Source organism: Pseudomonas fluvialis, from assembly GCF_014207935.1.
GTDB lineage: Bacteria > Pseudomonadota > Gammaproteobacteria > Pseudomonadales > Pseudomonadaceae > Aquipseudomonas > Aquipseudomonas fluvialis_A.
Window position 1 is genome coordinate 1 of the sequence record NZ_JACHLL010000008.1, and the last position, 55452, is coordinate 55452.

53 protein-coding genes and 1 pseudogene (1 of these 54 only partly in view) are annotated in these 55452 nt (G+C 65.0%); 37 read left to right on the plus strand and 17 right to left on the minus strand.

The window, feature by feature from the left end; all coding sequences use genetic code 11:
• The 5 genes from HNP49_RS17500 to HNP49_RS17520 all read left to right on the plus strand — a co-directional run.
• A partial coding sequence (locus HNP49_RS17500) for an HlyD family type I secretion periplasmic adaptor subunit (RefSeq protein WP_184685432.1) occupies positions 1-1107 on the plus strand: 1107 nt, incomplete at its 5' end.
• Between the two features lie 22 nt (positions 1108-1129).
• Positions 1130-4153, plus strand: coding sequence for a calcium-binding protein (locus tag HNP49_RS17505; protein WP_184685434.1), 3024 nt, complete (start codon positions 1130-1132; stop codon positions 4151-4153).
• Positions 4154-4342: 189 nt separating this feature from the next.
• Entirely contained in the window at positions 4343-5491 is a 1149-nt protein-coding gene (gene earP / locus HNP49_RS17510; RefSeq protein WP_184685436.1) for an elongation factor P maturation arginine rhamnosyltransferase EarP, read from the plus strand.
• Between the two features lie 36 nt (positions 5492-5527).
• Positions 5528-6103, plus strand: a complete 576-nt coding sequence (efp, locus tag HNP49_RS17515; protein ID WP_184685438.1) for an elongation factor P — start codon at positions 5528-5530, stop codon at positions 6101-6103.
• A 61-nt stretch (positions 6104-6164) separates the two neighbouring features.
• The gene (locus HNP49_RS17520; protein ID WP_184685440.1) at positions 6165-6920 is read left to right on the plus strand and encodes a sulfite exporter TauE/SafE family protein; all 756 of its coding nucleotides are present in this window, start codon (positions 6165-6167) and stop codon (positions 6918-6920) included.
• Here the strand turns inward: HNP49_RS17520 and HNP49_RS17525 are convergent.
• On the minus strand, positions 6910-7761 hold the full coding sequence (locus HNP49_RS17525; protein WP_184685442.1) for a LysR substrate-binding domain-containing protein: 852 nt from the start codon (positions 7759-7761) through the stop codon (positions 6910-6912). The genes HNP49_RS17520 and HNP49_RS17525 overlap by 11 nt on opposite strands.
• A gap of 96 nt (positions 7762-7857) precedes the next feature.
• On the opposite strand from HNP49_RS17525, the gene HNP49_RS17530 reads away from it, so the two are divergent.
• The 4 genes from HNP49_RS17530 to HNP49_RS17545 all read left to right on the plus strand — a co-directional run bounded on the left by HNP49_RS17530 (position 7858) and on the right by HNP49_RS17545 (position 11554).
• Positions 7858-8088, plus strand: a complete 231-nt coding sequence (locus HNP49_RS17530; RefSeq protein ID WP_184685444.1) for a DUF1127 domain-containing protein — start codon at positions 7858-7860, stop codon at positions 8086-8088.
• Between the two features lie 85 nt (positions 8089-8173).
• A complete protein-coding gene (locus HNP49_RS17535) occupies positions 8174-8800 on the plus strand; it encodes a c-type cytochrome (RefSeq protein ID WP_184685445.1) in 627 nt (208 codons plus the stop codon).
• Positions 8800-10008 (plus strand): cytochrome-c peroxidase, encoded by a 1209-nt coding sequence (locus HNP49_RS17540; protein WP_184685447.1) that lies wholly within the window; start codon positions 8800-8802, stop codon positions 10006-10008. Before HNP49_RS17535 ends, HNP49_RS17540 begins: the two co-directional genes overlap by 1 nt.
• A 1-nt stretch (position 10009) precedes the next feature.
• On the plus strand, positions 10010-11554 hold the full coding sequence (locus HNP49_RS17545; protein ID WP_184685448.1) for a parallel beta-helix domain-containing protein: 1545 nt from the start codon (positions 10010-10012) through the stop codon (positions 11552-11554).
• Between the two features lie 61 nt (positions 11555-11615).
• Here HNP49_RS17545 and HNP49_RS17550 read toward each other — a convergent pair whose 3' ends face one another.
• Both HNP49_RS17550 and HNP49_RS17555 read right to left on the minus strand, forming a co-directional pair.
• Positions 11616-12215, minus strand: coding sequence for a 2-hydroxychromene-2-carboxylate isomerase (locus HNP49_RS17550; protein WP_184685450.1), 600 nt, complete (start codon positions 12213-12215; stop codon positions 11616-11618).
• Positions 12216-12249: 34 nt separating this feature from the next.
• On the minus strand, positions 12250-12981 hold the full coding sequence (locus HNP49_RS17555; protein ID WP_184685451.1) for an SDR family oxidoreductase: 732 nt from the start codon (positions 12979-12981) through the stop codon (positions 12250-12252).
• Between the two features lie 98 nt (positions 12982-13079).
• On the opposite strand from HNP49_RS17555, the gene HNP49_RS17560 reads away from it, so the two are divergent.
• Positions 13080-13655, plus strand: coding sequence for a TetR/AcrR family transcriptional regulator (locus HNP49_RS17560; RefSeq protein ID WP_184685452.1), 576 nt, complete (start codon positions 13080-13082; stop codon positions 13653-13655).
• A gap of 49 nt (positions 13656-13704) precedes the next feature.
• On the opposite strand, the gene HNP49_RS17565 is transcribed toward HNP49_RS17560, so the two are convergent.
• The 4 genes from HNP49_RS17565 to HNP49_RS17580 form a co-directional block, all read right to left on the minus strand.
• The gene (locus HNP49_RS17565; RefSeq protein ID WP_184685453.1) at positions 13705-14235 is read right to left on the minus strand and encodes a DUF3087 family protein; all 531 of its coding nucleotides are present in this window, start codon (positions 14233-14235) and stop codon (positions 13705-13707) included.
• Between the two features lie 73 nt (positions 14236-14308).
• Positions 14309-15655: a class II 3-deoxy-7-phosphoheptulonate synthase gene (locus tag HNP49_RS17570; RefSeq protein ID WP_184685454.1), complete on the minus strand. Its 1347-nt coding sequence runs from the start codon at positions 15653-15655 to the stop codon at positions 14309-14311.
• A gap of 98 nt (positions 15656-15753) precedes the next feature.
• Positions 15754-16548 carry an ABC transporter substrate-binding protein gene (locus tag HNP49_RS17575; protein WP_184685455.1) on the minus strand — a complete coding sequence of 265 codons (795 nt, stop codon included), beginning with the start codon at positions 16546-16548 and terminating at the stop codon, positions 15754-15756.
• A gap of 88 nt (positions 16549-16636) precedes the next feature.
• Positions 16637-17422 carry an SDR family oxidoreductase gene (locus HNP49_RS17580; RefSeq protein ID WP_184685456.1) on the minus strand — a complete coding sequence of 262 codons (786 nt, stop codon included), beginning with the start codon at positions 17420-17422 and terminating at the stop codon, positions 16637-16639.
• Between the two features lie 168 nt (positions 17423-17590).
• On the opposite strand from HNP49_RS17580, the gene HNP49_RS17585 reads away from it, so the two are divergent.
• Positions 17591-18355 carry a spermidine synthase gene (locus HNP49_RS17585; RefSeq protein WP_184685457.1) on the plus strand — a complete coding sequence of 255 codons (765 nt, stop codon included), beginning with the start codon at positions 17591-17593 and terminating at the stop codon, positions 18353-18355.
• A 48-nt stretch (positions 18356-18403) separates the two neighbouring features.
• On the opposite strand, the gene HNP49_RS17590 is transcribed toward HNP49_RS17585, so the two are convergent.
• A complete protein-coding gene (locus HNP49_RS17590; RefSeq protein WP_184685459.1) occupies positions 18404-19195 on the minus strand; it encodes a crotonase/enoyl-CoA hydratase family protein in 792 nt (263 codons plus the stop codon).
• A 337-nt stretch (positions 19196-19532) separates the two neighbouring features.
• Here HNP49_RS17590 and HNP49_RS17595 point away from each other — a divergent pair.
• A pseudogene (locus tag HNP49_RS17595) lies at positions 19533-21267 on the plus strand (DEAD/DEAH box helicase).
• A 70-nt stretch (positions 21268-21337) separates the two neighbouring features.
• On the opposite strand, the gene HNP49_RS17600 reads toward HNP49_RS17595, so the two are convergent.
• A complete protein-coding gene (locus HNP49_RS17600) occupies positions 21338-22267 on the minus strand; it encodes an alpha/beta fold hydrolase (RefSeq protein ID WP_184685462.1) in 930 nt (309 codons plus the stop codon).
• 369 nt (positions 22268-22636) lie between these two features.
• Here HNP49_RS17600 and HNP49_RS17605 point away from each other — a divergent pair, with 369 nt between their 5' ends.
• Genes HNP49_RS17605 through HNP49_RS17615 form a run of 3 tightly spaced genes read left to right on the plus strand, consistent with a single transcriptional unit; the run spans position 22637 to position 24620 of the window.
• Positions 22637-23473: a transporter substrate-binding domain-containing protein gene (locus HNP49_RS17605; protein WP_184685464.1), complete on the plus strand. Its 837-nt coding sequence runs from the start codon at positions 22637-22639 to the stop codon at positions 23471-23473.
• On the plus strand, positions 23473-23823 hold the full coding sequence (locus HNP49_RS17610; RefSeq protein WP_184685466.1) for a DUF4398 domain-containing protein: 351 nt from the start codon (positions 23473-23475) through the stop codon (positions 23821-23823). Before HNP49_RS17605 ends, HNP49_RS17610 begins: the two co-directional genes overlap by 1 nt.
• On the plus strand, positions 23823-24620 hold the full coding sequence (locus HNP49_RS17615; RefSeq protein WP_184685582.1) for an OmpA family protein: 798 nt from the start codon (positions 23823-23825) through the stop codon (positions 24618-24620). Before HNP49_RS17610 ends, HNP49_RS17615 begins: the two co-directional genes overlap by 1 nt.
• A gap of 56 nt (positions 24621-24676) precedes the next feature.
• Here the strand turns inward: HNP49_RS17615 and HNP49_RS17620 are convergent, their stop codons facing one another.
• The gene (locus tag HNP49_RS17620) at positions 24677-25078 is read right to left on the minus strand and encodes a hypothetical protein (RefSeq protein ID WP_184685468.1); all 402 of its coding nucleotides are present in this window, start codon (positions 25076-25078) and stop codon (positions 24677-24679) included.
• Positions 25079-25223: 145 nt separating this feature from the next.
• Here HNP49_RS17620 and HNP49_RS17625 point away from each other — a divergent pair, with 145 nt between their 5' ends.
• The 10 genes from HNP49_RS17625 to HNP49_RS17670 all read left to right on the plus strand — a co-directional run bounded on the left by HNP49_RS17625 (position 25224) and on the right by HNP49_RS17670 (position 36412).
• A complete protein-coding gene (locus HNP49_RS17625; RefSeq protein WP_095939067.1) occupies positions 25224-26663 on the plus strand; it encodes a PLP-dependent aminotransferase family protein in 1440 nt (479 codons plus the stop codon).
• A gap of 394 nt (positions 26664-27057) precedes the next feature.
• Entirely contained in the window at positions 27058-27846 is a 789-nt protein-coding gene (locus HNP49_RS17630) for an ABC transporter substrate-binding protein (protein WP_184685470.1), read from the plus strand.
• Between the two features lie 66 nt (positions 27847-27912).
• The gene (locus HNP49_RS17635; RefSeq protein WP_184685472.1) at positions 27913-28638 is read left to right on the plus strand and encodes an ABC transporter permease; all 726 of its coding nucleotides are present in this window, start codon (positions 27913-27915) and stop codon (positions 28636-28638) included.
• Entirely contained in the window at positions 28635-29378 is a 744-nt protein-coding gene (locus HNP49_RS17640; protein WP_184685474.1) for an ABC transporter permease, read from the plus strand. Before HNP49_RS17635 ends, HNP49_RS17640 begins: the two co-directional genes overlap by 4 nt.
• 5 nt (positions 29379-29383) lie before the next feature.
• Positions 29384-30157: an ATP-binding cassette domain-containing protein gene (locus HNP49_RS17645; protein WP_184685583.1), complete on the plus strand. Its 774-nt coding sequence runs from the start codon at positions 29384-29386 to the stop codon at positions 30155-30157.
• A 46-nt stretch (positions 30158-30203) separates the two neighbouring features.
• The gene (lysA, locus tag HNP49_RS17650) at positions 30204-31652 is read left to right on the plus strand and encodes a diaminopimelate decarboxylase (RefSeq protein ID WP_184685477.1); all 1449 of its coding nucleotides are present in this window, start codon (positions 30204-30206) and stop codon (positions 31650-31652) included.
• Positions 31653-31736: 84 nt separating this feature from the next.
• A complete protein-coding gene (locus tag HNP49_RS17655; protein ID WP_221445293.1) occupies positions 31737-32720 on the plus strand; it encodes a LysR family transcriptional regulator in 984 nt (327 codons plus the stop codon).
• Positions 32721-32822: 102 nt separating this feature from the next.
• Entirely contained in the window at positions 32823-33290 is a 468-nt protein-coding gene (locus tag HNP49_RS17660) for a DUF2271 domain-containing protein (protein ID WP_184685479.1), read from the plus strand.
• A gap of 10 nt (positions 33291-33300) precedes the next feature.
• Positions 33301-35508, plus strand: a complete 2208-nt coding sequence (locus HNP49_RS17665) for a PepSY domain-containing protein (protein WP_184685481.1) — start codon at positions 33301-33303, stop codon at positions 35506-35508.
• The gene (locus tag HNP49_RS17670; protein WP_184685483.1) at positions 35498-36412 is read left to right on the plus strand and encodes an FAD:protein FMN transferase; all 915 of its coding nucleotides are present in this window, start codon (positions 35498-35500) and stop codon (positions 36410-36412) included. The genes HNP49_RS17665 and HNP49_RS17670 overlap by 11 nt, the downstream gene beginning before the upstream one ends.
• 84 nt (positions 36413-36496) lie before the next feature.
• Here the strand turns inward: HNP49_RS17670 and HNP49_RS17675 are convergent, their stop codons facing one another.
• Positions 36497-36937, minus strand: a complete 441-nt coding sequence (locus HNP49_RS17675; RefSeq protein ID WP_184685485.1) for a hotdog fold domain-containing protein — start codon at positions 36935-36937, stop codon at positions 36497-36499.
• A 149-nt stretch (positions 36938-37086) separates the two neighbouring features.
• On the opposite strand from HNP49_RS17675, the gene HNP49_RS17680 reads away from it, so the two are divergent.
• Positions 37087-37704, plus strand: coding sequence for a TetR/AcrR family transcriptional regulator (locus HNP49_RS17680; protein WP_184685487.1), 618 nt, complete (start codon positions 37087-37089; stop codon positions 37702-37704).
• A gap of 71 nt (positions 37705-37775) precedes the next feature.
• Complete coding sequence (locus HNP49_RS17685) at positions 37776-38246, plus strand: MerR family transcriptional regulator (RefSeq protein ID WP_184685489.1); 471 nt, start codon at positions 37776-37778, stop codon at positions 38244-38246.
• A 3-nt stretch (positions 38247-38249) separates the two neighbouring features.
• On the opposite strand, the gene HNP49_RS17690 is transcribed toward HNP49_RS17685, so the two are convergent.
• Complete coding sequence (locus tag HNP49_RS17690) at positions 38250-39251, minus strand: acetoacetate decarboxylase (ADC) (RefSeq protein WP_184685491.1); 1002 nt, start codon at positions 39249-39251, stop codon at positions 38250-38252.
• A 236-nt stretch (positions 39252-39487) separates the two neighbouring features.
• On the opposite strand from HNP49_RS17690, the gene HNP49_RS17695 reads away from it, so the two are divergent.
• The 5 genes from HNP49_RS17695 (at position 39488) to HNP49_RS17715 (ending at position 45775) form a co-directional block, all read left to right on the plus strand.
• Positions 39488-41182 (plus strand): von Willebrand factor type A domain-containing protein, encoded by a 1695-nt coding sequence (locus tag HNP49_RS17695; RefSeq protein WP_184685493.1) that lies wholly within the window; start codon positions 39488-39490, stop codon positions 41180-41182.
• Entirely contained in the window at positions 41179-41769 is a 591-nt protein-coding gene (locus HNP49_RS17700) for an RNA polymerase sigma factor (RefSeq protein WP_184685495.1), read from the plus strand. The genes HNP49_RS17695 and HNP49_RS17700 overlap by 4 nt, the downstream gene beginning before the upstream one ends.
• Entirely contained in the window at positions 41766-42545 is a 780-nt protein-coding gene (locus HNP49_RS17705) for a hypothetical protein (RefSeq protein ID WP_184685497.1), read from the plus strand. The genes HNP49_RS17700 and HNP49_RS17705 overlap by 4 nt, the downstream gene beginning before the upstream one ends.
• Positions 42546-42619: 74 nt before the next feature.
• Positions 42620-45112 (plus strand): hypothetical protein, encoded by a 2493-nt coding sequence (locus tag HNP49_RS17710; protein ID WP_184685499.1) that lies wholly within the window; start codon positions 42620-42622, stop codon positions 45110-45112.
• 393 nt (positions 45113-45505) lie between these two features.
• Positions 45506-45775, plus strand: coding sequence for a hypothetical protein (locus HNP49_RS17715; RefSeq protein WP_184685501.1), 270 nt, complete (start codon positions 45506-45508; stop codon positions 45773-45775).
• 114 nt (positions 45776-45889) lie between these two features.
• Here the strand turns inward: HNP49_RS17715 and HNP49_RS17720 are convergent, their stop codons facing one another.
• Positions 45890-47716, minus strand: coding sequence for a long-chain-acyl-CoA synthetase (locus HNP49_RS17720; protein WP_184685503.1), 1827 nt, complete (start codon positions 47714-47716; stop codon positions 45890-45892).
• Positions 47717-47890: 174 nt separating this feature from the next.
• On the opposite strand from HNP49_RS17720, the gene HNP49_RS17725 reads away from it, so the two are divergent.
• The 5 genes from HNP49_RS17725 to HNP49_RS17745 are packed head-to-tail and all read left to right on the plus strand — an operon-like array spanning position 47891 to position 50627.
• Positions 47891-48649: an ABC transporter substrate-binding protein gene (locus HNP49_RS17725; protein ID WP_184685506.1), complete on the plus strand. Its 759-nt coding sequence runs from the start codon at positions 47891-47893 to the stop codon at positions 48647-48649.
• Between the two features lie 23 nt (positions 48650-48672).
• Positions 48673-49389, plus strand: coding sequence for a cation transporter (locus tag HNP49_RS17730; RefSeq protein ID WP_184685509.1), 717 nt, complete (start codon positions 48673-48675; stop codon positions 49387-49389).
• A gap of 52 nt (positions 49390-49441) precedes the next feature.
• Positions 49442-49849: a GNAT family N-acetyltransferase gene (locus HNP49_RS17735; RefSeq protein WP_184685511.1), complete on the plus strand. Its 408-nt coding sequence runs from the start codon at positions 49442-49444 to the stop codon at positions 49847-49849.
• Positions 49849-50193: a hypothetical protein gene (locus tag HNP49_RS17740; RefSeq protein WP_184685513.1), complete on the plus strand. Its 345-nt coding sequence runs from the start codon at positions 49849-49851 to the stop codon at positions 50191-50193. Before HNP49_RS17735 ends, HNP49_RS17740 begins: the two co-directional genes overlap by 1 nt.
• Before the next feature lie 56 nt (positions 50194-50249).
• Positions 50250-50627 (plus strand): VOC family protein, encoded by a 378-nt coding sequence (locus tag HNP49_RS17745; RefSeq protein WP_184685515.1) that lies wholly within the window; start codon positions 50250-50252, stop codon positions 50625-50627.
• A 43-nt stretch (positions 50628-50670) separates the two neighbouring features.
• On the opposite strand, the gene HNP49_RS17750 is transcribed toward HNP49_RS17745, so the two are convergent.
• The 4 genes from HNP49_RS17750 to atuD all read right to left on the minus strand — a co-directional run.
• On the minus strand, positions 50671-51489 hold the full coding sequence (locus tag HNP49_RS17750) for an NAD(P)-dependent oxidoreductase (RefSeq protein ID WP_184685517.1): 819 nt from the start codon (positions 51487-51489) through the stop codon (positions 50671-50673).
• Between the two features lie 160 nt (positions 51490-51649).
• Complete coding sequence (locus tag HNP49_RS17755; RefSeq protein WP_184685519.1) at positions 51650-53638, minus strand: acetyl/propionyl/methylcrotonyl-CoA carboxylase subunit alpha; 1989 nt, start codon at positions 53636-53638, stop codon at positions 51650-51652.
• Positions 53639-53660: 22 nt separating this feature from the next.
• Positions 53661-54458 (minus strand): enoyl-CoA hydratase/isomerase family protein, encoded by a 798-nt coding sequence (locus HNP49_RS17760; protein WP_184685521.1) that lies wholly within the window; start codon positions 54456-54458, stop codon positions 53661-53663.
• 10 nt (positions 54459-54468) lie between these two features.
• Positions 54469-55452, minus strand: the 3' portion of a protein-coding gene (atuD, locus tag HNP49_RS17765; protein WP_184685523.1) for a citronellyl-CoA dehydrogenase. The gene runs 174 nt beyond the window's last position; 984 of the gene's 1158 nt are visible here — the last part of the coding sequence; its start codon lies beyond the right edge, outside the window — the gene reads right to left on this strand; its stop codon occupies positions 54469-54471.

The window sequence follows — 55452 nt, forward strand, 5'->3', positions numbered from 1 at the left end:
AAGGCCATCCAGGTGGAGGACGGTCAGGCCGTGAAGGCCGGCGACCTGCTGGTGGAACTGGATGCGCAGATCACCGGCGCCGACGTGCAGCGCCTGGACAGTGACCTGCTCGCCGCCCAGGTCGACGTCGCCCGCGCCGGCGCCCTGCTCGAAGCCATAGACACCAGTCGGCCGCCGGCGCCGCTGGCCAGCCGCATGCCCCAGGCCAGCGCCGAGCAGCAGGCTTCGGCGCAGACCTGGCTGCAGGGGCAGTACCTGGAACTGAGCAGCGCTCTGCAGCAGGGCGAGGCCGAGATCGCCCAGCGCCAGGCCGAGATCCAGGCCGCCCAGGCCTGGGTGGCCAAGCTGCAGGAGTCCCTGCCCATCACCCGCCAGCTGTCCGAGGACTACAAGCGCCTGCTGGACAAGGCCATCGTCAGCAAGCACGCCTACCTGGAGCGCGAACAGCGGCGCCTGGATCAGGAGCGCGAACTGGCCATCCAGCAGGCTCGGGTGCTCGAACTCAAGGCCGCCAGGCTGGAAGCCGAACGCCGCCGCCAGGGCGTGATCGCCCAGACCCGCCGCGCCATGCTCGACCTGCAGCACGAGGCCCAACAGCGCGCCACCGCCCTGGCCCAGGAACTGGCCAAGGCCCGCCAGCGCGACCGCCTGACCCGTCTGACCGCTCCGGTGGACGGCACTGTACAGCAGCTGGCCATCCATACCCCCGGCGGCGTGGTCACCGAGGCCCAGCCGCTGATGGTCATTGTGCCCAGGGACCAGCCGGTGGAAGTGGAAGCCATGCTGGAAAACAAGGACATCGGCTTCGTGCGCCCAGGACAGGAGGTGGAGATCAAGGTCGAGACCTTCACCTTCACCAAGTACGGCGTGCTGCACGGCACCGTGATGAGCATCTCCAACGACGCCATCGAGGACGAGAAGCTCGGCCTGGTGTACAGCGCGCGCATCCAGCTGAAAGACAGCCGCATCCAGGTGGGCGGGCAGTGGATCGCACTGTCGCCGGGCATGGCGGTGCGCGCGGAAGTGAAGACGGACAAGCGCAAGGTGATCGACTACTTCCTGAGCCCGCTCAGGGAGTATCAGGAAGAGAGCCTGTCGGAAAGATAGTTAGCTACCAAGGAGAAGACCGATGTCTGACGTAAGGATGGTTCAGGGCAGTGCGGACGGCGATACCTACCAGTTCAACCTGGGTGACGGTGAGCTGGTCATCAACGAAGTGACCAACAATCCGGGCGCCGAGGATGTGCTGCGTTTCGGCGAGGGGGTTTCTCCTTGGGAGCTTCAACTCGTTAGGGTTGGGCGCGATCTTCACTTTGCTCACTTTAATGGCACTGATCGAGTGATTGTGCGCAACTGGTTCAGTAGCACTACGACTTCAGCAACGTTTTCCAGTAGCAGCACCCTGGAACGTGTCGAGTTCTTCGAGGGGGGGGGCTGGACTCAGGCGGATATCGCTGAACGCGGTATTTTCAGCCTGGGCAGCGATGCTAATGACACCCTTGTTGGATGGTCAGGTAAAGACCTCATGCAGGGTGGAAATGGATTCGACGTGCTTGACGCTGGTGCGGGCACCAATTGGATGGAGGGTGGCGATGGTGGTGACTGGTTGAGGGTCAGCGCTTCTGCCACCGATAACATCTTCGATGGTGGGGGCGGCGATGACATTTTGCAGGGCAGTTACAACAGCGATACCTACATTTTTGGCTGGGGTGACGGAGTGGACGTCATCAACGAGCTAGGCAGCAATAGCGGCGCTGTGGATGAGCTGCAGCTGTCTTTTAGTGCCAGTGACGTCGAGCTGCGCAAGGTTGGGCGCAATCTGGAGGTTGTGAATCACAACGGCGAAGAGAAGGTAGTGGTGAGCAACTGGTTCAGCAGTACTACTGCCTCGGCGAGCATTTCGACCGCCAGTGCTCTGGAACGGATCGTCTTCTGGGGGCAAGGGGAACCCAATGTGGTGGAGCAACCCCTGTTGGCGGAGTGGGGCTTTGCCAGTCGTGGCACCGAGGGAGTCGATAGCCTGGTGGGCTGGTCCGGTAACGACCAGATGTATGGCGAAGGCGGCAATGATGTGCTGGATGCCGGCGCGGGGATGAACTCCCTGAGCGGTGGTGCCGGCAACGACCTGCTCAAGGTCACCTCAAGCGCAGTCGACAACCGCTTCGAGGGTGGCGCCGGCAACGACACCCTCAATGGCAGCTACAACAGCGATACCTACGTCTTTGGCTGGGGCGATGGCGTCGATGTCATCAACGAGCTGGGCAGCAACAGCGGCTCGATGGATGAGTTGCAGCTGTCCTTTAGTCTCGGTGAAGTCGAGTGGCGCAAGGTTGGGCGCAATTTGGAAGTCGTTCATCACTACGGTGATGAGAAGTTGGTGGTGAACAACTGGTTCAGCAGTACTACTGCCTCGGCGAGCATTTCGACCGCCAGTGCTCTGGAACGGATCGTCTTCTGGGGGCAAGGGGAACCCAATGTGGTGGAGCAACCCCTGTTGGCAGAGTGGGGCTTTGCCAGTCGTGGCACCGAGGGAGTCGATAGCCTGGTGGGCTGGTCCGGTAACGACCAGATGTATGGCGAAGGCGGCAATGATGTGCTGGATGCCGGCGCGGGGATGAATTCCCTGAGCGGTGGTGCCGGCAACGACCTGCTCAAGGTCACCTCAAGCGCAGTCGACAACCGCTTCGAGGGTGGCGCCGGCAACGACACCCTCAATGGCAGCTACAACAGCGATACCTACGTCTTTGGCTGGGGCGATGGCGTCGATGTCATCAACGAGCTGGGCAGCAACAGCGGCTCGATGGATGAGTTGCAGCTGTCCTTTAGTCTCGGTGAAGTCGAGTGGCGCAAGGTTGGGCGCAATTTGGAAGTCGTTCACCACTACGGTGATGAGAAGTTGGTGGTGAACAACTGGTTCAGCAGTACTACTGCCTCGGCGAGCATTTCGACCGCCAGTGCTCTGGAACGGATCGTCTTCTGGGGGCAAGGGGAATCAAATGTGGTGGAGCAACCCCTGTTGGCAGAGTGGGGCTTTGCCAGTCGTGGCACCGAGGGAGTCGATAGCCTAGTGGGCTGGTCCGGTAACGACCACATGTATGGCGAAGGCGGCAATGATGTGCTGGATGCCGGCGCGGGGATGAACTCCCTGAGCGGTGGTGCCGGCAACGACCTGCTCAAGGTCACCTCAAGCGCAGTCGACAACCGCTTCGAGGGCGGTGCTGGCAACGACACCCTCAATGGCAGCTACAACGGCGACACCTATTTCTTCGGCGCTGGCGATGGCGTGGATGTCATCAATGAGCTGCGCAACAACAGCGGCGCGGTGGATGTGCTGGAGCTGAATGTCGATTACGCGGGGCTGGACATGGTCAAGGCCGGTCGCAACCTGGAAATCGTCTATCGCAATGGCGCGGACAAGGTGGTGGTCAGCAACTTCTTCAGCAGCACTACCTCGGCTGCGACCTTCTCCGCTGGAAGTTCGCTGGAGCAGATCGCCTTCCATGAGAGTGGTGAACGGACCGTTCTGGATCAGCGCCATTTCGACGCCTGGGCCATGAACAGTCACGGCACCGAGGGTGCTGATAGCCTGGTGGGCTGGGCCGGCAGTGAGCAGATGTATGGCTGGGGCGGCGATGATGTGCTGGATGCGGGTGCCGGTAACTGGAATCACCTGGTCGGCGGCGATGGTAATGACCTGCTGAAGGTCGGCTCGGCCGCCCTCAGCAATTACCTCGAAGGCGGTGCCGGCAACGACACCCTGCAGGGCAGCCACAACAGCGACACCTATCGCTTCAACCTGGGTGATGGCCTCGATCTGGTTCGGGAGAGCGGCAGCATCGCTGGCGCGGTCGATCGCCTGGAGATAGGCGACAGCATCGACGCCGACGATCTCTGGCTGGAGCGTTCGGCCAACGATCTGGTCATCCGTTCGCTGGATGCTCAGGATCAGGTGCGCATTGCCGACTGGTACAGCCGCTCCTCGGCCAGGCTGGAGGTGATTCAGTTGGCCGACGGCAAGCAGCTGGTGGAGAGCCAGGTGCAGTCGCTGGTCAACGCCATGGCCGGTTTCGGTGTGCCACCGGGAGGCAGTGTTGCTCTGACAACCGAGCAGCGCCAGCAGTTGGATGTTGTACTGGCTGCTAGCTGGCAGTAAGCCTGAAACTGCTCTTTCTATGTCAATAAGAACACCGGCCTCAGTGCCGGTGTTTTTCTGTTATCGGTCGAGGTAATTAATCATCGTACGAGCGCACAGCCGCTAATAATTAAACCTGCGCTGTTCCTATCGGTATTTGCTCCACGGCTGATGCACAATCGGCCCCTCAACGATTGACGAGAGCAGGTTATGGCGGGGCAGTGGGACATCTTCTGTGCGGTGGTGGACAACTACGGCGATATCGGCGTGACCTTGCGTCTGGCCCGCCAACTGGTGGCCGAGCAGGGCGTGGCGGTGCGCTTGTGGGTGGATGATCTGCGCTCATTACAGCCGTTGTGTCCTGCCACCTCGCTGACAGAGCCGCAGCAGTGGCTGGAGGGGGTCGAGGTGCGTGCCTGGACGGTTGAGGCGACCGCCGACGTTGTGCCGGGCGAGGTGGTGATCGAGGCCTTTGCCTGTGAGCTGCCGGCTACTTTTATCGCGGCCATGGCTGCCCAGCCGCGCCCGCCGCTGTGGCTGAATCTGGAGTATCTCAGCGCCGAGGATTGGGTGGCGGGCTGTCACGCGCTGCCGTCGCCGCAGCCTTCCGGCCTGCGCAAGTTCTTTTTCTTTCCCGGCTTTACCGAAGGGACCGGCGGCCTGTTGCGTGAGGGCGATCTGCTGGCGTGTCGTGATGCGTTGCAGGCTGACGTGGCCGCGCGTACAGCCTTTCTCGAACGCCTAGGCGTCACGCTGCAGGCCGGGGCGCGACTGATCTCGCTGTTTGCCTATGAAAATACCGGGCTCGGCGAATGGCTGGAGGCCATGGCCGGTGGCGAGGAGGCAGTGCAGTTGCTGGTGCCGCAGGGGCGCATCCAGGCGCAGCTGCAGGATTGGCTGGGTGTGGCGGCGATGCAGCCTGGGCAGGTCTGGCAGCGCGGTTGCCTGCAGGTACAGTTGCTGTCCTTCATGGAGCAGGGCGATTACGACCGGCTGCTGTGGTGCTGCGATTTCAATGCGGTGCGCGGCGAGGATTCCTTCGTGCGTGCGCAGTGGGCGGCGCGGCCACTGCTTTGGCACATCTACCAGCAGGCGGAGGATGCGCACTGGGACAAGCTGGAGGCATTCCTGGGGCTGTATGTCGAGGGGCTCAGCGAGCCGGCGGCACTGGCGTTGCTCGGATTGTGGCGGGCCTGGAATGCGGGGCAGGGCATGGGCCCGGCCTGGCAGGTGCTGCAGCCGCATTGGCTGGAGCTGGCCGAGCACGCCCGCCAATGGAGCGCCCGGAAGGCCGCTTATCCTGATCTTGCGACGGCTCTGGCGCAGTTTTACCGAAATTCGCTATCATGCGCGGCCTAGAAATTCGTACCTCCATCTATATCCCGGATATTTCGTATGAAAACCGCACAAGAAATGAAGGCCAACAGCGTCGCTCTGATCGACGGTCATCCTTGGCTCATCCAGAAAGCTGAATTCACCAAGTCCGGTCGTAACAGCGCCATCGTCAAGATGAAGCTGAAGAACCTGATCAACGGCTCCAAGACCGAGACCGTGTACAAGGCCGACGACAAGATGGAGCCGGTCATCCTTGAGCGCAAGGAAGTGACCCTGTCCTACATCAGCGGTGACGACTACGTCTTCATGGACCCGGAGTACAACTCCTACGAGCTGCGCGCCGAAGACCTGGAAAGCGTTCTGCCGTTCATCGAAGAAGGCATGACTGACGTCTGCGAAGCCGTGTTCTTCGAAGGCAAAGTGATCTCCGTTGACCTGCCGACCACCATCGTGCGTCAGATCACCTACACCGAGAACTCCGCCCGTGGCGATACTTCCGGCAAGGTAATGAAGCCGGCCAAGCTGGCCAACGGTACCGAAGTCAAGGTTGCAGACTTCTGCAACATCGACGACTGGATCGAAATCGACACCCGCGACGGTTCCTACAAGGGCCGTACTCAGGCTCCGCAGGCCTAAGTCATCGCGTGTCTCCAGAGCCCGGCCTAGTGCCGGGCTTTGTGTTTGTAGCGAGAGAACAATGGATCTGATCACGGCTGGTGTGCATGTGTTGCTGGGTGCCTTGCTCGGCACCATTGGCGGACTGTTCGGCATAGGCGGCGGACTGATTGCCATTCCGGCACTGGGCATTCTGTTCGGCCTGGACCAGCAGTTGGCCCAGGGCACGGCCCTGGTGATGGTGGTGCCCAATGTGCTGCTGGCCTTGTGGCGCTATCACCAGCACAACCCGATCGACCATCGCCATGCGCTGGCGTTGGGACTCTCCGGCCTGTTAAGCGCCTGGCTGGCATCGCTGCTGGCGCTGCAGCTGGATGCCCGCAGCATGCGCTATGCCTTCGTCGGCTTCCTCCTGGCGCTGGCCCTGTTCAATTTGTGGCGTCTGTACCGGCCCTTGCCGGCCGCGGGTCAGGGGCTGCGCTATCCGTGGCCTTGGCTGAGTGTTCTGGGGGGGCTGTCCGGCCTGCTGGGCGGGCTGTTTGCCGTGGGCAGCGCGGTACTGGCGACGCCGAGCCTGACCGCGATCTTTGGCGTTTCCCAGGTCGTTGCCCAGGGTTTGTCGCTGTCCCTGGCGCTGCCGGCCACGGCGGTGACGCTGGTCACCTATGCCGCCCATGACGAGGTCAACTGGAGCATGGGCATTCCGCTGGCCATTGGTGGGCTGCTGAGCATCAGCTGGGGGGTGAAGCTGGCCCATGCCTTGCCCGATCGTCTGCTGCGCAAGCTGTTCTGCGGCTTCCTGCTGGTCTGTGCGGTGGGGCTGGCTGTCATAGCCTGAAGCCTTCGACAATCTGTTCGGCCAGGGTCTCGGTGACCGGCGACTGGCTGGCCGGGTTGCGCACCAGCACGATGCTGGTGGCCGGTAACTCCGGCAGGCCGTGGCGGTTGCCGAGGATCTCCAGGTCCGGGGTGATGATACTCTCCAGCTGCGCGGTGATGGCCAGGCCCGCGCTGACCACGGCCATCAGCGCCGACAGGCTGGGGCTGGAGTAGGCGATGCGGTAGGGCCGCTCGCTGGCGTCCAGCGCGTTGCAGGCCCAGGCGCGGCAGAAGCAGCCGGCGCTGAACATCGCCAGCGGCAGCGGGTTGCGCTCGTAGAGGTCCTGGCCGCGTGCCTGGGCCCAGACGAAGCGTTCCTGGCGCAGCAACTGGCCGATCTCGTCGCCCGGCTGGCGGGTGACGATGGACAGGTCCAGGTCCTGGCGTTGCAGCAGCTGGTAGGACGGCTCGCAGTGCACCTCCACCTGCACCAGCGGATAGGCCTGGGAGAAGCGCGCCAGGATGCCCGGCAGAAAACGCATCACGTAGTCGTCCGGGGTGCCGATGCGCACCGCGCCGACCATGTGCGGCTGGCGCAGGCTGGTGAAGACTTCGCCCTGGAGCTTGAGGATGCGCCGCGCGTAGCCCAGCAGCAGCTGGCCCTCGGCGGTCAGCTGCACGCCGCGCCCCTCGCGCTCGAACAGCGGGCGCTTGAGCACGTCTTCCTCAAGGCGCTTCATCTGCATGCTGACCGCCGACTGGGTGCGGTTCACTATGTTGGCGGCGCGGGTGAAGCTGCCGTGGTCGGCGATGGCGACGAAGCTGCGCAGCAGCTCGCTGTCGATGCTGGGATGGCTCATGCATCAATTCCTGAGATGAGTGGCATAACGAACATTCGTTGGATTGATGCTATCGCCCTGGCGACACTGACGCCATACCCGATGGAGGGCATGGCGATGAACAGCAGACAGCAGGGTTTCGTGCAGGTTGGTGGGCTGGAGAAGGCGCAGTCGGCGCCATTGTGGCGCAGGGCATGGTCGCAGTTGCGGCGCTGGTGGCAGCTGGCCGAGCAGCGTCGGCAGTTGGCGGCGCTGTCCGATGCGGCACTCAAGGACATCGGCCTGTCGCGGGCCGATGCCTGGCAGGAAAGCGAGCGGCCGTTCTGGGACGAGCCTCGCAATGACTAGGTAGAAACTGCGGTTAGGGGCTTGATTGGTACTATGGTGCCAGATATTCTCAGGGCATAACGAGAAAGTACCTGGTGATGCCTGCATGAAAGCCCCGATTGTCTGCCTGTCGATGTTCATGTTGTTCAGTCCGTTTGCCGTGGCTGCCGATGCGGCGGTCGGTGAGAAACTCTTCGCCGCCACCTGCGTGGCCTGTCACGGCGCCAAGGCCGAGGGCAATCCGGCGCTGCAGGCCCCGGCCCTGGCCGGTCAGCAGGCCGATTACCTGCAGCGCCAGCTGACACAGTTTCGTGATGGTCAGCGCGGCGCCAAAGCCGGCGACGCCGGTGGTGCGCAGATGGCGCCAATGGCCAAGGCCCTGGCCGATGACGCAGCGGTAGCGAATGTGGCGGCCTACCTCGCCAGCCTGCCGCTGCCCCAGGTGGCGGCCAGCGTGCAAGGTGATGCGGCCCAGGGAGCCAAGCTCTACCAGTCCAAGTGCGGCGCCTGCCATGGAGGCCAGGGCGAGGGCAATCCGGCGTTCAGTGCGCCGCGCCTGACTACCGTGGGCGATGCCTACCTCAAAACCCAGGTCGAGCATTTCCGCAGCGGCCTGCGCGGCTACGATGCGGCCGACCGCTTCGGCAAGCAGATGAAGCTGATGGCCGGCACCGTCAACGAGGCCGAGCTGATCGACATCCTCGCGCACCTGAACAGTCTGGGCGCCAAGTGATGCGTCACCTGTTTCTTGTTCTGCTGGGCTGGCCTTTACTGGGCTGGGCGCAGGCGCCTATCCAGCTGGCCGATGTCTGCCCGGCCGGCTTCGAGACTAGCGCCGAGAACACCTGCAAGCTGCACACGCGCTATGACCAGTACGATTCGCTCTACGAACGTGGCGTCGGTGGCCTGCAGACCGCATTGCCGGCCCATCGCGAAGGTTTCAGCCCGCAGCAGATCGATCTGGGCCGGCACCTGTTCTTCGACCCGGTGCTGTCGGGCGACCAGACCCAGTCCTGCGCCAGTTGTCACCATCCCAAGCTGGGCTTTGCCGATGGCCTGAAACGCAGCATCGGCGCCAATGGCGCGGAAAACCAGCGGGCGGCGCCGAGCCTGTGGAACATGGCTTTCCTCACCCGTTTCTTCTGGGATGCCCGTTCGGGCTCGCTGGAAGAGCAGATGACCGGCCCGCTGTTTTCCCCGGTGGAGATGGCCGCCAGCCCCGAGCTGCTGCTGGAGCGGCTGAACGCCAGCGCCGAGTATCGCCGGCTCTTCGCCGAGGCTTACCCGAAGCAGGACGTGGTGACGCTGGATCAGCTCTACCTGTCGCTGGCGGCTTTCCAGACCTCGCTGATCTCGCTCAACAGCCCCTACGACCGCTACGCCCACGGCTCGCCCGATGCGCTCAATGCCCAGGAACTGGAAGGCTTCAACGTCTACCGCTCGTTTGTCGCGCGCTGCTCGGAATGTCATACGCCGCCGCTGTTCACCAACCAGCAGATCGCCGTGATCGGCGTGCCCGAGCCGGATGGCCGGCCGTTCGATCCGGGCGCCCAGGTTCCCTTCGACAACCCGGACTGGCGCGGTGGCTTCAAGGTGCCGTCGCTGCGCAACGTGGCGCAGACCGCGCCCTACATGCATTCGGGCAGCTTCACCACGCTGCGCGACGCCGCCGAGTTCTACACCAAGGGCCGCGGTCACGCGCTGCCCGAGGAAGAGAAGGGCCGGGTCCAGCTGCACTGGCACATCTGGGAGCCCAAGCTGGCCGAGCACGAGCTCGACCGCCTGGTGGACTTCATGCGCGCCCTGACCGATGAATCCTTCACCCCGGCCATTCCGGCGCAGGTCCCATCCGGCCTGGCGCCAGTCGGTCGGGTTCCACCGGCCTTGCAGGCACGGATCGCTTCGACCACTCATAACAAGAACGAACCAACCGGAGAATAAAATGGCCAAGAAACTGTTGAGCGTGGCGATTGCCGCCGCCTTGTTGGGAGGCGGCGTTTTCCTGGGAGCGCAGCTGGGCGGCGATAACAGCGCCACCATCGTCGGCGGCGCCGATCGCTACGCCAAGTCGGACAACAAGACCGCTGCGGTCGGTGCGCTGGCCAAGAGCGTGGGTGCCAGCGGCAAGGGCCAGGTCATCGAGGTCAAGGCGGGCGATTCCATCCAGGCCGCCGTGCGCGCCGCCAAGCCGGGCGATGTGATCCGCGTGTTCCCGGGCACCTACAAGGAAACCGTGTACATCGACAAGGACGACATCCTGATCACTGGCGTGATCGAGCAGGGTCAGTGGCCGATCATGGAAGGCGAGCGCAAGCTCAACGACGCCATTCTCTACTCGGGCAACAACATCACCGTCGAGAACCTGCTGATCACCCACTACAAGGGCAACGCGATCATGGGCCAGGCGGGCAACAACTTCCTGATCCGCAACAACCGCATCGTCGACACCGGCGTGTACGGCATCTTCCCGCAGCTGGGCAAGAACGGCCTGATCAGCAACAACATCGTCAGCGGTATCGAGGACGCGGCCATCTACGTCGGCATGAGCGACAACGTTCACGTCAACAACAACGAGGTCTACGCCAGCGTGGCCGGCATCGAGTTCGAGAACTCGCGCCACGGCGTGATCGAGAACAACAAGGTCTACGACAACGCCGGCGGCATCCTCACCTTCATCACCCCGGGTCTGCCGATCAAGACCACTTTTGATCTGATCATCCGCAACAACTTCATCACCGATAACAACCATGTGAACTTCGGCGCGCCGGGCTCCATGGTTTCCGGCGTGCCGTCCGGCACCGGCGTGGTGATCATGGCCGCCGACGAGGTGACCCTGGAGAACAACATCATCTCCGGCAACAAGAACGCCGCGATCATCATCACCGACCACGATAGCTTCCCGAACATCACCCGCGACCCGGAAACCGATCCGAAGTCGGACAAGGTGGCGATCCTCAACAACGTGATGTTTGGAAACGGCCATGAGCCGATCGACGAGATCAAGGCGCTCAAGGTGGCGACGCTGACCAGCGGCAACGTCGATATCGTCAACATCGGTAACAGCCGTGAGAGCTGCATCCTCAACCGCGAGCAGCATGTGACCATCGGCCTCAAGGACTATGGCACCTGTGGCTTTTCCACCACCGCCGACGTGGTCACCCGGCTGCTGCCGGAGCCGGTGCCGCCGCGCGAGATCACCGAGCTGGACAAGGGCAAGCTGACTTACTTCGGCGTGTGCACCGGCTGCCATGCCTATGGCATGCGCATGATCGGCCCGCCGGTGGAAACCATCCAGGCGCTGTACATGGACAACCCGCAGGGCATCGCCGAGTACATCGCCAAGCCGGTGAAGAAGCGCGAGGACTACCCGGCCATGCCGGCGCAGGACTACCTGTCCGAGGCCGAACGCCTGGCCGTGGCCAAGTTCATGCTGGGCGTGGATAACCATGGAATTTTCCATGATCAGGCGCTGAACCAGAACCAATAAGCGCCGAGCATGAACAAGAACGGGGCCTGCGGGCCCCGTTTTGCATTCCGCGGACTCGTGGTCAGTCGGCCTGGGCCAGCGCCTCGGCGACGAAGTCCAGGCGATCCTGGCCGAAGAACATCTCTCCGCCGACGAAGCAGGTCGGCGCGCCGAACACGCCGCGTTTGACGGCCTCCTCGGTGGCGGCCTTGAGCGCGGCCTTGACCTCGTCCTCGGCCACCCAGGCGGCGAAGGCCTGGGCATCCAGTCCGGCCTCGGTCAGCACCTCATTCACCACGGCGGGATCGGCCAGGTTGCGCTGCCGGGTCCAGAGCGCCTCAAACATCGCCCTCACATAGGTCTCGAACTGCCCAGGCGCGCGAAGCTGGTAGGCGCACGCGCCGCGCATCAGCGTCAGGGTGTTGATCGGGAAGTTCGGGTTGAGCGAGAAGGCCACGCCATAGCGGCGGGCGAAGCGCTGGAAGTCGATCAGGGTGTAGCGGCCTTTGGCGGGCACGCTGATCGGCGAGGCGTTGCCGGTGGCCTGGAATACGCCGCCCAGCAGCATGGGGCGAAAGCGCAGCTCGGCGCCGTGGCGGGCGCACAGGTCCGGCAGCTGAGTCCAGGCCAGGTAGCTGGCCGGGCTGCCGAAGTCGAAGAAGAATTCCACGGTCTTGCTCATTGGTGCTGCTCCATTGCGAAAGGGGAAGGGCGGATCACCATTTTTCCTGCCAGGGACGCAGGTCAAGCTCAAAGGTCCAGGCGTCGCGCGGCTGTGCGTGCAGGTGCCAGTAGTTGTCGGCGATATGCACGGGATCGAGGATGCCGTCCTGGTCTTTGCGCTTGTAGATGTCGGGGAAGGTGTCGCGGATGAAGGCGGTGTCGATGGCGCCGTCGACCACCACATGGCCGACATGGATGCCGCGTGGCCCCAGCTCACGCGCCATGCTCTGGGCCAGGGCGCGAATGCCGTGCTTGGCCCCGGCAAAGGCGGCAAAGCCCGCCGCTCCGCGTAATCCTGCGGTGGCGCCGGTGAACAGGATGGTGCCGCGCTGGCGCGTGACCATCCGTCGGGCCACGGCCTGGGCGGTGAGGAAGCCGGCGAAGCAGGCCATCTCCCAGATCTTGAAGTACTTGCGCGCGGTCTCGTCGAGGATGCTACAGGGCACGTTGGCGCCGATGTTGAAAACGAATGCCTCGATGGGGCCGATGTCGCGCTCGATGGTTTCCACCAGCTCGGCGACGTCCTCTTCCTTGCGCGCATCCGAGGCGAAGCCGTGGGCCTGGCCGCCGGCGGCGATGATCTCGTCCACCAGCGGCTTGAGCTTGTCGGCACTGCGCCGGGTGACGCAGGCGATGTAGCCCTCGCGGGCAAAGCGTTTGGCGATGGCGCCGCCGGTGGCGTCGCCGGCTCCTATGACCAGCACGACTTTCTTGGATTCGGACATGGCAGGCTCTCTGGGTGATCAATAGATTAAACGGTCGTTAGGTAAACGAACGCTATGCTATGCTGCCGGCATCGTCAAGTGTCAGGAGCGGACAGGGCATGCGCTACTCGGCCGAACACAAGCAACAGACCCGCGAGAAGCTGCTGCACAGCAGCGGCGCGCTGGCCAAGGCCGGCGGCTTCGCCACCACCGGCGTCGACGGCCTGATGAAGGCCATCGGCCTGACTGGCGGCGCCTTCTACAGCCACTTCCCGTCGAAGAATGATCTGTTCAGCGAGATCGTCCGCCGCGAGCTGTCGCACAGCCCGATCGCCCTGCTGAGCCAGGCCGAAGGCGCCGGGCGCGACAAGCTGCAGCGTTGTCTGGAGCGCTACCTGAGCCTGGCACACCTGCACAACCCCGAGACGGGCTGCGCCATCCCGGCCCTCGGCGCGGAGATCGCCCGCGCCGAGCCCGCTGTGCGCGAGGAGGCCGAGCACTGGCTGTGCCAGATCCAACAGGCCTGGGCCGGGATTCTCGGTGACGGTGACGGTGAGCTGGCCTGGGCGCTGCTGGCCCAGTGCGTCGGCGCGCTGGTGGTGGCGCGCATGCTGGCCCGCGAGAGCGTGCAGGAGCAGGTGCTGGACGCCAGCCGCGCACTGGTCAACCGATTGCTGTCCGCGACGGCGGATTGATAACGCAAAACGGGACCCGCGGGTCCCGTTGTTGTTTCGCTGCATCCCGTTAAACGGGGATCTGCCGCACCTGCGCCAACCACTCGGGCTCCAGGGTATCGAACTCGGTGGGTATACCGAGGGTTTCGAGCCGTGCCTTGTGCTGATCGATCTCGTGCACCATTTGGCTTAGGGCGCTGGAGTTGCCGTCCAGCTGGTGCATCTGGGTCACACCCAGGTGGTAGAAGCGCTGCAGCCTGAGCGCGGCCGGATTCTCCGCAGCAACGCCCGCCGTCACATGGTGCATGACGTTGGTGATGCTCATCAGGCTGCGCTTCAGGCGCCAGCCATACACCGCCGGCGCCATCCAGGGCAGTGCCCAGAGTTTGAAACGCACCAGGGTGATGGTCAGCAGTACGCCCAGCAATACGCCGCCCAGGTTAAGGCGGAAGTTGTCGCCGCCAGGCTGGCCGAACAGCTGCACGGCCAGGGTAGAGAACAGCATGGCCAGCAGGACGAAAACCGAGATGATGATCAGCGTGATGCGCCGGGTGTCGCGGCGGTAGGCTTCGGGATTCATCGGTTGCAGGGTGAAGGACATAGCCAGTAGCTCCGGTGATGCTTTCAGGAAAAAGGGAGCCGCTCGGCTCCCTTTTGCGTGCTGCTCAGGCGACTCAGGCGCGCGCCTGTTTCAGCGTCTCGGCGATGAGGAAGGCCAGCTCCAGCGACTGGTCGGCGTTCATCCGCGGGTCGCAGTGGGTGTGGTAGCGATCCGACAGGCCATCCTCGGTGATCGGCCTGGCGCCGCCGATGCACTCGGTGACGTTCTGCCCGGTCATCTCGATGTGGATGCCGCCGGCCACCGTGCCCTCCGCGCGGTGGACCTGGAAGAACTGCTTCACCTCGCTGAGGATCTGTGCGAAGTCGCGGGTCTTGTAGCCGCTGCTGGCCTTGATGGTGTTGCCGTGCATCGGGTCGCTGCTCCACAGCACCTGACGTCCTTCATCGCGCACCTTGCGCAGCAGGCGCGGGAAGTGCTGCTCGACCTTGTCGGCGCCCATGCGCACGATCAGGTTGAGGCGGCCTGGGTCGTTGTCCGGGTTGAGGCAGTCGATCAGGCGGATCAGCTCGTCCGGGTCCATGCTCGGGCCGACCTTGACCCCGATGGGGTTCTCGATGCCGCGCATGAATTCGATATGGGCGCCATCCAGCTGACGGGTGCGGTCGCCGATCCACAGCATGTGCGCGGAGCAGTCGTACCAGCGGCCGGTCAGGCTGTCGCGGCGCACGAAGGCCTGTTCGTAGTTCAGCAGCAGCGCCTCGTGGGCGGTGAAGAAGCTGGTCTCGCGCACCTGCGGCTGGGCGTCCATGCCGCAGGCGCGCATGAAGGCCAGGGTTTCGTCGATGCGGTTGGCCAACTGGCTGTACTTCTCGCCAAGGGCCGAGTTACCGATGAAATCCAGGTTCCACTGGTGCACCTGGTGCAGGTCGGCGAAGCCGCCCTGGGCGAAGGCGCGCAGCAGGTTGAGGCTGGCGGTGGACTGGTGGTAGGCCTGCAGCAGGCGCTCCGGGTCCGGCACGCGGCTGGCGGCGTCGAAACCGATGCCGTTGACGATATCGCCGCGGTAGGCGGGCAGGGTCACGCCGTCGACGGTTTCGTCATTGGCCGAACGCGGCTTGGCGAACTGGCCGGCCATGCGCCCAACCTTGACCACCGGGCAGCCGGCGGCGAAGGTCATGACGATGGCCATCTGCAGCAGCACCTTGAAGGTGTCGCGGATCTTGGCGGCGGAGAACTCGGCAAAGCTCTCGGCACAGTCGCCACCCTGCAGCAGGAAGGCGCGACCCTGGGTGACCTCGGCAAACTGGCGGCGCAGTTCGCGCGCTTCACCGGCAAATACCAGCGGCGGATAACCGGCCAGGGTCTGCTCGACCTGCGCCAGCTTGGCGCTGTCGGGGTACTGTGGTTGCTGCTGGATCGGCTTGCTTCTCCAGCTCTCGGGGCTCCAGGTTTGGCTCATGTACGGCTCGATACGACGAATCAGGGAAAGTGAGCCGCATGTTACCCGATCGTCCCTGGCAACGGGACGATCGGGGTCATTGCCAAAGCCAATCGGGCCTATTGGCGAGTAGTGCGCACCGGTAGCCAGCGATTGATGATGCGCTGCAGGGTGCCATCGGCCTGCATGGCGGCCAGTTCCTGGTCCAGGCGCTGACGTAGCGCCGGCTGCTGCTTGCTCACGGCCCAGGCCAGGCTCTCATCGGTCAGGGGACGGTGCAGGCTGAGCAGGCTGGCGTACTGGCGATCCTTGTCAACGTTCCAGCTGGTGACGGCATCGTGCACCACGCAGTCGACTTCGCCTTTCATCAGCGCCTGCAGCGCGGGTTCCACCGAGTTGAAGGCCTTGAGGGTGGTCATGCCAGCGAATTTCTTGGCGAAGGCCGCGCCGGTGCTGTCGGCGACATAGGCCAGGCGTACCTGCGGCTGGAGAATCTGCAGCGGGCTGCCGAATCGGGCGGCATCGGCGCTGCGGATGATCGCCATCTGGCCGAGCTTGAAGTAGGGCTGGGTGAAGTCGACCCTGGCCTGGCGTTCGGCGGTGACGCTGATGCCGGACATCAGCATGTCCACTTCACCGCGCTCCACGGCGTTGAACAGGCCACTCCAGGGGATGACCTTGAACTGAAACTGGTGGCCGGTGCGCTTGCCCAGCTCGGCGGCCAGATCGGCTTCGATGCCGCGTACCTGCCCTTCGCTCTTCAGGGTCAGTGGTGGGTAGTCGGCCGCCGTGCCGACGCGGATCACCTTGTTATCCAGCGCCGGTTTGGGCGTGGCCGGGTTGTCCGCGGCCTGAGTCAGTGATGCGGCAAACAGGCAGGCGCCGGCCAGAAGCAGTGAACGCATACGCAGCATGGGCAAATCCTTGCTTGGTGTGGGGGCTTGAGCATGCCCCAGCGTACCTGGGTGCGCCAAGCAAGGTTTGCCGCAAAGTGTTGCAGCCTCAGTCCAGCTCCCCGGCAAAGCGCCGGGACATCAGGCGCAGATAGAGGTTAGGGGCGAGGCGCCAAAGCAGGCTGGCCAGGAGGCTGCTGCGGTCGGGAAACAGTCGCCGGCGCCCCTGTTCGGCAGCGCGCACGATTGCGGCGGCCATCCAGTCGGCACCACGTACCTGGCCCACGGTGGAGCGGGCATGGCTGGCCGGTCGGCCATCGCCGCCCAGGGCGTTGCGTTCGATGGGGGTGTCGAGAAAGCTCGGGTAGACCATCAGCAGGCTGATGTGCTGGCGCTCCAGTTCCAGGCGCAGCACTTCGAAGGCCTGGCTCAGCGCGGCTTTGGCGGCGCAGTAACCGGCGCGGCCGAGTACCGGCATCCAGCCCGCCATGGAGCCGATACAGATCACCTGGCCGCGACTGCGTTGCAGCAGAGGCAGGGCGTTCAGTGTCAGGTTCAGCGGGGCGTGATAATCCACGGCCATCACTTTGCTGAAGACCTCGGGCTGGGTGCGCAGGGTCGGCGAACGGTGGGTGATGCCGGCATTGTTGATCAGCCAGTCGAGGCCGGTGAAACGCTGATGGCAGACACTGACCAGCTCAGCCTGGAAGCGCGGGTCGCAGAGGTCGCCGGCAAGGATGTGCACGACGGCGCCGTTGGCCAGCTCTGTGCGGCGTTGCTCCAGCAGGCTGGCATTGATGTCGGTGAGCAGCAGGTGCATGCCGCGGGCATGGCAGGCCTGGGCAAGGGCCCAGCCGAGGCCGCTGGCAGCGCCGGTGATGAGGCAGGTGGTCATGGCTGAAATCCAGACTGCAAGGGACAACGGAGTGCCGAATGGAACTTGTGCTGGCGCTCCGCCTGCGGCAGGCTGCCGCCAGAATATTATCGGCGAGTGCCCCAGGGCACCGGCTATGACATTGGCGGCCGGGGGTCGTGCGGTGTTGGTACGAATGGTCAGTTGGGGATGCCGGTGACGGAAAAACTGCAGGATGAACGTCTGCTGGCCGAGGTGCAGGACGCCTATGGCCGCGTGCGGGTGGTGGAGATCGGCGAGTACCGCTTTCTTGAGTTCGGCGATGAGGTGGAGCAGAGCTGTGTGTTCACGGCCGACCCGAGCTGGCTGGAGTACGACTACACCCGCGCCATGCTGATCGGTGCGCTGTGCCATGAGCGAGCCGAGACGGCGCTGTTCCTCGGTCTGGGGGCCGGCAACCTGACCCAGGCCTGCCTGCGTTTTCTGGAACTGGACGATGTCGAAGTCATCGAGCTGCGCCCGGATGTGCCGCGCCTGGCCATGGAGTTTCTCGGCCTGAGCGATGATCCGCGCCTGACCATCCGCATCGGCGATGCGCTGGAATTGCTCGCCAGCGCGGAAAGCACCGACGTGCTGTTCCTCGATCTGTACACCGATACGGGGCCGGCGGCCGGTCATCTGGCCTGGCGCTTTCTCGAAGACTGCCAGCAGAAGCTCAATCCTGGCGGCTGGCTGGTGATCAACCAGTGGGGTACTGACGACGGCAAACCACTGGGGGCCGCGCTGCTGCGAGGCCTGTTCCATCGTCACTACTGGGAAATTCCGGTGAAGGACGGCAACGTCATCCTGCTGATTCCCGCTGACCTTGAGCAGGAACTGGACATTGCCGGGCTGCGTAAGCGCGCGGCGCAACTGGCGCCGCGCCTGGGCTACAGCCTGGATGGACTGATCGACGTGATGCGCCCGGCCAGCTAGCTGGCCGAGTTGCGTCGGGCGGGGCTGTGATCCCGCCCGACAGTGCCTTCAGCGCCCCTGGAAGTTGCCTGGCCGGCGCTCCAGCATGGCGCGCACGCCCTCGGCGGCATCCTCGCTGGCCATCAGTTGGCGCATCACCGGCGGCAGTGCCGCTGCGGCGGCGGCTTCGCCCTGCTGGACGGCCTGGCGAGCGGAGGCCAGGGTTGCCTGAACACCCAGCGGCGCCTGCGCGGCAATCCGCTCGGCAATCCACAGCGCGCGCGGCAGCAGCTCCTCGGTGGCCACGACTTCCTGCACCAGACCCATCCGGTAGGCTTCGTGGGCATCGAACTCATCGCCGGTGAGCAGCCAGCGCATGGCATTGCCCCAGCCGGCACTCTGCTGCATGCGCAAGGTGGCGCCGCCGAACGGGAAGATGCCGCGCTGCACCTCCATCTGGGCGAAGCGGGTGTTGCTGGCACAGAGGTTGATGTCCGAGGCCAGCATCAGCTCGATGCCGATGGTGAAGCAGTAGCCCTGGGCGGCAACTATCACCGGCTTGCGCGTGCGCGGCCCGGCGAATACGCCCCAAGGATCGCAGCCGCCTTCCGGTGGCGCCCAGCCGGCCTTGAAGGCATCGGCGACGCGGGTCAGGTCGAGGCCGGCGGTGAAATGCTCGCCGTGGGCGAACACCAGCGCCACGCGCGCCTCGTCGTTGCGTTCCAGCTCGCCATAGGCCAGGGCCAGCTCGTTGAGCAGGTCAAGGTCGAAGGCATTGCGCTTGCTTACGCGGTCGAGGCCGAGCAGCAGGACATGGCCACGCAGTTCGCGGGTAACTCGGCCGGCAGTACTCTGGGTCATCCTGGGGTTCCTTGGCGGAGGGAAAACCTCGATATAGCCTGAGCGGGGAGGGCTTGTCCAAACCATTTGCCATTCTGATGAACGGTACTGCGTTGCCCCCCAACCACCGGGCTGAATCTGCCCTGGACAGGGAAAAACCCGCACATTGGTCAGGAAAATCCTGTATGATGCGCGCCGGCCTCATCAGGCCCCCGTTCAGGTGATCTCGCGAAGCGCTGCTTCGGCTGTTTGTCCGCCCTGCGGACTATCCTTAACGTTTCATCCATAAAGACGCGAATACGCAAAATCTGCTTGCCAGGCTGTCAGGGCGATCTATTGATCTTTCGGCGGCGCAGCGCTGGTCCATGGGTTTTGCGGTTGCAAAAGAGGCATTACCCATGACCCAGGAAACCGGCGGCTTTGCCGCACTCGGCCTTCATTCTTCCGTTGTTGCAGCGCTGACTGCCGTTGGCTACGAAGAGCCGTCCCCGATTCAGGCCCAGGCGATCCCGATGATCCTCGCCGGCCACGACATGATTGGCCAGGCGCAGACCGGCACCGGCAAGACCGCAGCCTTTGCCCTGCCGATTCTGTCCAAGATCGATCCGAGCAAGCGTGAACCGCAGGCGCTGATTCTGGCGCCGACCCGCGAGCTGGCCCTGCAGGTGGCCACCGCATTCGAAACCTATTCCAAGCAGATGCCGGGCCTGAACGTGGTTGCCGTCTATGGCGGCGCGCCGATGGGCCCGCAGCTCAAGGCCCTGCGCATGGGCGCACAAGTCGTGGTGGCCACCCCGGGTCGCCTGGTCGACCACCTCAGCCGCAACGGTGATCTGCTCAAGACCGTGCAGTTCCTCGTTCTCGACGAGGCCGACGAAATGCTCAAGCTGGGCTTCATGGATGACCTGGAAGTGATCTTCCAGGCCCTGCCGGAAAGCCGTCAGAGCGTGCTGTTCTCCGCGACCCTGCCGGCTTCGATCCGTGCCATTGCCGAGAAGCACCTGCGCGAGCCCAAGCACGTCAAGATCGCCGCCAAGACCCAGACCGTAGCGCGTATCGAGCAGGCTCACCTGATGGTGCATGCCGACCAGAAAGTGGCTGCCGTAACCCGTCTGCTGGAAGTCGAAGACTTCGATGCGCTGATCGGTTTCGTCCGCACCAAGCAGGCCACCCTAGACGTCGCCAGCGCCCTGGAAGCCCGTGGCTACAAGGTCGCGCCGCTCAACGGCGACATCGCCCAGAACCAGCGCGAGCGCGTGATCGAGTCGCTCAAGGATGGCCGCCTGGACATCGTCATTGCGACCGACGTGGCTGCCCGTGGTATCGACGTGCCGCGTATCACCCACGTACTGAACATCGACATGCCGTATGACCCGGAGTCCTACGTGCACCGTATCGGCCGTACCGGTCGTGCCGGTCGTGAAGGTCGTGCCCTGCTGCTGGTCACCCCGCGCGAGCGCCGCATGCTGCAGGTGATCGAGCGTGTCACCGGGCAGAAAGTCGCCGAAGTGCGTCTGCCGGACGCCGAGACCGTGCTGCAGGCGCGCATCCGTCGCCTCAGCCAGAAGCTGCAACCTCTGGTGGCCACCGCCGAAGCCAGCCATGGCGAACTGCTGGCCAAGCTGGCCACTGATCTGGAGTGCAGCCCGCAGGCGCTGGCCGCCGCGTTGCTGGCCAAGCTCACCGAAGGCCAGGGCCTGACCCTGGACGCGGTGCGTCGCGAACAGCCAGAAGTACCGAGCGGGTCCCGCGAGCGCAGCAGTAGTGGTGAGCGCAGTGGCGAACGCCGCGAACGCGCACCGCGTGCCGATGGCGAAGGTGCCCGCGGCCGCAGCATGCCGCCGGTGGCCGAAGGCCGTGCCCGCTGCCGTGCCGGTGTTGGCGCGCGTGACGGCATCCAGGCGAAGAACCTGCTGGGCGCCATCCTCAATGAGGGTGGCCTGTCCCGCGAGGCGCTGGGTCGCATCCAGATCCGTGACACCTTCAGCCTGGTCGAACTGCCGGAAGAGGGTCTCGACCGCCTGCTGGCCAAGCTCAAGGACACCCGCGTGGCCGGCAAACAGCTCAAGCTGCGCCGCTATCGCGAAGACTAAGCCTAGGCTGGTCATGCGCTAAAACAAAAAGCCCGCTCAATGAGCGGGCTTTTGTCATTCTGCGGCGGCGTTATCGGGCCTGGGTCAGGAAGTTCAGATAGTGATCGGCGGTTTCTTCCGGGCGCTCGACCATCGGCACATGGCCACAGTCCTTCATCACCACCACGCTGGGTTTTTGCAGCAGCGGTTTCATGACCTCGATGCTCGATACATCCAGCACGCGGTCCTTGTCTCCCCAGAGCAGCAGCACCGGAGCGGTGATTTTTGGCAGCTCCGGCTCCAGCGGGACGTAGCGCTCACGCAGATGGCCGAAGATCAGCTCGTAGTGGGGCGCGTTGGCCATGGCCTGGGCGGCAAAGTGTTCCTGAAGCGGGGCGGGCATCGGCGGCGCCTCGACGAAGACGAAATCCAGCAGGCGCTGGAAGTCTTCCGGTTTGCTCACGACCAGCGGATTGGCCTCGCCCTGCTCGATGCGGCGGAAGAACTCGCTCTTGTTCGGCGCTTCCACGCCGGCATTGTCCAGCAGCGCGGCGCTGAGTACCCGTTCGGGGTGGCGGGCGGCGAGCAGGGCGCTGATGTGGCCACCCATGGAGTTGCCGATGACGTGGAATTTCTCGATTTTCAGGGCGTCGAGCAGGGCCAGCACGCGCTCGCTCTGGCTGGCGACGTCGTAGCTGATGGTGCTCGGCTTGCTGCTGTCACCGAAGCCCGGCAGGTCGAGAGCGATAACCCGGTAGTGTGCCGTCAGCGGCCGAGCGAAACGTAGCCAGTTGTCCTTGTTGGCGCCAAAGCCGTGGATCATCACGATGGCCGGCGCGTCCTGCGGGCCGCCGTCGTAGTAGCTGTAGGTCAGGTCGCCGACGGTCTGGCTGTGCAGACTCAGGCCGGCGAGCTGGCGCTCGGCAAACTGCACCGTGGCCAGCAGGGTGGTAGGTGACAGGGTCAGTACGCCGCCCGCCGTGGCCAGCAGTAGCACTAATGTCAGTAGCAGCTTTTTCACACGCACTCCTTATTTCCGTTTCTTGTAGTGGGTGGATAGGGTCTGTTGGCGTTTCGGCGCAAACCGCGTTGCTGCATCAAATGGTGCCAGGCTAGGCGCAGGACGTCGGCAATGGTCATTCCCTTGCCAAGTCCTGCAACGACGGCTGGCGCCATTTGCCGCGCAACCCGAAGGGACGGGCCATTTTTTGTGCACGGCGGTGTTGCTCGATGGCTCATTTAGCGCACTAAACTTTGCATCTCGCGCCTTGCCGTGCGCAAAAAATGGCGCCGTCGCGGCTGTGCCGAAACGTCAACAGACCCTAAACTAGCACGTCGGCCCTGGCCGATTGTGTGTTGTCCGTTTGCCCAACCTTAGGTTCAGCTGGGAATGTCTATGCGCAGTAAAGCGTTGTGGTTGTCATTGCTGTTGGCGCTGATGAACCTGCCGGTGCAGGCAGAGGATGCCTGCGAGAAGCTGGTGGCCACCGGCAATCCGGAATATCCGCCCTACCTGTGGCGTGACCCGGCCAACCCAGGTCAACTGATCGGTGCCAATGCCGAGCTGCTACAGCATCTCGGCAAGGAACTGGGGCTGACGATCGAGGTGATCCACACTGGCACCTGGGCCCGCGCCCAGGAAGAGGCCAGGAGTGGTCGCGTCGACCTGCTGGCCGGTGCCTTCCTTACGGTGCCGCGTCTGGGCGTGATGGATTACATCCACCCGGCCTTCTACGAGACTCCCAGCGTGGTCTGGACGCAGCGTGGCAAGTCATTTGCTTACAGCGGCTGGGCCGATCTGGTCGGCAAACAGGGCGCGACGCTGGTTAACAATAGCTTTGGTCAGGGCTTCGATCAGTTTGCTGGCCAATCGCTGCAGATCCAGCAATTGCCGAGCCTGACCCAGGCCCTGCAGATGCTACTGCTCGGTCGTGTCGACTATGTGCTGTACGAGCGTTATCCCAGCGTGGCGCTGGCCCGTCAGTTGGGCATGCAGGAGCAGCTGGAGAGTCTGGAACCGCCAATTTCCAGTGAGGGTCTGTACCTGACCCTGTCGCACAACTCCGCCTGTAACGACGCGCGCCTGCGTGGCCAGCTGGCGCAGAAAATGACCGAACTGCTGGCCACCGATCTCCCCGAAATCATCCTGCAGCGCAATATCGAGCGCTGGCAGGGACAACAGGTGACTCCGGTTGAGGCACCAGCTGCAGAGGAAAACCCGCTGTGATGCGCCACCTTCTTCTTCTCGGCCTGCTCGCTGCCTCGCTCAGCGGTTGTGCCAGCGACCCCGCGCCACTTGAACAGATGCGCCTGACCGAACAGACCCTGGACCAGGCGCGTGCCGTCGGTGCCACGCCGGCTCTGGAGGAAATGCGCCAGGCCGAGGCCAAGTTTGCCCGGGCCCAGAAGAACATGGGCGAAGCCGACTACAAGCGTGCCCGCCAGTTTGCCGAGCAGGCCGAACTGGATGCACGCCTGGCGGAAGCCAAGGTGCTCACGGCCAAGAGCGAACAGGAACTGAAACAGATCAATCTGCGCATCAAGCGGGTGCGCCAACAACTGGGAACCTTGCCGTGATGCGTTACGCCAACGCCCTTGTCCTGCTGCTACCGGTACTGCTGCAGGGCTGCGCGACCAAGCCGGACGACCGCCAGAGCCTGGAGCAGGCGCAGCAGGCCTTCCTGGCGGTCAAGAGTGACAACGATGTATTGCGCGTGGCGCCCAAGGACGTGATCCGCTCCGGCGAGTCGCTGGCCCGTGCCGATCGCCTGTCCAGCTACTGGGGCAGCGATGGCGACATGCAGCACTATGCCTACCTCAGTCAGCGTTACAGCCAGATTGCCCGCGAACACACCGATGCGGCGCTCAACGCCGAGCGCCTGCAGCGCGAGCAGCTGGAGCTGGAGCGCCTGCAGCTGACTCTGCGCGAGAGCAAGCTGCTCAGCGTGGCCGGCAGTGACGATGACGAGCAGATGTTCGCCCTGGCGGCGGCCGAAACCGATCGCGGTCTGGTGATGACCCTGGGCGATGTACTGTTCGACACCGGCCGTGCCGATCTCAAGGCGTCGGCCAACCGCACCGTGCTCAAACTCGTGCAGTTCCTGCAGAACAATCCGCGCCGGGTGGTGCGTATCGAGGGCTACACCGACACCAAGGGTGATGCGGCGTTCAACCTGCAGCTGTCCAGGGACCGGGCGCAAACGGTGGCCGATGTGCTGATCGATCTGGGGATCGACCCGCAGCGCATCAGTGTGCGCGGCTTCGGTGAGGCCTATCCGCTGGCTGAAAATGCCTCCAGTCGCGGCCGGGCGCAGAACCGCCGGGTCGAGATCGTGTTCTCCGACGCCAATGGCAAGCTGGGCATGGAGCGCTGAGCGCTTACCGTGAAAGATAAACCCCGGCCATTGGCCGGGGTTTTCGTTTGCAGGGGTTAAAGCCCGCGAAACAGGTCGTGGGCATCCAGCAGGCGGTAGGCGATTTCCGGGTGCTTCTCCAGGCCCCGGCGGATTGCCGCCGGAATGGCCTGGCGGGTCTTGCGGCAAAGCCCCGGCAGGTCATCGATATGAATGCCGATGCCGCGCATGCTGCGCACTTCGTTGTGCCCGGGGGCTATCTCGAGGCGAATGCCCAGTTGCTCATGCAGGCGGCGCTGCATGTGCTCGAGATCCTCCAAGCTCTGGATGTTTTCCAGACGCTCCAGCAAGCGCTTTTCCTCCTGACGCGTCAGCAGCAGGATGCGCGCGGCCGTGCCGGGCAGCTGCAGCAGCTGCTCGCGGTCGCAGGTGCAGGCGCCGGGAGGGCAGGGAGAGCGGATGGGCAGAGACGAGTTCATGGGCACTGATCATAGCCAGCCGTGGCGCGGCTTGCCTACAGGCGCCGTGCGCCGGACTGTGCTGGCGACTCCCTGATGAACTGTACTGGTTGTTTTTCGCTGTGTTGCGCTACTGTTTCGGTTCAGTGACGCAGGAAGCCCGAACATGACCAATCTGTTGCTCTACCAACGCATCGCCCAGCAACTGGCCGAGGATATCCGCCGCGGTGTCTATCAGCCGGGTGAGCGCGTGCCCTCGGTACGCAAGCTGAGCGTACAGATGAGTGTCAGTCATGCCACGGTGCTGCAGGCCTATGCCAATCTGGAGGATCAGGGGCTGATCCGCGCCCGGCCGCAGTCCGGCTACTACGTGCACCAGACCGCCGCGCTGACTGCACCGACGCCAGCCATTGCCCATGTCGAGAAGCCCGCCTGCGTCACCCGCAGCAGCATCATCAGCGAAGTCCTGAGTGCCACGCGCCGTGAAGGCATCTTCCCATTGGGGGCGGCGGTGCCGCACGTGTCCTACCTGCCGGTGCGTGCCCTGCATCAGCAGATCGCCAAGGTCACCCGCTTCAACAGCCCGCAGGCGTTCAGTTACATGTTCAGCCCCGGCTACGAGCCGCTGCGGCGTCAGGTGGCGATTCGCATGCGCGATGCCGGCGTGGTGGTCGATCCCAGTGAGGTGGTGATCACCCATGGCTGCGTCGAGGCCATCCATATGGCCCTGCGCGTGCTGACCCAGCCGGGCGACCTGATCGCCACAGAGTCGCCCACCTATTACGGCCTGCTGCAGCTGGCTGATGTGCTGGGCCTCAAGGTCATCGAGATACCCAGTGATCCGAATACCGGCATCAGCCTGGAAGCGCTGCAGCTGGCTGCCAGTCAGTGGCCGATCAAGGCGCTGGTGACGGCCGGGCGGCTGTCCAACCCGCTCAGCGCGACCATGCCCGAGGAGCGCCAGAAGCAGTTGCTGAACATGGCCGAGGATTTCGGCTTTGCCGTGATCGAGGATGATATCTACGGCGAGCTGATGTTCGAGCCCAACGGTGCCCGCGCCATCAAGGCCCATGATCGCAATGGCCAGGTGATCTACTGCTCCAGCTTCTCCAAGACCCTGTCGCCGGGCGTGCGTATCGGCTGGATCATCGCCGGGCGTTATCAGGAGGCCGTGCAGCGTCTGCAGACCTTCAGCACCCACTCGGCCTGCAGCGTCACCCAGATGGGCGTGGCGGCCTACCTGGAAAATGGCGGTTACGACCGTCATCTGCGGCATATCCGCCAGGAGTACCGCAAGAACGTCACGGCCTATCAGTTGGCGGTGCAGCAGTATTTCCCCGAGGGTACGCAGATGACCCGGCCGGCCGGCGGCTTCATCCTCTGGGTCAGCCTGCCGGCGCGGGTCAATACCCAGGAGCTGCACCTGCGCGCACTGGCTGAAGGGGTCAGTGTGTCGCCGGGGCTGACCTTCAGCACCACGGAGCAGTTCAACCACTGCTTGCGCCTGACCTGTGGCATCCCGTGGAACCGCGAAGCGGAACGGGCGATTCAGACCATCGGCCGACTGGCCCGTGAGCTCTGTGCCGAGGCGGATGCGCGTCACTGACTTGGCTGCCTGTTCCGCTCTGTTCTCCTTAAAAACGGCTCCCTGAGCCGTTTTTTTCGTCAGGGCTTCGCGGACGCTTTTTCCCTTTTCGTGCTCCGTGCTGGGGCAGCGTACGCCGTATCGTCTTCACGGTTTTTCGGGCTTGAGCCGAGCTTTCGGGGCTTGCCGCTGCCTGGTCATCCCTGCACCGATAGGGTCATCTAGACGACCTATTGCTCCTTGCTGGTGCCGTTTTGTCTGTGCGCATTCATATAGCTGAGAGCTATGTATTGGATTTCAAAGATACATTTGAGTAATGCGTGATGGCGGCAGATTCTAGCCCGCAAGCAGGCCTGACCCGCCAGTCAGCGGGCAGCCCTGGCCTCACCGATCCATTGCCCAAGAGGACAACAAGATGAACAAGACTCTGCGCTCCCTGATCCTGGCCGCTGCGGCCATCCTGCCGACCACCGCCGTTCTGGCCAGCGAGGGCCAAAGCCTGCGTATCGCCACCGAAGGCGCCTACCCACCCTTCAACTTTTTCACCGCCGACGGCCAGCTGGGCGGCTTCGACATCGAGATCGGCCGCGCCCTGTGCGCCCAGATGAAGGCCAATTGCGAGTTCGTCGCCCAGGACTGGGATGGCATCATCCCGGCGCTTCTGGCCGACAAGTACGACCTGATCATCGCCTCAATGTTCATCACCGAGGAGCGCAAGCAGAAGGTCGCCTTCACCGAGCCCTACCAGAAGTCGGCCATGACCTTCGTGGTGCCCAAGGATTCGGACCTCAAGGACTTCTCGCCCAAGGGCCTGGCCGGCAAGACCATCGGCGCCCAGGGCTCCACCACCCAGGGCGACTACCTCTCGGCCATGTTCCCCGACTCCGACGTGCGCCTGTACCCGACCCAGGACGCGGTGAACCTCGACCTGGCCTCCGGTCGTCTGGATGCCCAGGTCGGCGACATGATTCCGATGCTGGAGTGGACGCAAAAGAGCGAGGACGGCGCCTGCTGCGTGCTGGCCGGCGCGCCCATCAGCGAGGCCAAGTACGTGGGCGAGGGCGTCGGCATCGCCCTGCGCAAGGAAGACGCCGCCCTGCGCGAGCAGCTCAACCAGGCGCTGGCCGCGATCATCGCCGACGGCACCTACAAGGCCATCAACGACAAGTACTTCTCGGTCAACCTGCTGACCCTGCAGAAGTGATGCACCGGGCCCGCAGGGGCCCGGGCTTCGCATTGTTCTTCCTTCTGATCGAGAAGAGGCTGTTCTATGGAGTGGCTCTCCTACCTGAGTTTTACCGGTGGCGGCTGGGGCGACGAGTTGCTGCGCGGCCTGGGCGTAACCCTGGCGCTGGCGGCGGCCAGCCTGCCGGTCGGCCTGGCCCTGGGCCTGGCCGTGGCGGCGCTCGGCCTGTGCCGGCGGGCGCTGTGGCGCGGCCTTGCGGCCTCCTTCAGCACCACCATCCGCGGTCTACCGGAATTGCTGACTCTGTTCATCATCTACCACGGCGTGGGCCTGGCGCTTAACAGCCTGCTCAAGTGGCTCAGCCCGGGGGCGACGCCGGTCGAGCTGAGTCCCTTCCTGGCCGGGGTGATCGCCCTGGGCCTGGTGTTCGCCGGCTACTCCAGCGAGGTCTGGCGCGGTGCCTGGCAGTCGCTGGACCGTGGCCAGCTGGAGGCGGCCCAGGCCATCGGCGTGCGCCGGCTGACCATCTTCCGCCTGATCGAGCTGCCGCAGCTGCTGCGCCTGGCGCTGCCGGGGCTGGGCAACCTGTGGATCAGCCTGATCAAGGACACCGCGCTGGTGTCGGTGATCGCGCTGAACGACCTGATGCGTATGGCCAACGTGGCGGTTGGGGTGACCAAGAAGCCCTTCCTGTTCTTCGCCGTGGTGTGCCTGGTCTACTGGGCCATCTGCCTGCTCTGTGAATGGGGCCTGGCCCGGCTGGAGCAGCGTGCCAACCGGGGCTTCGAACGTGAGGGGCGCGCAGCATGATCGACATCCTCGAACGTTTTTCCGGGCAGTTGCTGTCCGGCGCCGGGCTGACCCTGCAGATCACCCTGATCGCCTCCCTGCTGGCGTTCTGCCTGTCGCTGCCGCTGGCGCTGCTGCGGCGCAGCCCGAGCGCCGCCTGGCGCTGGCCGGTGCGTCTGTACGTGTCGTTCTTTCGCGGCACGCCGCTGCTGGCCCAGCTGTTCCTGGTCTATTACGGCTCCGGGCAGTTCCGCGTGCCGCTGACCGAGGCGGGGCTGTGGTGGTTCTTCCGTGATCCGTACTACTGCGCGCTGCTGACCTTCGTGCTCAATTCCACCGCCTACCAGGTGGAAATTCTCCGCGGCGGCCTGCGTGCCGTGCCCAGCGGGCAGATCGAGGCGGGCATCGCCCTGGGTCTGCGCAAGCTTGAGCTGTATCGCCGGATCATCCTGCCCAACGCTTACCGCATCGCGTTCCCGGCGCTGGGCAACGAGTTGATCCTGCTGCTCAAGGGCAGCGCGGTGGTCAGCGTGATCACCGTGCTCGACGTGATGGGCCAGACCCGCCGCGCCTTCTCGCAGACCTTCGATCTGTCCGTGTACTTCTGGGCCGCCGTGCTCTACCTGCTGATGACCACGATCTTCGTGCTGCTCTGGCGCCGTCTGGAGCGCTGCCTGACCCGCCATCTGCACTGTCGCAGCGCCCAGCCGGGCAAGCGTCGCGGCCTGTTCACCCGCCTTTCCACAGGAGTGGCCCCATGACCACCATGCACCATCCGCAGGCCGCCCTGGAGGTGGAGAACCTGCACAAGTCCTACGACGGCACCGAGGTGCTCAAGGGCGTGTCGCTGACTGCCCACAAGCATGAGGTGATCAGCATCATCGGCTCCAGCGGCTCGGGCAAGAGCACCTTCCTGCGCTGCATGAACCTCTTGGAATTCCCCGACAGCGGCACCCTGCGGGTGCACGGCGAGGAGCTGGAGCTGGCCGCCGACTCGCGCGGCAATCGCTCCAAGCGCTTCCAGCGGCAGATCGAGCGGGTGCGCACGCGCCTCGGCATGGTGTTCCAGTCGTTCAACCTGTGGCCGCACATGAGCGTGCTGGAGAACGTGATGATGGGCCCCTGCATCGTCCTCGGCCGCCCGCGCGAGGAGGTGGAGGCCAAGGCGCGCAGCCTGCTGGCGCGGGTCGGCATGCTGGAGAAGTGCCAGGTCTACCCCGAGTGCCTGTCCGGCGGGCAGAAGCAGCGCGTGGCCATCGCCCGTGCCCTGGCCATGGACCCGGAGGTGATGCTGTTCGACGAGCCGACCTCGGCGCTCGACCCCGAGCTGGTCGGCGAGGTGCTGCGGGTGATCCGCGAGCTGGGCGAGGAGGGCCGCACCATGATCATGGTCACCCACGAGATGCGCTTCGCTCGCGAGGTGTCCTCGCGCGTGGTCTACCTGCACCAGGGCCGCATCGAGGAGCAGGGTACGCCCGAGCAACTCTTCGGCGACCCACAGTCGGCCAACCTGCGACGCCTGCTGGCGACCCAGCACTGATTTCCCTTTTTCTTACTGCCTACTTTTACTGAAAAGAGTCCCCGACATGACTTCAGTCGTTTCCCTGCACCCGTGGAAGCGTGGTGCGCACCTCACTAGCGCCAACAACCAGCTGCTGATTGATGGCGTCAGCGCCGTCGAACTGGTCGAGCGCTATGGCTCGCCGCTCTACGTCTATTCCGAGGCGCGCCTGCGCAAGAATGCCCGCGACATCCTTGAGAACTTTCGCCGCGAACACGCCAATACCCGCGTCTGCTTCGCCAGCAAGGCCTGCGCGAACCTCGCCGTACTCAGGGTGTTCAAAGACTGTGGCCTGGCCCTGGAAGTCAACTCCGGCGGCGAGTTCCACAAGGCCTGCGTGGCCGGTTTCGCCCCGGGCGAAATGGTGTTCAACGGCGTGGCCAAGCAGGTGCAGGAGCTGCGCGAGGTGATCGAGGCCGGCATCGGCTCGATCAACGTCGATTCGCTGTCCGAGCTCGACCGCATCATCACGGTCGCCGTCGAGCTGGGCCGCCAGGCCCGCGTGGCGCTGCGCATCATCCCGGAGATCCGTGGCGGCGCCGCCGCCGGCTGGCAGACCGGCACCTCCAGCTCCAAGTTCGGCATGACCGCCGACGAGCAGGCCGAGGCCATCGAGCGCATCCTCGCTCAGCCGCAGGCGGTGAAGATGGTTGGCGTGCACGCCCATATCGGCACCCAGATCACCGACATCGCGGTGTACCAAGCCGAGGCGGCCTTCCTCATCGATTACGTGCGCGAGGTGAGCGAGCGCCTGCCCTATGCCCTGGAGCACGTGAACCTGGGCGGCGGCTTCGCCAAGAACTACAGCAGCGCCGAGGAAAACTTCGCCACGGTGGCGCCGCACTACCGCGAGAACTACCGCACCGACATCGACTTCGCCCGCCTGGCCCAGCAGCTGATCCGCCCGATCAGCCAGGCGCTGGGGCAGGGCATCGAGATCATCGTCGAGCCGGGGCGCAGCATGGTCAGCGACACCGCCATCCTGCTGACCCGCATCGAGGCGCACAAGGCGCGCCAGACTCCGGTGTTCTACCTGGACGCCGGCTACAGCGTGCTGTTCGACCTGTACAACAGCTGGTACTTCCACATGCTCAACGCCTCGCGCAGCGATGACCGCGACACCGCGCTGTTCCGCATGGCCGGCCCGCTGTGCGACAGCAGCGACACCTACTACGACATCGAGGGCGAGGGCGCGGTGGCCGAGCTGATCGCCGAGCAGCCGGCCCTGGCCGAGCATCGCGAGGTGCTGGAGCAGGTGCTGGTGCACCAGCCCAACCTGCGCGAGTTGCCGGCGGCCACGGAGCAGGGCGATGTGATCGCGCTGCTGGATGTCGGCGCCTACGCGTTGGAGATGATGAGCCAGTACTGCGGTCGTCAGGCGGCGGCCGCCGTGCTGGTCGATCTTCAGCAGGGCAGCCGGCTGATCCGCCGCCGCGCCGAGTACGCCGACCTGCTCAGCCATGATGTCGACTGAGCACAACGGTGTGTCGCCTGAGAGGCAGCTCTGTGCTGCCTTTCAGGCCTGCGGCAATGCTAAGGTCTGCCAGGAGCCGCCACCATGACGGCCTGCCTGGGAGAAACGCCGATCATGCTGTCGCCGCGCGAGCGCCTGCTGCGCAATCTGGACTGGAACCTGCTGTACACCTTCCTCGTCATCGTCGAGGAAAGCAGCATCACCGGTGCCGCACGGCGCCTGTCGCTCAGCCAGCCGAGCGTGAGCAATGCGCTCAAACGCCTGGAAGAGCACCTGGGCATGCGCCTGATCCAGCGGCGCAAGGGCATGTTTGCCCTCACCGAGCAGGGCCTGCGGGTGTACGAGTACGTGTCCTCGGCCGGCAGCATCATGGAGCAGATGGCCGAGCAGTTCGCCGGTGAGGCCGGCGCGGTGCTCGGCGAGCTGCAGATTCAGGTGGCCAGCCATGTCAGCTGCCGGCCTTTCGACGCGGCGCTGCTGCGCTTCCACCAGCAGTACCCCAACGTGCTGATCAGCCTCAGCTCCGAGCCCAGCGCGCACATCGTCGACGCCGTGGCGCAGGATCGCCTGCACATCGGCATCAGCAACAAGAAGACGGCCCAGACCGGCCTGCACTTCGACCTGCTCGGTTACGAGCAGATGGCCTTCTACTGCGGCCCGACGCACCCTCTGTTCGGCCGCCGGGACCTGACCAGCGCCGACCTGCGTGGTCTGTCCTATGTGTCGTTCGAGAGCGACCAGCCCGGCGAGGGCCTTAGCGCGGTGAACAACGTGCGTGCCGAACAGCAGTTCTGGGGCCGGCTGGTGGCGGTGTCGCCCAACGAGGAGGAAATCCGCCGGCTGATCCTCGCCGGCCTCGGTTTCGGCGCCCTGACCGTGGAGGGCGCCAAACCCTTTGTTGCGCAGAACCTGCTGTTCCAGCTGCCACCCTACGACGAGCTGCCGGTCAACGAGGTGTACCTAGTGACGCCGGAGAACCAGCTGCTGAGCGACGTCGAACAGCTGTTCATCGCCCTGCTGCGCGACGCTGCGGTGGACGAGGTGCGCGAGCGGTATTTCAGGGGCTAGCAGGGGCGCCTTAAGTCCATCTTAAGCCCATGGGCTGGGCCATTCAGCCTGGTTTCAGGCAGCCCGGTTAAGGTCGAACCATTCCTTCTGGAGAGGTTCGCCATGCACAAGACCGCCATTACCTTCGCCCTCGCCGGTGCCACCGCGCTGCCCCTGGCTGCCCAGGCCCGCGAGATCACCCTGCAGACCACGCTGAATGAGTACCGGGGCAACGAGGCTTATCTGGCCTTCTACGTCACCGATGCCCAGGGCAATTACCAGCGCACCCTCTGGGTGTCCGGCAAGAAGGCCAAGTACTACAAGCACCTGCGCGACTGGGTGCGCTCGGGCAATCAGCGCTCGGAGTTCGACGGCCTGACCGGCGCCAGCGTCGGCAGCGGCGAGACGCTGGAGGTGGCCGTCGAGCTGGAAGACGCGCTGATTGATGCGGGCTACGAGATCCGCATCGACAGTGCCGTCGAGGACAAGCGCGACAACCGCGCCGAGGTTCGCCTGCCGCTCACCGCGCAGCCTGGCCAGACCTCGGGCGGAGCCCAGGGCTACGTCGAACGCTTCGGCTACCAATTCTGAGGGCAGTGTCATGTCGCAGCGTATTCATCTGCTGGCCAGTCTCGCGCTGGGCCTGCTGCTTCTGCTCTCGGCCGCCACCGGGCTGATACTGGCCGGCAACCAGCTGAGCGAACAGCTGCAGGCACCAACCACCACCGACAGCGTGGCGCAGATGGCCGAACGGGTTGCCGCCGCCGTACCGGGCATCGAACGCATCGAGCGCGCGCCCAGTGGCGTGCTGCGCGTGGCCTTCAGCACGGCCGAGGACAGCGGTGTGCTGCGGGTCGATCCGGCCAGCGGCGCGGTGCTCGGCTCCTATGAGCCCTCTGCCCTGATGGAAGGTCTGCGTGATCTGCACCGTGATCTGCTGCTCGGCTCGGCCGGTCGCTGGCTCAGTGGCCTGTCGGCGCTGGGCCTGTTGCTGCTGAGCCTGAGCGGCGCCTGGCTGCTGGCCCGCCGCCTGGGCGGCTGGCGTCGTTTCTTGTTGCCCATCGCGCCGGGCCGGGGCCTGGCCCACTGGCACACGGTGGTGGCGCGCTGGACGCTACCCGTCGTGGTGGTGCTGGCCCTGAGTGGGCTGTACCTGTCGGCCGTCAGTCTGGAACTGATCGCTAGCGGCGAGGAGGGCGCCAACTATCCCGACGCCGTCTATGCGCAGCCGGCCGCCCCTCTGGGCAACCTGTCGGCGCTGCGCAACCTGGCGCTGGAGGACCTGCGCGAGCTGGAGTTTCCGGCCGACAGGGACGAGGGCAATTACTTCACCCTGCGCACGGCCACCGGCGAGGGCTTCGTGAATGCCGCCAGTGGTCAGTGGATCAGTTTCCAGCGTTATGGACTGGCCCAGCGCCTGTCGGAAACCGCCTATGTGCTGCACACCGGCGCCGGTTCGCCGTTCTGGTCGCTGCTGCTGGCCGGCTGCTCCTCGGCGCTATTGTTTCTCACCGGTTCGGGCCTGCTGGCCTGGTGGCAGCGCAGGCGCCTGACCGGCGAACTGCGCGGCAATGTGCCGGCCGAGCAGGCGCAGGTCGTCGTGCTGGTCGGCAGCCAGAGTGGCAGTACCTGGCACTACGCCCGTCAGTTGCTAGCCCAGTTGCAGGCCGCCGGCCAGCGCGTACACGTGGCCAGCATGAACCAGCTGCAGCCGCACTATCCGCAGGCCCGTAAGCTTGTGCTGCTGGCCGCAACCCATGGTGATGGCCAGGCGCCGGACTCTGCCCGCGACTTTCTCCAGCGCCTTGAGCAGAGCCCGCTGCCTGAGCATCTGCATACCACCGTGGTCGGCTTTGGCGACTCGCGCTTCCAGCATTTTTGTGGCTTTGCCCGGCAGGTGGCGCAGCAGCTCGAGCGCCAGGGACACGCGCTGGCGCTGCCCCTGCAGTGCATCGACCGGAGCGAGCCGGCTGCGCTGCAGCAGTTAGCGCAGGGCCTGGGGCAGTGGCTGGGCTGTGCGCTGCAACTGTTGCCGGCGCAGCCGCATGTGGCCCTGCAGCGCCTGGAGTTGCTCAGTCGCGAACTCTACGGCGAAGAGAGCGAGTCGCCGGCGGCCATCCTGCGTTTCGCGCTGCAGCCCGAGCCGCGTGCGCGTGGACCGGCTCGTCTGTGGCAGCGCCGCGCCCGTTTCTCGCCGGGTGACCTGCTGGCCATCCGCCCGGGTGAGGGCCTGGCACCGCGCTTCTACTCGATCGCCAGCAGTGACGAGGACGGCGCCGTGGAAATCTGCGTGCGCCGCCAGCCGGGCGGGTACTGTTCCGGCCTGCTGCATCGCCTGCAGCCGGGCGACTGCGTGGAAGGTTTCATCCAGCCGCACCCGGACTTTCGCCCTGCGGCTGGCCGCCACCCGGTGATTCTGATCGGTGCCGGCACTGGGGTCGCCCCGCTGATCGGCTTTGTACGCAAAAACGTCAACCAGCGCCCGCTGCACCTGTACTGGGGCGGGCGCGACCCGCAGGCGGATTTCCTCTACGGTCGCGAGCTGGAAAGCTACCTGGCCGAGGGTCGCCTGACCGGGTTGCGCCTGGCCTTCTCCCAGGGGCTGGAACCGTGTTATGTGCAGGATCGCCTGCGCGAGGACGCGCAGCAGTTGAGCCTGCTGTTGCAGCAGGGCGCCCAAGTGCTGGTCTGCGGTTCGCGGGAGATGGCGGCCGGTGTGCGCGCGGTGATCGAGCCGGTGCTGCAGACTCTGGGCGAAAGCCTCGAACAACTGCGCTTGCAGGGGAGGTATCGCGAGGATGTCTACTGAGATGCTGCGCTATAGCCTGAGCGGGCCGACCATGGGCACGCGCTTCAGCGCCGTACTGCAGGCCCTCGCCGGGCTGGATACCGACGCTCTCGGCGCCACGTTGCAGGCAGAGGTGGATCGGGTCGACCGGCAGATGTCTACCTGGAAGCCGGACTCTGACCTGATGCGCCTGAACGCCGCGCCTTGCGGGCAGTGGTTGGAGGTGCCGGACGAGCTGCTCTGGGTGCTGCTCAGTGCAGTGCAGGTGAGTGTTGCTTCTGATGGCGCCTTCGAGATCGCGGTGGGTGAGCTGGTCACGGCCTATGGCTTTGGCCCGCCATCTTTGGTTGGCTGTGCCCCGGGCCGCTCCGGGCGCGCCAGCGAGCTACTGGAGATCGACCCCGAAGGAAAACGGGTGCGCAAGCATGGGCCGCTGACGCTGGACCTTAACGGTATCGCCAAGGGCTTTGCCGTGGACCAGATGGCGCGCTGCCTGGAGGCTCAGGGCATCACGTCCTATCTGGTCGGCATCGACGGCGAGATGCGCGCCCGTGGCCTGAAGGCCGACGGCAGTGCGTGGAAGGTGGCGCTGGAGCGACCGCTGCGGGGCCGGCGCGAGGTGCTGGGCGCGCTGGAGCTGTCCGACATCGCCATCGCCACCTCCGGCGACTACCGCCACTGGCGCGAGCGCGACGGCCAGAGCTATTCACACACCATGGACCCTGCCACCGGCGCGCCGCTGCAGAGCAACCTGGCCTCCGTCTCGGTGCTGTGCGCCAGCTGCATGTACGCCGACGCCTGGGCCACCGCGTTGATGGTGCTGGGTCCTGAACGTGGCCGGGAGCTAGCCGAGCGCCAAGGCCTGGCCGCCATCTTCGTGCTGCGCGAAGGCGATGCGCTGCGCGAGGTGACGGTCGGGCTCTGACCCAAGGCAACTCGCAAGAGGGCTGATCAGCTTAATCCCCCAGGGCGGTCAGCACGGGGGACTTCTTGCCAACTCTTATGGCTATCAGGCGAGTTTGACGTTCATGGTGATGCGCGCTGTAAACACTGTCTTGCCTTCGCTATCACGGATCTCAACCGGCACCAGCTTGTCGCCTTCGCTGTTCCAGTCGATCTCATCGCCAAGGGCCATCGCTGTCACTTCGCTCTTGGCCTTGGCCAGGTACTCCACGGTCATGCCCTTGGGAATCCAGCGTGCGCCACCGGGTATGGATACGTTGGTCATCATCCCGGCGGCCAGCTCGGCGGCGTTGCACAGGGCTATGGCATGCACGGTGCCCAGGTGGTTGGTGATCTCGCGGCAGAAGGGCACCTTCACCGTGGCCCCGCCCTGGCGCAACTCGGCGATCAGCGGATTGATGGTGGTGAAGTAGGGCGCCATCTGGCAGGCCATCTTGCTGAATGCTTCGGGACCTGCGCTGTTGAACATGCTGAGAACCTGGTTCATCTCGACCTCTGGTCTGTGGGAATAAATTAACAGAACAGTATTCTGTAAAAGAACAATATTCTGCGATTGCCCGCTTCGTCAAGCCCGGCCGGGCTTACCGATCGATGCAAGACTGGCCTACCATTGGCTTTTTCCGACCTGTACCCCTTATGGAAACCGCAGATCTACTGATGCGCCGCTACCCCGGCAGAAGGGCAGAACTCAAGCGCAGCATCCTTGGCAAGGCGCTGGCCTGCTTCAACGAGCAGGGTATCGAGGCGACTACCATCGAAACCATCCGCTTGGCCTGCGACACCAGCGTGGGGGCCATCTACCACCACTTCGGTAACAAGGAGGGGCTGGTGGCGGCGCTGTTCTTCGCGGCGCTGGACGACCAGGCCGAGCAGCGCCAGCAGTACCTCACGGAGGCCAAAACCGCTCAGCAGGGTGTGCATGCTCTGGTGCACAGCTATGTCGACTGGGTCAGTCGCCAGCCGGACTGGGCGCGCTTTCAGTTTCAGGCCCGTTTCGCCGTGGCCACAGGTCCCTTCAGGAACGAACTGGCCAGCCGCAACAAGGCGCGCAACCGGCAATTGCTCGAATGGCTGGCACAGTACGGCCAGGGCGAGGAGATGCGCCGCCTGCCGACCGAACTGCTGCCCTCGCTGATCGTCGGTCAGGCCGAGAGCTACTGCCGGGCATGGCTGTCCGGAAGGGTCAAGGGCGAGCCGGCGGGCTACCGCGCGCTGCTGGCTGAAGCGGCCTGGCGCTCGATCGCCGGTGAGTAAAGATGACAGCCTGACCTTGAGGTTAACGTTAAGCTCCGCAGCAAGGGCGTCACTGGCGAGGCATTGCGCACATGAAAATTGGTGAACTGGCAGAGCGAACGGGCCTCAACCCTTCGCGGATCCGCTTCTACGAAAGCATTGGCCTGCTGAAGATGGTCGAGCGTCAGGCCAACGGCTACCGGCGCTATCCGCCGGAAGCGGTGCTGGTGCTCAACCTGATCACCACGGCGCAGAAGGCGGGGTTCAGTCTCGACGAGCTGCGCACCCTGTTGCCTCAGGACCTGTCCCAGTGGCAACACGGCACGCTGCTCGACACCCTGCAGGGCAAGGTCCGCGATATCGAGGCGCTGGAGCGGCAGCTGGGCGAGAGCAAGCGCCATCTGCTCTCGCTGATTGCCGAGATCGAGTCCAAGCCCGATGACATCGATTGCGCGACCAATGCCCGGCGAGTTCTGTCGGGCCTGCATTTGGGCGAGCAGTCGATGCCGGCGTTGGAGGGTGTCACGCCGCCAGGCCGGAACCGGTCTGGCAGGCAGCGTTAAGACCTACTCGCTGCCGAGCAAGGCCGCCAGGGGTTTTGGCGCATAGAGCGCACTCTGGAATTGCGGCACGTATTCATACTTCATCAACTTGCCCAGTTTGAGCGAACGGACGTAGTCCGACAGGCCGCCAGTGCCCAACGTCAGCCTGACCGACTGTTCGTCGCTGCTCGAAGCGTGGCTGAGCTGGCGCGATACGGCATAGCCGTAACTGAGCTCTCCCTGATGGTTGAGGTTGGTGAAGCTGTTGGTGACCAGTTCGGCTTCTCTGGAGAGTTCCTCCAGCTTCTGCGTCTCCAGGGTCAGGTCGGGCTGGCCGGTGGCGCTGTCGCTGATCGTGAAGATCACGGACTTGTCGGTTTCCTGGTAGTCGATGGGCGCCAGCCATTTCGGCAGGTTGTAACCAACCACGCCGCGCACCCGTGCCAGTTCGGTATTGACCGGCAGCTTCAGTACGTAGCCCCAGAAGTCCCCGGACAGCGATTGGCCGATCAGCGAGACTGGCCCCAGGTTGCTGCTACCGGGTTTGTTGGTGACGATCGACAGGGCGATTTCGTTGTAGCTGTCATTGTCGCAGTAGTGGTAAGCATAGGCGGTGAGGGCGACCAGGCCCCGTCCAGGCCATATTTGCAGCGGCTGCACCTGGCTCTGTACCTCGGCTGGGATCAGGGCCCTGAGGCGTTCGAGGTCGGCGGTGAAGACCGCCGTCACCCGGCTGTTTCGGTAGTAGAAGTTGGGTGAGTAGGATTCGAAGCCCATGTTGACCTTCTCCTTGTGCAGGCCCTTGAACCAGCTCAGGTCCACGTCCGGCGCTTCGGCCGCGATCACGGCAAGCGGTGGGTTGGAGCGATAGCGGTCGTACAGGCCGCCGGCGACCACTGGCACGGCGTGCCCGGCGAGGTCGATGTGGCTGGTTGCCGGAGGGGGTGGCGAGCCTGCTGCCCATGCCAGGCTGGTCAGGGTGTTGAGCAGCAGACCGGTCATGCCGGCGATCATTGCGCTTTTCATGTTCTTCCTTTCTCCACGTGATGTGTCAGGTCAGGCTTGGTATGCCGGGACATGCCCGAGCCAGCCTGCATGGCCACCTTAATGTTCAAGTTAGCTTTAAGGTCAAGTGGGGGATTCTGTCCTCTGCCAAGGGCTAGCGGTATCGCGCGAGGCGGTCGCCAGCGTGGTTAACCCGCTTTGCGTGATGGCGCCGTCTACCTGGCTGAACACCCTGTTCATTGCCGAGGAGAGGCGCCATGACCCTGCACCCCGTTGTTCAACCGCTGCTGGCCGGTTTCACCCTGACCCTGCTGCTGGCGGCCTGCAGCGCTCCGGAAAGCCCGCAGGCGCCGGCCGGCAACAGCCCGGCCGAAACACAGGCCGAACTCGCCAAGACCAAGTCCGAGATGCCCAGCCCGCCGCTGGCCGCCGCAGCGGCCAAGCGCATGATGGCGCTGCCGGCCAGCGCCGAGGTGATGGCTTACGCGCCGCAGGCGGACAACAGCCTGCCGGGTTACCGCGATGTGCCGCGCGAGCAGTACCAGGCGCTGACGGATAACCCGGTGCAACTGGTCAGCGAGCAGCCGGTGTCGACCTTCAGCATCGACGTGGACACCGGCAGCTACGCCAACGTGCGGCGCTTTCTCAATGCTGGCCAGCTGCCACCCAGGGACGCCGTGCGTCTGGAAGAGCTGGTCAACTACTTTCCCTACGATTACCCGAGTCGCGCCGATGGCCGGCCCTTTGCCGTCAGCAGCGAGCTGATGACCACGCCCTGGAACCCGCAGACCCGCCTGCTGCGGCTGGCCGTGGCGGCGCAGGAACAGGGCCTGGCCGCCTTGCCGCCAGCCAACCTTGTGTTTCTGGTCGATGTGTCCGGCTCGATGGACCGCCGCGAGGGCCTGCCGATGGTGCAGGCCACCCTGAAGCTGTTGGTCGAGCAACTGCGCGCCGAGGACCGGGTAGCTCTGGTGACCTATGCCGGCGATGCGCGGGTGGTGCTGGCCTCCACGCCGGGTAGCGAAAAGGCCCGCATCCGCACGGCGATCGATCAGCTCAGCGCCGGTGGCGGCACGGCTGGCGCTTCGGGCATCCAGCTGGCCTACCAGCAGGCGCGTCAGAGCCTGCTGAAGGACGGCATCAACCGCATCCTGCTGGCCACCGACGGTGACTTCAATGTCGGTATCAGCGACTTTGCCTCGCTCAAGGCCATGGCCGAGCGCGAGCGCCGCAGCGGCGTGTCGCTGACCACCCTGGGCTTTGGCGTGGACAACTACAACGAACAGCTGATGGAGCAACTGGCCGACGCCGGCGACGGCAATTACGCCTACATCGATACCCTGCAGGAGGCGCGCAAGGTGCTGGTGGAACAGCTGGCCTCGACGCTCTCGGTGGTGGCCCGTGACGTCAAGCTTCAGGTCGAGTTCAACCCGGCTCAGGTCAGCCAGTACCGCCTGCTCGGTTACGAGAATCGTCAGCTCAAGCGCGAGGACTTCAACAATGATCAGGTCGATGCCGGCGAGATCGGCGCGGGTCAGCGCGTCACCGCGCTGTACGAGATAGTCCCGGCCGGCCAGAAGGGCTGGATCGAGCCGCTGCGCTATCAGGCTTCCGAGTCGCCGGCCAGCAACAGCGGCGAACTGGCCTGGCTGCGCCTGCGCTACAAGACGGTCACGGGCGGCCAGAGCCAGCTGATCGAGCAGCCGCTCCCGGCTCAGGTGGTGGTGCAACCTTCGGCCGACCTGCGCTTTGCCGCGGCGGTGGCGGCCTTTGCCCAGCAGCTGCGCGGGGAACGTTATACCCAGGGCTTTGGCGCTGACGCGACCCTGGCGCTGGCCCGGGGTGCGCTGGCGGACGATCGCTTTGGTCTGCGCCATGAGTTTGTCCAGCTGGTTGAATTGGCGCAGAGCCTGCACAATCCAGCGCTTTCCACCCAGGATGCGGTGCAATGATCCCAGAGCCATCCCCGAGCGCCAGCGATGCCGCACTGTTGCGGCGCTACCGACAGGGCGATGCGGCGGCGTTCGGCGAGCTATATGCGCGGCATCGCCAGGGCCTGTTTCGTTTCCTGCTCGGCCTGTGCGGCGAGCAGGCGCTGGCCGAGGAGGTGTTTCAGGAAACCTGGCTGAGCCTGATCCGTACCGACAGCGATATCCGCCAGCAGGTGCAGTTCAAGACCTGGCTGTACCAGATCGCGCGCAACCGCCTGATCGATCACTGGCGTCGCCAGGGCCGCAAGACGGCGCTGCACGACAGTTACGACGAGGCCGAGCATGGCCGCGCCGATCCCGCCGCGGGGCCTGAACAGCAGTTGAGCTTCAGCCGCGACCAGCAACGCCTGGCCGCGGCGCTGGCCGATCTGCCGGCCGAACAGCGTGAGGTGTTCCTGTTGCGTGCCCAGGGCGATCTGGAGCTGCACGAGATTGCCGAACTCACCGCCACGGCGCAGGAAACGGTGAAAAGCCGCCTGCGTTATGCCTTGCAGAAACTGCGGCGCTTGCTGGGCGAGCCCGCCACCATCGAGGAGAAGTCGGCATGAGTACGCGTCCGCCTGCGGATCAGCCGCACCTGGCAGAAGAGGCTCTCGAGGCCCAACTGCTCACCCATTTCCGCCAGCACAGTCAGGGCGAACCTTCGGCCGAACTGGATGCCCGCATTCTCGCCGCCGGGACGGCCGAGGCCCTCCGAGCGAAGCCCGCGCAGGGCGGCTGGCAGAACTGGCTCCAGCGCCTGCTGGCGCCCAGCGGCATGGCCGCGCTGGCCGGGGTGGCTTGCGTCGGGCTGGCCGTCAGTCTGACCTGGCGCACCCTGCAGGAGCCTGCCGCGCAAATGCCGCTGGAGGTCAGCCAGCCAATGTCGGCGCCGATTCCTGAACCTGTGCCTGCAGCGGCATCCGCCCCGGCACCTGTGACCGAGGAAGCGGCCGCTTTCAGCGACAGCCTGCCGGCTGCCGACAGCTCGATGGCCAGCAGTTCAACCGCCAACCGTGCGATGGCCAAGCGCGAGGCGCCGGTTGCTGCACAGCGTTCTGCAGAGCGCACAGCGGCAGCTCCGGCGGCGTCGGAGCCGGCCAAGAAAAGCCTGCTGCTACCGGCTGACCCGCCCGTGCAGATGATGGCGGCGCCTGCCGGTGCGAGTAGCGAAGAACTGGCCAAGGCCAAGTCGTCGGCGCCAAGCCTGGAGGACAGCCTGCGCCAACTGCGGCAGCTGCGCGAAAGCGGCCAACAGGACGCAGCCGCCGCTTTGCTGGTCGATCTGCAGCAGCGTTATCCGCAGCGGGATATCGAGGCGGAACTGCTGCGACTGCCGCGTTAACTGGGTCCGGTCAGGCCGGGAGCGGGTGCGATAGCATCTGCTCCCATAACCCTGCTCAAGCGCAAGGAGGCGCGATGTCCCGTTCACCTACCTCTGATGCCCCCGCCGAGAGCCTCGGCTACCTGCTGCTGATGCTCGGCTGGCAACTGCTGGTGTTGCTGGTGCCCATCTTCGTGGTGGCCATACTGCCGCTGGCCTGGGGCCTGGCCGGCGAAGTGGCGCTGCTGCTGGTGCAGCTCCTCTGTGTACGCCTGGGCTGGCTCAAGGTCGCCGGCCATCTGTCGCGACTACTCACCGCCTGCGTGATCGGTACCGGTTTTGCCATCGGCCGCAGTTTTGCCAGCGACTGGGCGCTGCTCGGGGCCATTGTCTGGATCGTCCTGGCGCTGGCCGGGGTAGGGAGTCTGGAAAACCGTCTGGGCCTCAAACGAGAGGAAAAGAGCGAGGAGGGCGACCGCGTGCTGACCAGTGAAGCTGATGAGCAGACAGTTGGCCGCACGGGTGGCAGTGCCTGGGGTGGTGACGAGCCAAAACGCACCCCGGAGGGCGGCATCATCCGCATGCTCGGTGGTGGCGAAATCGCCATGGGCGGCCCGGTGTACGGCGACTACCTGTTCCCCGATGGTGTGCTGCTGGAAGGCATCGGCAGTTCCTGCCGGTTCTCCCCGGACGGGCGCTATTTCATTGCCACCCTGCCGTCGCGCAGCAGTTGGGGGCTGTTGCTGCTCGATCGCCAGGCGCGCCGTGTTTACCGCTGTCAGGCCGATGTGCCTCTGTGGGAGATCGACGACTTCGACGCCACCCATATTCGCGGCCGGCACAGCCCGCTGGTGCACAACGGCGGCGTGCGCCTGAGCCTGCAGCAGATCCTCGATCAGGCCGAGGCGGTCGATCTGGTGCCGATTGCCGACCTGTGGCTGCTGCCGGACTGGCAGGAGAGCATCGAAAAGACGCGCAAACAGTGGCCCACAGGGCCGGCCGGGCAGACGCTGGAAGGTCGCCTGGCCCTGCCGGAAAGCCTGGCTCGCCTGGAGGACCCGCTGAGGCCACTGCGCTACCCCGATTACGAATTGTGGCTGGAGGGGCAAGCCACAGGCCTGCTGCTGGATGAGCAGGAACAGCCCTGCTGGCGGGCCGATGGCCGGGCACTGGCCTGTCGCGCCAAGGCCCTGGCGCAGCCGGATAGTCGCGCCGCTTACTGGTTGTGGCAGCCCGCCAGTGGCTGGCAGCGTCTGCCCGAGCCTCAGCTGATCGAGCAGCAGCGGCTGTCCATCTACTTCGGCGCCGTGCAGGCGCTGGAGGAAGAACAGGTCTGGGTCGAGGCGGAGCTGGGTTCGCCGTTGCCCAACCGCGGCGAGTACGGCGAGGCCTTGAGCGACTATCTGAGCGCTACCGAGACCAAGCGCGGGCATGACGCCTATGGCCGCATCATTCCCGGCGAGACGCCGCTGACCCGCTTCGAGGTGGCGTTGACCCTGGGTCAGATCACGCCTGCTGTGCGTTCCCAGGCGATGGCCGGAGGCACTCACCTGCAGTTCAGCCCGCAGGCCGAGCGCGGGCAGGGCCAGGTGGCGTATCGCCTGCAACTGGGTGATTGGGCCATTCCCGGCGAATGGCAGCTGGAACACCGCGTGTCTTCCTGTGGTCGTTACGTGGCGCTGTTGCCGGCCTGTGACGGCGAGGCCCTGGCCGAGCAGGTGGTGGTGGCCGATAGCCGCGAGCGGCGCCTGCTGGCCAGTCCGCATCTGCTGGTGGAGCGCCTGCGAGACTTTCACGACGGCTGTGTGGAAGTGGTCTGTCTGGCCGGACTGTGCAGCAGCCAGTTCACCCCGGAGCCGCTGCGCCACTTCGATCAACCGGCACCGCCTGCCCAGCGCGCTGCGACCTGCTACCGCGAGCGTGGCTATGGTGGGGTTTGCCATGAACTGCGGCGCTTTCGCCTGGGCGAGCAGGGGCTTGAGGCGGTGCCTGACTGGCGTCTGGCCGAGCAGCCGCCGGCGGCGAATGCCGATGGCGATTTCATCCTGCCGGCGCCCCATGGCCGCGATGCGGCCTGGCTACGCGGTGCGGAAACCGAATACCCGGACAACTGGCTGCGCGAGCAGTGCGCGCGTCAGCTGAGCTATCTGCTGACCGCGTCGGGGTGCGCCCTGTATGGCGTCACCCCGGCCTTGTGCTGGAGCGCCGACGGCCGCTACCTGGCGCTGACCCGTCTGCTGCAGTGGGATTCGCCGGACAACGACGATCCCGACCATACCCGCCAGTGGCAGCTGTGGCTGCTGGATGTAGAGCGGCGCACGCTGCGTCGGCGCCCCGGTTCGCTCGGTCATATGCCGCGTTTCGAGGCCTTCACCGGCGACAGCCTGAGCGTGCGGGTCTTTGGCCAGGACTGGGACGATCCGGCTGACCGTGGCCGGCGTATCCGCCTGAAACTCGACGAGGTGCTGGCCTTGCCGGCCGAGCCGCTGCAAAAGCGCGGCTGGCGCTGGCATCTGGCAGGAGAACAGCAGCCGCAGGCCCATTGGCAGAGCTTTGACGCTCAGGTGCTGGAGCCCTGGCGCGACTGATCGGCATGCTCGACGCTTGCAGCCTGACGCGCCGCGGGCGAGCATGTGAGCATGAAACCGATGTCCCGCCTGTTGCCTTCGGCCTGTGTGGCCGTTCTTTTGTGTGCTGTGGCTGGTTGCGATGAGCAGCCAGCCAAGCCTGCCGCCGTACCTGTGATTGCGCCTCCTGCGCCAGTCGAGACCAAGCCTGCATCGTCAGAAGCGGCGCCTAGCGGCTATTCGGTAACGTCCCCGGTCAAGGCGGCACCGATCAAACCCGTTCAGCAGAATGCGGCAGTGGTCGCGAAGGCTACTGCCACCCAACCGCCGATCGCCAAGCCCGAGCCCAGCAAGCCTGTAGTCAAGGCAACTGCAAGCAAGCCCGTGAGCAAACCGGCGCGGGAGAAGTCGGTCGTGGAGCGGAAACTGCCGCCGATCAAGCTGGACCTGAGTCTGCCGCGCGAGCTGGTCGAGGACCTGCATCACGGCGAGCCGCTGGTGGAGGAAAAACCGCTGCTGCCGCCGCTGTTTGTCGAGAAGGAGGCCAAGCCGGCGCCGTTCCAGCTCAGTGGCAAGCTGATCACCAACGAGCATGAGCGCGACAAGAGCGGCGAGAAGCTGGAGCGCGACAACTACTTCGACAAGGTCGATGGCGCGCAGCTGAATTTCGAATTCCGCAACTGAGGTCAGCCCTCACCCCGGCCCTCTCCCAGTGGGAGAGGGCGTCAGTGCGATGTTCGACGCCGGCCGCGATCAAGCCCCCTCTCCCTCAGGGAGAGGGTTGGGGTGAGGGGCGGTTTAGAAGCGGAACTCGTCGCCCCTGATCCGCGCGTGCAGCGCAGCGTCCAGCTGGGTGAAGGTGTTGCTGCCGGGCAGGCGCACGTAGAGCGGATCGCTGGTCTGTGCCGGATCGTAGGCCACGTGCTTGAGGTCGGTCTTCTTGTACTTGAAGGTACCGGTGGTCTCGACCTCCGCCAGCAGGCGGATGAACAGCGGCGCGGCGTAGGCCGGCAGTTCGTGATCCAGGTAGTGGGCGAGGGCGACAAAATCCAGCTGCGCGCCATGGGCCAGGCGTAATGCGGCCATGCCGCAGCGGCCGTTGGTGCCTTCGATCTCGACGCCATAGACCACCGCATCCTCGACACCGGCAAAGCTGCCCAGCACGCTTTCCACCTCGGTGGTGGAGACGTTCTCGCCCTTCCAGCGGAAGGTGTCGCCCAGGCGGTCGACGAACTGCGCATGCTTGCAGCCGATGTCGCGCATCAGGTCGCCGGTGTTGAACCAGGCGTCGCCATTCTTGAACACGTTGCGCAGGATCACCGCCTCGCTCTTGGCCGGGTCGGTGTAGCCGTCGAACGGCCATTTCTTGCTGATCTCACTGATCAAGAGGCCTGGCTCGCCCTGATCGACCTTCTCCAGAAAACCTTTGGCATTGCGCACCGGGCAGTCGTTCTCCAGGTCGTAGCGGACAATGGCGAAGGTGGCCGGGGTGTAGCCGACGGTATTGTCGAAGTTGAACACGTTGGTGAAGCCGATGTTGCCTTCGCTGGAGGCGTAGAACTCGGTGATGTGCTCGATGCCGAAGCGTTCCTTGAACTCGTTCCAGATGGCCGGGCGCAGGCCGTTGCCAATCATGCAGCGCAGGCTGTTGTTCTGTTCTTCCGGCGTCACCGGCTGGTTGAGCAGGTAGCGGCACAGCTCGCCGATGTAGCCGAAACAGGTGGCGTTGTAGCGCGCCACGTCTTTCCAGAAGGCGCTGGCGGAGAACTTGCGGCGCAGGGCGATGGCGGCACCGCCGGCCAGCGCCGAGCTCCAGCACACGGTGACGGCGTTGTTGTGGTAGCAGGGCAGGGTCAGGTAGAGCACGTCACTGTTGGTCAGGGTCAGGCCGGAGTGGCCGAATCCGCCATAGGCCTTGATCCACTTGCCGTGGCTCATGATCGAAGCCTTGGGCATGCCGGTGGTGCCGGAGGTGTAGATGTAGAAGCAGGCATCCTTGAGCTGCACCTGGCGGCTGTCCGGCAGGTTGTCGTCACTCTGTGCCACGCAGCTGCTGGCCAGGTTGACCCAGCCTTCCGGCTCCTGACCGGCATCCTGCAGGGTGTCGCGATCGGCCAGCCAGTAGCACGGTCGGTCAGCCCGCTCGACCTCGCCACGCACCTCGCCGAAGGCCTCGACCAGTTCTTCGCCGATGACGAAGAACGACGGCTTGACCAGGTTCAGGCTGTGGCACAGCACCTTGCCACGCTGGCTGGTGTTGAGCAGTGCGCCGATCGCTCCCAGCTTGGCCAGGGCGGCCAGCACGGCCATCAGTTCCAGACGGTTCTCCAGCATCACCGCCACCACGTCGCCATGGCGCACACCGTCGGCCTTGAAGGTCCAGGCCAGACGGTTGGCCCAGGCGTTGAACTGGCGATAGCTCAGGCGGCGGCTTTCATCCATCAGCGCCGGGCTGTCCGGGAACAGACGGGTGGCGCGCTCCAGGGCCCAGCCCAGCGATAGCTGGCGCTCACGATTGCGGATGCCGGCGTAGTACAGACCCTGCAGCATGCGCGGTACGCGCGGCAGGTGCTGAGGGAGACGGGCAAGGAAGCGAACAGGTGAAATCAGGTCGGCTTGGGTCATGGCTCACGCGATTGTCGTTGTTATGGGCAAAATGCGCCTGCGGCGACTCTACGGGGCGGCCAGCAGGCGCGGCTATGACTCTGGCGCAGTCTGGTCTGGCACTTGGGCAAATGGCAAGCGTGCGCCTTTGCGCTGCTAGACTGCTCAAACGCCATTTGCCTTGGGATGCGCCCGATGCGCCGCTTGCTCTCCGTGCTCTGTTGCCTGCTGTTCTCGTGCGCATTGCCGCTGCAGGCCGAGCCGGCCTTGCGGGTCGGCTATTTCGAGTTGCCGCCGCACACCGGTGCCGGCCAGGTGGCGGGCGAGGGGCTGGCGCTGCAGTATTTCGAGCGCATCAGCCGGCAGATGGGCGTCACCGAGGTCAGCGTGACCAGCTACCCGTTGACGCGCCTGCTGTATGAACTGGAGGAGCAGCGCCTGGACATGGCGCTGTTCCTCGGCAAGACCGCCGAGCGCGAAGCCCGCTTCATCTATGCCAAGACCCCGCTACTGGTCACGGCGGCGGTGCTGGCACTGCCGCAGCAGCATGCCCTGCAGCAGATTCACTCGATCGAGGATCTGCTGCCACTGCGCATCGGCGTATGGAACAGAGGCTATCGCTCCCCAATGCTGCGTGATCCGCGTCTCCAGCTCAGCGAATTGAGCAGCCTTAACGTGGTCGAGCAGAGCCTGCGCATGCTGCTGGCCGGACGTATCGATGCCTTCTACTTTCCCGATCAACTGGCCGTGCGCTATCAATTGCTGCGCAGTGGCCAGGAGACCCGCATCCGACTGCTGACCTTGCCCGAGCCGGGAGTGGCGCTGTATTCGGTCTTCAACCAGCGTTCTGCCGCGATGTATCTGCAGCGTTACGAACAGGCGCTCGGCCAGGTGCAGGTGCAGCAGGACTACCCGAGCTTTTTCCGCGAGCACATGGCACTCTCGGCGCCCTGACCAGCAGGGCTCAGGAGAACCTGATGAGTGATTGCGGCTGTTCCATGGCGGCAAGTAATGCCGAGCAGCGCGCTACATTGCGCTGGCTGCTGGCGATCAATGCAGTGATGTTCATCGTCGAGCTGCTGCTCGGCTGGTGGGCCCAGTCCAGTGGTCTGCTGGCCGACTCCCTGGACATGCTGGCCGACGCCAGTGTCTATGCCATCAGCCTGTATGCCGTGGGCCGCAGCCTGGCGCTGCAACGTGGCGCCGCACGGATGAGCGGGGTGCTGCAGATTGGCCTGGCCCTGCTGGTGCTCGGTGATGTGCTGCGCCGTTTCTGGTTCGGCAGCGAGCCGTTGAGCCCGCTGATTCTGGCGGTCGCCACCCTGGCGCTGCTGGCCAATATCCTCTGCCTGCGCCTGATTGCCCGGCATCGCGACGACGGCGTGCACATGCGCGCCTCCTACATCTTTTCCAAGAACGATGTGCTGGCCAACCTCGGCGTCATCTGTGCGGCGCTGCTGGTGTGGCTGTTCGAGAGCCGCTACCCGGACCTGCTGATCGGAATGCTGATTGCCTTGCTGGTGCTGCGTGGCGGCCTGCAGATCCTGCGCGAGGCTGCTGTCAGCGGGGATGACTGTGATGATGGCGACGATGATGACTGCACCGGAAATACCTGTGCGGCGGCTGTCGGCGGCGAGCGTGAAGGCTGCAATGCTGGCTGCAGCAAACCTGATCCCGATGCGCGCGGCGGCTGAGGCTGTTTGTGTATGCTGGCGCATCCCGGCAGTCACACAACAAGGATTGGTCATGCCGTTACAGATTCAACTGGACGACAGCCTGCAGCAGGATGAAGTCGTTGCCCTCTATCGTGCCAATCAGTGGTCCTCGGCGGACAAGCCCGAGCAACTGCTGGCCGCACTACGCAACTCCCACGGCCTGGTCACGGCGCGCCTGGATGGCCGTCTGGTCGGCCTTGGCAATGCCATCTCCGATGGTCATCTGGTGGTCTATTACCCGCACCTGCTGGTGCACCCGGCGTTTCAGGGGCAGGGTATCGGCCGGCAGATGATGGGCGCGCTGCAGCAGCGCTACGCCGAGCTGCACATGCAGATGCTCACCGCCGATGGCCGGGCCATTTCGTTCTATGAAAGCCTCGGCTTCAGCCGGGCTGGCCAAACCGAGCCGATGTGGATCTACGCCGGGAGTGAGCACTGATGCCCGCGATACCACGTTACCTGATTGGCGTGTTGCTGATGGTGGTCGGACTGGCCGCGCTGGCCGGTTACGCCCTGCAGCAGGGCAACCCGCAGGGAGTGCTGCTGTACACGCCGGCTGCCGGCGAGGAGCCGGTGTATGCGTCGGCCTGGCGCATCGGCGCCATTCTCGGCCTCACGGCCCAGGGATTGCTGGCCGGGCTGGTGCTGCTGGTTCTGCAGCTGTTGGCCCTGGGGCGCCCGGAGCAGCGTCAGGTGGCCTGGTTTCAGCCCGTGCAGCTGGCCGGGCTGGCGGTAATTGCCGTGGCTGGCATTGGCACCTTGCTGGCGATGCTGGCCGGTTAAGGTTCGGTGCTGCTGGATAGGGCTGGTTGGCTGTTACCAGATAGACGGAGGTCACGATGAATTTGAATCAGGTAACGGTGGCCGTCACGGATGTGCCGCGTGCCATCGCCTTCTACCAGCGTTTGGGGCTGAAGCTGATCGTCGAGAGCCTGCCTGACTATGCCCGCTTCGTTTGCCCGGACGGGCTGGCGAGCTTTTCCCTCAGCCGCGAGGCGCATGTCGCGGCGGGCTCGACGCTGATCTATTTCGAGTGTGAGGAACTTGAGGCCGAGGTCGCCCGGCTGCAGGGCAAGGGCGTTGCGTTCGAGCAGCTGCCGCAGGATCAGCCCTGGCTGTGGCGAGAGGCTTACCTGCGCGATCCCGATGGCAACCGCATCTGCCTCTACCACGCCGGCGAGAACCGTCTGAACCCGCCGTGGCGTTTGCCTGACTGAGTGAAGGCGCGGAAGTGGTTCCGCGCCTTGTGAGCAGTAGACGTCAGTCGACGAACAGGTCGGTCATCAGCTTTCCGGCCGGATCGTAGCGGTATTGCTCGAAGTCCGTCTGGCCCTGCTCACGCAGAATCTCCTCGTCGATGAGCAGGCGGCCGCTGATGCTGCGCCCGCTGCTGCTGAGAATGGCGTAGGCGGCATCGGCCATGATCGCCGGCAGGCGTGCGGCCTTCATCACGGCGGGGCCGCCGGCCTCGAACTCGATGGCGGCGGTGGCGATCACGGTCTTGGGCCACAGCGCGTTGACGCTGATGCCGTACTTCTTGAATTCCTCGTGCATCCCCAGGGTCAGCATGCTCATGCCGTACTTGGTGGTGGTGTAGGGGCCGTAGCTGGCGAACCACTTGGGATCGAGGTTGAGCGGCGGCGACAGACTGAGGATGTGGCCCTGGGTTTTCTTCAGGTAGGGCAGCGCCGCCTGGCTGCAGACCATCACCGCGCGGGTGTTGATCTGGAACATCAGGTCGTAGCGCTTGGGTTCTAGGTGCTCGACGCCCTTGAGGCGGATGGCACCGGCGTTGTTGATCAGCGCGTCGATGCCGCCGAAGTGCTCGGCGGCCTGGGCCATGGCCACTTTCACCGCTTCCTCGTCGCGTACGTCCAATTGGATGGGCAGAGCCCGGCCGCCAGCGGCGACGATTTCCTCGGCCACCGAGAAGATGGTGCCCGGCAGTTTCGGGTGGGCCTCGGCGCTCTTGGCCGCGACCACGACATTGGCGCCATCGGCGGCGGCCTTGAGCGCGATCTCGCGGCCGATGCCACGGCTGGCGCCGGTAATGAACAGGGTCTTGCCGGAAAGGGACATGATTGGCCTCTTGTGGTTGGCTGGGTGGGGCTGGTTGGCCCTCACCCCAACCCTCTCCCGGAGGGACAGGGGGCTGTCTGATGTGGTTGGTGAATTACGGTGCTAGGGGCAGGCATTCATAACTCCCTCCCCCTTTGGGGGAGAGGGTTGGGGTGAGTGGCTACTCGGCGTCGGCTTCGATTTCCACCAGCAACTGGCGGTTCTTGACCTGGTCGCCCTGGCTCACGCCGACCCGGCGCACTACGCCGTCCACGCCGGCCTTGAGCGGGTGCTCCATCTTCATGGCTTCCAGTACCACCAAGAGCTGGCCCTTGCTCACCCGTGCGCCTTCCTCGATCAGTACGTCGACGATGGCGCCGTCCATGGGTGCCTTCACCGCACCGGAGCTGGCGGCGTTCTGGCCACCGGCCGGTTCGTGGGTCACGTCGGTGAGTTCCAGGTTGCCGAAGTGGCCGAACAGCCACAGGCGATCGCCATCGTGGTGGTAGGCCTGGCGGCGGCGGATGCCGTCCTGCTCCAGGGTCAGCCAGCGGCCATCGCTGGCCAGCAGGCGCAGGTCAACCAGGCTGTCGCCCATGCGGGCACGCAGCTGCGGCTGAGCGCCATCACTGAGCACTTCCAGCTCGACCACGTGCTTGTGTTCACCCTGTTTGAGGATGAAGCGCCAGGGCGCGCTGCCGGCACTACGCCACCCGGCCAGGCCAGCCTGGTGGCTGCGGCTGTTGGCCGATTCCTGATAGAGCAGGGCCGCGGCGATGGCCAGCTCGCTGGCGGCCGGCGCCTGCGGGGTCAGGCTTTCGTCGCTGGCAAAATGCTCGGCGATAAAGGCCGTGGTGGCGTTGCCGGCGGCGAACTCGGGGTTGGCCAAGAGGTTGGCGAGGAAGCGCTGGTTGCCGTTGACCCCCAGCAGCACGCAGTTCTCCAGGGCACGTACCAGCTTGCGTCGGGCGTCCTCACGGGTGGCGCCGTAGGCGATGACCTTGGCCAGCATCGGGTCGTAGAAGGGCGTGACTTCCTGGCCTTCGACCAGACCATGGTCGATGCGGATGCCTTCCAGTAATTCGGGCTCCCAGCGCAGCACGCGGCCGGTCTGCGGCAGGAAGTTGTGCGCCGAATCCTCGGCGTACAGGCGCACTTCCATGGCATGGCCGGTGAGGCTGATCTCGTCCTGCTGGAGCGGCAGCGCCTGGCCTTCTGCCACGCGGATCTGCCAGGCCACCAGGTCCTGCCCGGTGATCAGTTCGGTGACCGGGTGCTCGACCTGCAGGCGGGTGTTCATTTCCAGGAAGAAGAACTCGCCGCTGGCATCCAGCAGGAATTCCACGGTGCCGGCGCCGACATAGTTGACTCGCGCGGCGGCCTTCACCGCCGCCTCGCCCATGGCGCGGCGCAGCTCGGGCGTCATCACCGGGCAGGGCGCTTCCTCGACCACCTTCTGGTGGCGGCGCTGCACCGAGCAGTCGCGCTCACCGAGGTAAACGATGTGGCCGTGCTGGTCGCCGAACACCTGAATCTCGACGTGGCGCGGGCGGATCACCGCGCGCTCCAGAATAAGCTCGCCGGAACCGAAGGCGTTCTGTGCCTCGGAGCGTGCGGTGCGGATCTGCTCCTGCAGCTCGCTGGCCTGATGTACCAGGCGCATGCCGCGACCACCACCGCCGGCGCTGGCCTTGATCATCAGCGGATAGCCGATGCGCTCGGCTTCACGCACCAGGGTCTCGTCGTCCTGGGCCGCGCCTTCGTAGCCGGGAATGCAGGGCACGCCGGCTTCGAGCATGGCGATCTTCGACAGGCGCTTGCTGCCCATCAGGTGGATGGCTTCCACGGTCGGGCCGATAAAGACGATGCCTGCGGCTTCACAGGCGCGGGCAAAGTCGGCGTTCTCGGAGAGGAAGCCGTAGCCCGGGTGGATGGCGTCGGCGCCGGTCTTCTGCGCCGCTTTGATGATGTTGTCGATCACCAGGTAGGACTGGTTGACCTGTGCCGGGCCGATGCAGACAGCCTCGTCGGCTACCTGCACGTGGCGGGCGCCGGCATCGGCCTCGGAGTACACCGCCACGGTGCGGTAGCCGAGCTCCTTGGCGGTGCGCATGACGCGGCAGGCGATTTCACCGCGGTTGGCAATCAGAATCTTGTGAAAGGCGGGCATGATGCTGCTCCGTTCGATGTTCTTATTGTGCCCAGCGGGCAGCGCGTTTCTGCACGAAAGCCATGGTGCCCTCGATGCCTTCGGCACCGGTGACGGCGGCGGCGAACTGCTCGGCGGCGCGGTCCAGCAGCGGGCCCAGGGCCTCCTGCTCGGTGGCCAGCAGCAGGGCCTTGGTCGCCGCGTTGGCGCCCGGAGCACACTGGCGGACCTGGCCGAGCACTTCGCCCAGGCGTTGTTCCAGCGCGGCATCGGAGGCTTCGCAGTAATGCACCAGGCCCAGGCGCAGGGCTTCGGCACCGTCGAAACGGGCGGCGGTCAGCGCCAGGCGGCGAGCCTGAGTGAGGCCCACGCGCTTGACCACGAAGGGGGCAATCTGTGCCGGCAGGATACCGAGGGTGGTTTCCGGCAGACCGAACTTGCAGGCCTGATCGGCGATGGCGATATCGCTGATGCAGGCCAGACCAAAGCCGCCACCCAGCACCGCGCCTTCGAGCAGCGCGATCACCACCTGCGGCGCCTGCTGGAATTCCTCCAGCATGGCGCCGAAGGCCCGGTTGAGCTCGCGGTAGGCGTCACTACCTTTGGCGCGGGCCCCCGCCATGTCCTTGATATCGCCGCCGGCACAGAAGTGACCACCGGCGCCGCGCAGGACAATGGCACGCACCTCGGCGTCGGCGCGCACGCTGTCCAGCACCGCGCGCAGCTCTCCGACCATGGCCAGGCTCATGGCGTTGCGGCTGTCCGTGCGGTTGAGGGTGACGTGCAGCACGCCACCTTCAAGGTTGAGCAGCAGGGTGTCGCAGTTCGGCAGCTCGGCCATGACGTGCTCCTTACTTCTTTTTGCCGGGCAGGATGCCCATCAGCTTGCAGATGATGCCCAGCATGATTTCGTCGGCACCGCCGCCGATGCTGACCAGGCGCACATCGCGGTAGGCACGCGACACCGGGTTGTCCCACATGAAGCCCATGCCGCCCCAGTACTGCAGGCAGGAGTCGGAGACTTCACGGCCCAGGCGACCGGCCTTGAGCTTGGCCATGGAGGCCAGCTTGGTCACGTCACGGCCTTTCACGTACATCTCGGTGGCCTGATAGACCAGCGCGCGCAGGGCTTCGATCTCGGTCTGCAGCTCGGCCAGGCGGAAGTGGATGACCTGGTTGCTGATCAGTGGCTGGCCGAAGGTGTGGCGCTCCTTGCAGTACTCGATGGTCGAGTCGACGCAGTACTCCAGGCCCTTGATCATGTTGGCCGCGCCAAACAGACGCTCTTCCTGGAATTGCAGCATCTGCATCATGAAGCCGGCGCCTTCGTGGCCGACGCGGTTGCGCTGCGGCACGCGCACGTTGTCGAAGAACACCTGGGCGGTTTCCGAGCTGCGCATGCCGAGCTTGTCGAGGTGCGGGCTGAGGCTGATGCCCGGGGTGTTCATCGGCACGATGATCATCGACTTGTTGACGTGCGGCTTGTCGTCGCTGGTGTTGGCCAGCAGGCAGATAAAGTCGGCAGATGGGGAGTTGGTGATCCACATCTTGCTGCCGTTGATCACGTAGTCATCGCCGTCCTTGCGCGCGGTGGTCTTCAGACCGGCCACGTCGGAGCCGGCACCGACCTCGGAGACGCCGATGCAGCCGACCATGTCGCCGGCGATGGCGGGCTTCAGGAACTCTTCGCGCAGTTCATCGGAGCCGAAGCGGGCCAGAGCCGGGGTGCACATGTCGGTTTGCACGCCGATGGCCATGGGGATGCCGCCGCAGCGGATGGTGCCGAACTCTTCGGCGGCGACGATGGAGTAGCTGTAGTCCAGGCCCATACCGCC

Excerpts from the sequence above, each read along its gene's own strand:
- HNP49_RS17545 (WP_184685448.1), top strand. The coding sequence starts at position 10,010 with ATGGCCAAGAAACTGTTGAGCGTGGCGATTGCCGCCGCCTTGTTGGGA.
- lysA (WP_184685477.1), top strand. The coding sequence starts at position 30,204 with ATGACTTCAGTCGTTTCCCTGCACCCGTGGAAGCGTGGTGCGCACCTC.
- HNP49_RS17695 (WP_184685493.1), top strand. The coding sequence starts at position 39,488 with ATGACCCTGCACCCCGTTGTTCAACCGCTGCTGGCCGGTTTCACCCTG.
- HNP49_RS17730 (WP_184685509.1), top strand. The coding sequence starts at position 48,673 with ATGAGTGATTGCGGCTGTTCCATGGCGGCAAGTAATGCCGAGCAGCGC.
- HNP49_RS17630 (WP_184685470.1), top strand. The coding sequence starts at position 27,058 with ATGAACAAGACTCTGCGCTCCCTGATCCTGGCCGCTGCGGCCATCCTG.
- HNP49_RS17610 (WP_184685466.1), top strand. The coding sequence starts at position 23,473 with ATGCGCCACCTTCTTCTTCTCGGCCTGCTCGCTGCCTCGCTCAGCGGT.
- HNP49_RS17670 (WP_184685483.1), top strand. The coding sequence starts at position 35,498 with ATGTCTACTGAGATGCTGCGCTATAGCCTGAGCGGGCCGACCATGGGC.
- HNP49_RS17560 (WP_184685452.1), top strand. The coding sequence starts at position 13,080 with ATGCGCTACTCGGCCGAACACAAGCAACAGACCCGCGAGAAGCTGCTG.
- HNP49_RS17565 (WP_184685453.1), bottom strand. The coding sequence starts at position 14,235 with ATGTCCTTCACCCTGCAACCGATGAATCCCGAAGCCTACCGCCGCGAC.
- HNP49_RS17745 (WP_184685515.1), top strand. The coding sequence starts at position 50,250 with ATGAATTTGAATCAGGTAACGGTGGCCGTCACGGATGTGCCGCGTGCC.
- HNP49_RS17740 (WP_184685513.1), top strand. The coding sequence starts at position 49,849 with ATGCCCGCGATACCACGTTACCTGATTGGCGTGTTGCTGATGGTGGTC.
- HNP49_RS17525 (WP_184685442.1), bottom strand. The coding sequence starts at position 7,761 with ATGAGCCATCCCAGCATCGACAGCGAGCTGCTGCGCAGCTTCGTCGCC.
- HNP49_RS17760 (WP_184685521.1), bottom strand. The coding sequence starts at position 54,458 with ATGGCCGAGCTGCCGAACTGCGACACCCTGCTGCTCAACCTTGAAGGT.
- HNP49_RS17635 (WP_184685472.1), top strand. The coding sequence starts at position 27,913 with ATGGAGTGGCTCTCCTACCTGAGTTTTACCGGTGGCGGCTGGGGCGAC.
- HNP49_RS17615 (WP_184685582.1), top strand. The coding sequence starts at position 23,823 with ATGCGTTACGCCAACGCCCTTGTCCTGCTGCTACCGGTACTGCTGCAG.
- HNP49_RS17585 (WP_184685457.1), top strand. The coding sequence starts at position 17,591 with ATGCCGGTGACGGAAAAACTGCAGGATGAACGTCTGCTGGCCGAGGTG.
- earP (WP_184685436.1), top strand. The coding sequence starts at position 4,343 with ATGGCGGGGCAGTGGGACATCTTCTGTGCGGTGGTGGACAACTACGGC.
- HNP49_RS17755 (WP_184685519.1), bottom strand. The coding sequence starts at position 53,638 with ATGCCCGCCTTTCACAAGATTCTGATTGCCAACCGCGGTGAAATCGCC.
- HNP49_RS17735 (WP_184685511.1), top strand. The coding sequence starts at position 49,442 with ATGCCGTTACAGATTCAACTGGACGACAGCCTGCAGCAGGATGAAGTC.
- HNP49_RS17555 (WP_184685451.1), bottom strand. The coding sequence starts at position 12,981 with ATGTCCGAATCCAAGAAAGTCGTGCTGGTCATAGGAGCCGGCGACGCC.
- HNP49_RS17505 (WP_184685434.1), top strand. The coding sequence starts at position 1,130 with ATGTCTGACGTAAGGATGGTTCAGGGCAGTGCGGACGGCGATACCTAC.
- HNP49_RS17685 (WP_184685489.1), top strand. The coding sequence starts at position 37,776 with ATGAAAATTGGTGAACTGGCAGAGCGAACGGGCCTCAACCCTTCGCGG.
- efp (WP_184685438.1), top strand. The coding sequence starts at position 5,528 with ATGAAAACCGCACAAGAAATGAAGGCCAACAGCGTCGCTCTGATCGAC.
- HNP49_RS17750 (WP_184685517.1), bottom strand. The coding sequence starts at position 51,489 with ATGTCCCTTTCCGGCAAGACCCTGTTCATTACCGGCGCCAGCCGTGGC.
- HNP49_RS17720 (WP_184685503.1), bottom strand. The coding sequence starts at position 47,716 with ATGACCCAAGCCGACCTGATTTCACCTGTTCGCTTCCTTGCCCGTCTC.
- HNP49_RS17675 (WP_184685485.1), bottom strand. The coding sequence starts at position 36,937 with ATGAACCAGGTTCTCAGCATGTTCAACAGCGCAGGTCCCGAAGCATTC.
- HNP49_RS17570 (WP_184685454.1), bottom strand. The coding sequence starts at position 15,655 with ATGAGCCAAACCTGGAGCCCCGAGAGCTGGAGAAGCAAGCCGATCCAG.
- HNP49_RS17620 (WP_184685468.1), bottom strand. The coding sequence starts at position 25,078 with ATGAACTCGTCTCTGCCCATCCGCTCTCCCTGCCCTCCCGGCGCCTGC.
- HNP49_RS17690 (WP_184685491.1), bottom strand. The coding sequence starts at position 39,251 with ATGAAAAGCGCAATGATCGCCGGCATGACCGGTCTGCTGCTCAACACC.
- HNP49_RS17540 (WP_184685447.1), top strand. The coding sequence starts at position 8,800 with ATGCGTCACCTGTTTCTTGTTCTGCTGGGCTGGCCTTTACTGGGCTGG.
- HNP49_RS17590 (WP_184685459.1), bottom strand. The coding sequence starts at position 19,195 with ATGACCCAGAGTACTGCCGGCCGAGTTACCCGCGAACTGCGTGGCCAT.
- HNP49_RS17520 (WP_184685440.1), top strand. The coding sequence starts at position 6,165 with ATGGATCTGATCACGGCTGGTGTGCATGTGTTGCTGGGTGCCTTGCTC.
- HNP49_RS17580 (WP_184685456.1), bottom strand. The coding sequence starts at position 17,422 with ATGACCACCTGCCTCATCACCGGCGCTGCCAGCGGCCTCGGCTGGGCC.
- HNP49_RS17710 (WP_184685499.1), top strand. The coding sequence starts at position 42,620 with ATGTCCCGTTCACCTACCTCTGATGCCCCCGCCGAGAGCCTCGGCTAC.
- HNP49_RS17575 (WP_184685455.1), bottom strand. The coding sequence starts at position 16,548 with ATGCTGCGTATGCGTTCACTGCTTCTGGCCGGCGCCTGCCTGTTTGCC.
- HNP49_RS17640 (WP_184685474.1), top strand. The coding sequence starts at position 28,635 with ATGATCGACATCCTCGAACGTTTTTCCGGGCAGTTGCTGTCCGGCGCC.
- HNP49_RS17605 (WP_184685464.1), top strand. The coding sequence starts at position 22,637 with ATGTCTATGCGCAGTAAAGCGTTGTGGTTGTCATTGCTGTTGGCGCTG.
- HNP49_RS17530 (WP_184685444.1), top strand. The coding sequence starts at position 7,858 with ATGAACAGCAGACAGCAGGGTTTCGTGCAGGTTGGTGGGCTGGAGAAG.
- HNP49_RS17680 (WP_184685487.1), top strand. The coding sequence starts at position 37,087 with ATGGAAACCGCAGATCTACTGATGCGCCGCTACCCCGGCAGAAGGGCA.
- HNP49_RS17725 (WP_184685506.1), top strand. The coding sequence starts at position 47,891 with ATGCGCCGCTTGCTCTCCGTGCTCTGTTGCCTGCTGTTCTCGTGCGCA.
- HNP49_RS17705 (WP_184685497.1), top strand. The coding sequence starts at position 41,766 with ATGAGTACGCGTCCGCCTGCGGATCAGCCGCACCTGGCAGAAGAGGCT.
- HNP49_RS17550 (WP_184685450.1), bottom strand. The coding sequence starts at position 12,215 with ATGAGCAAGACCGTGGAATTCTTCTTCGACTTCGGCAGCCCGGCCAGC.
- HNP49_RS17535 (WP_184685445.1), top strand. The coding sequence starts at position 8,174 with ATGAAAGCCCCGATTGTCTGCCTGTCGATGTTCATGTTGTTCAGTCCG.
- HNP49_RS17665 (WP_184685481.1), top strand. The coding sequence starts at position 33,301 with ATGTCGCAGCGTATTCATCTGCTGGCCAGTCTCGCGCTGGGCCTGCTG.
- HNP49_RS17655 (WP_221445293.1), top strand. The coding sequence starts at position 31,737 with ATGACGGCCTGCCTGGGAGAAACGCCGATCATGCTGTCGCCGCGCGAG.
- HNP49_RS17625 (WP_095939067.1), top strand. The coding sequence starts at position 25,224 with ATGACCAATCTGTTGCTCTACCAACGCATCGCCCAGCAACTGGCCGAG.
- HNP49_RS17660 (WP_184685479.1), top strand. The coding sequence starts at position 32,823 with ATGCACAAGACCGCCATTACCTTCGCCCTCGCCGGTGCCACCGCGCTG.
- HNP49_RS17700 (WP_184685495.1), top strand. The coding sequence starts at position 41,179 with ATGATCCCAGAGCCATCCCCGAGCGCCAGCGATGCCGCACTGTTGCGG.
- HNP49_RS17645 (WP_184685583.1), top strand. The coding sequence starts at position 29,384 with ATGCACCATCCGCAGGCCGCCCTGGAGGTGGAGAACCTGCACAAGTCC.